The sequence below is a fragment of the Aminobacter carboxidus genome, from assembly GCF_014863355.1.
In the GTDB taxonomy this organism is placed as follows: domain Bacteria; phylum Pseudomonadota; class Alphaproteobacteria; order Rhizobiales; family Rhizobiaceae; genus Aminobacter; species Aminobacter carboxidus.
The window spans coordinates 1538072-1594825 of record NZ_JACZEP010000001.1; the positions used below are offsets into that span (position 1 = coordinate 1538072).

Below are 56754 nucleotides of genomic sequence, written 5' to 3' on the forward strand. Positions count from 1 at the left end.
GTACAGCACTCGGGCTGAAGGTGCGCGTCTCCGGAAAGTTCATCCCCGCCGGGTTGCGCCACGGCCCACGCACCATCCAGTCGAGGAACAGCTGCGCGACGTAGACCAGCATCAGGCTGGTCAGGATCTCATTGGTGTTGAAGCGCACCTTGAGATAGGCCGGAATTGCACCGTAAGCGGCACCGCCTGCAATGCCCATCAAGAGCATCAGCGGCAGCACGATCCACGACTGGAAGTCAGGAAACATCACCGGCAGGATCGAGCCGGTAATCGCGCCGATGACGAACTGGCCTTCGGCGCCGATGTTCCAGTTGTTGGAGAGGTAGCAGATCGACAGACCGACGGCGATCAGGATCAGCGGAGCTGCCTTGACCGCCAGCTCATGCAGCGACCAGACCTCGCGCAGCGGATCGATGAAGTAATAATACAGCGCTTCGACCGGGTCTTTGCCAAGCAGCGAAAACATGATCGCGCCGGCAATCAGCGTCAGACCAAGCGCAATGAGGGGCGAAAGCGCTGCAAAAAGCTTGGAGCGCTCCGGGCGCTTGACGAGTTCGATGCGCATCATGCCACCTCTTTCGCATGGTCGAGGTGACCAGGTTCGGCACCGCCCATCAGCAGGCCGATGCGCTCAAGCGTGGCGTCGGCGATCGGGATCGGCTTGGACAGCTCACCATTGTGCATGACGGCGATCGAGTCGGAGATTTCAAACAGCTCGTCGAGGTCCTGGCTGATCACCAGCACCGCCGAGCCGTTGCGCGCCAGTTCGATCAGCGCCTGGCGGATGCGCGCCGCGGCACCGGCGTCGACGCCCCAGGTCGGCTGGTTGACGACCATGACGGCAGGGTTGCGGTCGAGCTCACGGCCGATGATGAATTTCTGCAGGTTGCCGCCCGAAAGAGCGGCAGCTTCGGGATCCGGCGCGCTCTTGCGCACGTCCATCACATCGATGATGCGCTGCGCAGCCTTCTGGATCGCGCCAGACTTGATCAGCCCGAGGCCAGCGACGAACGCCTTGCCGTCAGTGGCGTGGCGCGACAGCAGCAGATTGTCCGACAGCCGCATGCGCGGGGCAGCACCATGGCCGAGGCGCTCTTCAGGTACGAAGGCAGCACCCAGAAGACGGCGCGCGGAAATGCCCATGCGCCCTGCCGACTTGCCGCGGATGCGGATAGCGTCAGCACTTTCCTGCAAAGCCTCACCCGAGACCGCCTCGAATAGCTCACCCTGGCCGTTGCCGGCGACACCGGCGATGCCGATGACCTCGCCGCCGGCGACGCTCAGCCAGATGTTCTTGAGCGGCGTCGAGAACGGTCCGGCCGGCTTGCGGCTCATGCCGCAGATGCTGAGCAGTTCCTCGCCGCGCACCGATGCCGTGGTGCGCTCGGCGTTCTTGACCTCGGTGCCGACCATCATCCGCGCCAGCGAAGATGGCGTCTCGAGCCGGGGATTGCAGTGGCCTACAACCTTGCCGTGTCGCATGATCGTGGCGCTGTCGCAGAGCCGGCGGACTTCGTCGAGGCGGTGCGAGATGTAGAGGATCGACTTGCCCTCGGAGCGCAGGCGCTCGAGCGTCTCGAACAGCCTGTCGGCCTCCTGCGGCGTCAGCACCGAAGTCGGCTCGTCGAGAATGATCAGATCAGGCGTCTGCAACAGGCAGCGGATGATCTCGATGCGCTGGCGTTCACCGACCGAGAGGTCACCGACCAGTGAGTCTGGATCGAGCGGCAGACCATAGCTGTAAGACAGCGCCCGCGCCTTGGCGGCGATCGTGCCAATCGGCGTGTCGTCGGCCAGCGAAAGCGCTATGTTTTCGGCAGCCGTCAGCGCTTCAAACAGCGAAAAATGCTGGAAAACCATGCCGATGCCGAGCTTCTTGGCAACGCCCGGGCTGGTGATCCTGGCCAACTGGCCGTTCCAGTGGATTTGGCCGGCATTGGGCTCTAACGAGCCGAATAACATCTTCACCAGCGTCGATTTGCCGGCACCGTTTTCCCCAAGCAGTGCGTGGATTTCACCCTTGGCGATGGTCAGGTCGATCTGGTCGCACGCCTTTAGAGTGCCGAATATCTTCGTCAGGCCGCGAACCTCAAGCAGGTTCCGACCATTGGCTAAAGGGGTTGTGTCCACAACGCCTCCCATTGTCAGTTCTTTATTATGTTCCCGGGAGCATGGTAGGCGCGTCCTGCTCCCGGCGCAAAGCATGTCAGAAGTTGAAAGAGCTTCAAGAATTCCAGCGAAAACTCAAGGGACAAGTACGGTGGTCCCCGTCGTCTTGCGGCCTTCCAGATCGGCATGAGCCTCTGCCACGTCGCGTAGCGCATAACGCTGGTTGATCCTGATTTCGACCGCTCCTTTGAGCACCACATCGAACAGCGCGTCAGCAGACTTTACCATATCCTCGCGCCGCGCATTGTAGGCAAACAGCGTCGGCCGCGTTGCAAACAGCGAGCCCTTCTGTGCCAAAAGCGAAATGGAAAATGGCGGGATCGGTCCCGAAGACTGGCCGAAGCTGACGAAGGTTCCCAGCGGTCGCACGCAGTCGAGCGAACCGGGAAACGTGTCGTTACCGACGGAATCATAGACGACGTCGCATTTCTTGCCGCCGGTGATGGCAGCCACCTCGGCGACGAAATCCTGCTCGCGGTAGTTAATGACGTGGTCGAAGCCATGCGCCCTGGCAAGCTCGCCCTTGTCGTCCGAGCCGACCGTCCCGATAACAGTCGCGCCAAGATGCTTGGCCCACTGACCGAGGATCAGGCCGACGCCGCCGGCAGCGGCATGGTAAAGAACGATGTCGCCGGCCTTCACCTTGAAGGTGCGCAGCAATAGATATTCGGCCGTCATGCCCTTCAGCATCATGGCAGCCGCCTGCTCGTCGGAGATGCCGTCGGGCACCTTGACCAGACGGTCGGCGGCAATCACCCGTTCGTCGCAATACGCCCCTGTGGGTACTGCATAGGCGATGCGGTCGCCGACCTTGAGCCAGTCGACGCCGTCGCCCAATTCCAGCACCACGCCAGCCGCCTCGCCGCCCGGGGTCACAGGCATGCCGTTTGGCGCGGGGTAGAGCCCGGTGCGGAAATAGACGTCGATGAAGTTGAGACCGATGGCGGTGTGGCGGATGAGCGCCTGACCGACGCCCGGACGGCCGACTTCCACTTCTTCGTAGGTCAGCGCTTCGGGGCCACCATGGGCATGCACGCGTATCGCTTTGGGCACGTCGTCAGTCTTTCTCTGTCTCGGTTGCCGGCTTGCCGCCGAGATTGGGGAAGAGCTGCATCACGCCGCCGATGAAGAACAGGTACAGGCCGCTGATGGCGATGCCGATCTTGACCCATTCGCTGGCATCCATGTGCTGCCATAGCGCCACGCCGCCCAAGGCGCACCAGATCAGCGTCATCGGCAGGTTGATGTTCCGCAGCCTGACGACCCGCACAGGGTGCAGGAAATTCATCGGCACGAAGGTCAGGATGCCCGCTATGACCACCACCGCGAACGAAACCCATTGCCCCGGCTCGATGACGAACAGCGTGAACACCACCATGTTCCAGACTACCGGGAAGCCCTTGAAGAAGTTCTCCTTGGTCTTCATGCCGGTGTCGGCATAGTAGATCGCGCTCGACACCACGATAATCGCTCCAGACAGGAACGACAGCCCCTCGCCCATGAAGCCGCTCTGATAGAGCGCGAAGGCGGGGATCAGCACATAGGTGACATAGTCGATGATGTTGTCGAGCAGTTCGCCCGACCACGTCGGCAGGATTTCCTTGACCTCGAGCTTGCGCGCGATCGGCCCGTCGATGCCGTCGACGAAAAGCGCGAGCCCCAGCCACCAGAACATCGCCGTCCAGCGTTCTTCACTCGCCGCAACCAGCGATAGGAAGGCAAGGAACGATCCCGATGCGGTGAGAAGATGGACCGAAAAGGCCCGCGCCTGCGGCCATGTGACTTTCTTGGGCTTCACGTTTCCCGCCAATCATTTTGCAGAATTGAGCCGAATGGATGAACATGACCAAGCAATGGAGACAATCTGTTGCGGCACGGTTGCACGAATTCTTCCTTCATCGCGCCCTCCTGTTTGCCACCGATAGTCTCCCTGCCGTTCCGGCACTTAATAGCAGCACCGCTTTCCAGACAAGACGAAAGCCAAGCCGAAAATGACCAGTTGCGGTGCCAGTACAACTTCATCCACTGCGGCGTTGGCGTCCGGCAACATCCCAAGCCGGCTGAAATTGCACCGAGATGAACAATTGCGACCGAATGGGATGAATCGCCGCGTTGATCAATGGCTTAGGCCTGCAATATACCGGGATAACTGAGGTGCGCAGATGGCACCAGAACAGCACGGGCAGCCGATGAGCGTCGATACGACAAACCACGTTGTGGTGGCCGGCACTGGACCGGTGGGGCTTATATCTGCTCTAGCCTTTGCCGAGGCCGGCTTTGGCGTCGTGCTTGCCGGACCGTCGGCGCGCGCCGACGATGGCCGCACCACGGCACTGATGGTGCCGGCGCTGAAATTCCTGGCAAAGCTGGGCGTGCTCGATTCGCTCGAACCCGAAGCGGCCCCCCTCAAGGTGATGCGTATCATCGATGGCACGTCGCGGCTGATCCGCAGCCCCATCGTCACTTTCCGCGCCGGCGAGATCGGCGAAGACCATTTCGGCCTCAATTTCCAGAATCGCGTCTTCAACGCAGTCCTCGAAAAGGCTGTCGAGGCCCATGCCGGCATCGAATGGCGCCGCGCCATGGTCGACAGCTGGACCCTTGAGCCCAACAAGGTGAATGCCGCGCTATCGGACGGCACATCGGTCGAAGCACCATTGGCGGTCGCCGCCGATGGCCGGAATTCGCCGGCGCGCCAGGCTGCCGGCATCTCGGCATCGGTGCGTTCGCTGCCGCAGGCGGCATTGGTGCTGAATTTCGCCCATAGCCGCGACCACGCCTTCACCTCGACCGAATTCCATACCGAAACCGGGCCGTTCACCCAGGTTCCACTGCCCGGCCGCCGCTCCAGCCTCGTCTGGGTGCTCAGGCCCGAAATGGCAAAGGACTTCGCCAGCCTGGACGACGCAGCCCTGTCGTTGCGGGTCGAACAGCAGATGCAGTCGATGCTCGGCCGCGTCACCGTCGAAGGCGGACGCCAGATCTATCCGTTGTCAACATTGCTACCGCAACGTTTCGCCCAGAACCGCGTCGCCCTTGTCGGCGAAGCCGCGCACGTGTTCCCACCGATTGGCGCCCAAGGGCTCAATCTCGGCATTAGGGATGTCGATCAGCTCGTTGAAATAGCATCGAAATACCGTGACGATGATACAGGTGCTGTGTTAGCGCTCGCGGCATATGATTCCGCGCGGCGCCCCGACATTCTCGCCCGCACCAGCGCGGTCAACCTGCTCAACACGTCGCTGTTATCCGACATGCTGCCGGCACAACTGGCGCGCAGTGCTGGGCTCAACGTCCTCGGCGGCTTCTCACCGCTCCGCGCCTTCTTCATGCGTGAAGGCTTGCGCCCGGGCAGCGGCTTTTCGTCGATCGCATCTGGCCTGCGTTCGCCGCGCAGTCAGCGCGACGCCTCCACCGACTGAGCACCGGAGGCTGTTCGACAACTCGCAGTCTCTTACGGGAAAAGATCCGGCGGCAATATGCCATGCTGGATCATGTACAGCAGTCCGGTGACCGTCAGCACCGAGATGCAGGTGGTGACAAGCACGCTCGCCGAGGCGCGCTCGACCCAGACGCCATATTGCTGGGCGATGACGAAGACGTTGGTCGCCGTCGGCAGTGCAGCCATGAGCATCGCCGAAAACAGCCATACCGGCGAGAAATTGCCAACCCAGCTCAACACGACGTAGCACAGCAGCGGATGCACGATCAGCTTGAGCAGCGCGATCGGCACCATTTCGTGCGGCACCCGCTTCAATGGCCTGAGCGCCAGCGTCACGCCCATGGCAAACAGGGCGCAAGGCGCTGCCGCGCGTGACAGATATTCGAGGAACCGCTCGACCGGCAGCGGCGGCTGAAACTCCGCATAGGCCGCAAATACGCCAACCGCGGTTGCGATGATGAACGGGTGGAGGGCGATCTTCTTGACCACGTCGAGGGCTACGCTCACCGGCGAGCGTGGCTCGTCGCCGGCCAGCGCCATCATCATTGGCGCGATGGTGAAATGCATGATGTTTTCGAAGCAGAAGATCAGCGCCACCGGCACCGCCGCCTCCTCGCCGAAGGCCAGCAGCGCAAGGCCGGGGCCCATATAGCCGATATTGCCATAGGCGGAGGCCAGCCCCTTGATCGTCGATTCGGCGATCTCGCCACGCGCCCTGATGCAGGACGCCGTGAACATCAGCATGAAGATGACGAAGGTCGAAAACACCGCTCCTGTTATATAACCCCATTCGGTCAGCCGCTCGAACGGCGTCTTGGCTAGCAGCTGAAAAAACAGCGCCGGCAGGGCGACATAGACGATGAAGGTCGTCATCCAGCCGAGCGCTTCCAGCGGCTGCCTGGTGATCCGGGCAACGACGAACCCCATGAAGATCAGCCCGAAGAAGGGCAAGATCAGACCGATCACCTCAGACATCGGCACTTTCCCGCTTGGCGTGCTGGAAAAGGCGCGTTCACCGCCTGGCGGCGACGGATGCGCGACGGAGCATAACAACCAGCCGGTATCGTGCCGCCGGACCAGCCGTCAAGCCGCTATGCCATTGAAATAGCTGCCTTGCTGCGCCAAATAGGAAGTTGGAAGGCACAATTGGCGGGACCGGAGAGCCTCTTCGAACGCGATTGTGACCTAAGCGATTGAAAGCGCGTGTGATTTGGCAAATCGAGCGCGGCACAGGTGAGACCCATGAAGACGGCAAAGTTCTCGATCGGACAGGTGGTGCGCCACCGTGTGTTCCCGTTCCGGGGCGTGATCTTCGATGTCGACCCGGAATTCGCCAATACCGAGGAGTGGTACGACGCGATCCCCGCTGCCGTGCGCCCGCGGCGGGACCAGCCTTTCTATCACCTGCTGGCGGAGAATTCGGAGACCGAATATGTCGCCTATGTCTCCGAGCAGAACCTGCTTGAGGACAGTTCCGGCGAGCCGGTCCGGCATCCGCAGGTGGGCGAGTATTTCGACAAGACCGCGGATGGCCACTACGCCCCCAAGGCACGCAGCAGCCACTAGACGCAACCACTTGATGCCAAACAAAAAAGCGGGGCCAAAGCCCCGCTTTTTTCATTTCAGATCAGTCAGGTCGATCAGTTGGCCGTCTTGGCCTTATCCTGCTCTTCCTTGAGCTTCTTGGCGAAGTCCTCGTTGTTCTTCGACACGAACTCCTGGAGCTTCTTCTGGCGGTCTTCCAGGTCCGACTGCTTCAGCGGCTCGCCATCAAAGGCGCCGGTGAAGCCCGACAGCGAAACCTTGATCGGGTTAGGCTGATTCTGGAAGTTGATCGAGGTCAGCGTCAGATCGGTGCCCTTCTTGAACGAACCGACGAGCGCGTCGGTCAGGGCAATCTCGGCAACGCAGCGATCCGGGAAACAGATCACGTATTCCAGCTTCTGTGCCTTGGCGCCATCGACCTGCAGGCCGATTCCCGGAGGAATGAGGCGACCGCTCGGCACGGTGACCTGGAACACCTTGCGATTGACCTTGCCCTTGAGCTCGATCATCGAAATGCCGGTGACCAGCTGGCCGTTGGAAGCGGTCAGGATGTTCTGCACGTTGCAGATGTCGACGTCAGCCTGCTTGGAACAGGCCTTGAACCAGCCCTGCGGCACCTGCTGCTGCTGTGCAGCCGCAGGCGTAAGGCCCGACGCCAGTAGAACAGCAACGCCAGCCGCCATGGCCGACAGGCGGAGACCGTCGAATTTCTGGCTCGTCATCTTCATGAATTCCTCTCAAACAATCCCGGGACCGGCCCAAGCCGTGTGTCGACGCTACCTGTTGGGCAAATGAGGCAACAGCATGACTTCGCCGCGCGTGTTACACTGCTGCGGGCCGCGAATCCAGCCTGTTTCCATGCATTTGTTGTGCCTTGAGCCGACAATGGACGGGTCACATGCGCCTGCGCTACGCTTCGAATCATCAAAGCTTCCCCGAATTCGTGGAGAATCGTCGTGAGACGCACTCTTTCGCTGCTGGTTGCCACCGCTGCCATCGCTTTTATCGCCCCGCGCGCAGCCCTGGCCGAGCCGGTTCACGGTCTTTCCATGCACGGCACGCCCGCCTTGCCGGCAGATTTCAAGAGCTTCCCCTACGCCAATCCTGACGCACCCAAGGGCGGCAAGATCACCTATTGCGTCATCGGCAGTTTCGACAATCTCAACCCGTTCATCATCAAGAGCCTGCGCACCACCGCGCGCGGCATGATCGACACAATCTACGGAAATCTCGTCTTCGAATCGCTGATGCAGCGCAGCGCCGACGAGCCCTTCAGCATCTACGGCCTGACTGCCAAATCGGTCGACATCGACCCCGAGCGCAAATGGATCGAGTTCAATCTCGACCCCAATGCCATGTGGTCGGATGGCCAGCAGATCACGCCCGACGATGTTATATTCACCTATGAGGTCTTTACCGAAAAGGGCCGTCCGCCCTACTCCGACCGCATGGCCAAGATCGAAAAGATCGAAAAGACCGGCGACAACAGCGTCCGCTTCACCTTCAACGACAAGGCCGACCGGGAATTCCCGCTGATCATCGCGCTGACGCCGATCGTGCCCAAGCACGCCTTTTCCAAGGACACGTTCGATCAGACCACGTTGAAGCCGGTCATCGGCAGCGGCCCCTATACGGTGGCCGAAGTGAAGCCGGGCGAGCGCATCGTCTTCAAGCGCAATCCCGAATACTGGGCACGTGACATCCCCTCCAAGCGCGGCTTCGACAATTACGACCAGATCACCATCGAGTATTTCCTCAACACCGCCGCCCAGTTCGAGGCATTCAAGAAGGGCATCTGCGACACCTTCACCGAGGCCGACCCGGTCAAGCGCGAACGCGGCTTCGATTTCCCCGCCTTCAAGAACGGCGACATCGTCGCCGAGACCTTCAAGAGCGGCCTGCCGCCCGTCGTCACTGGCTTCATGTTCAATACCCGTCTGCCGAAATTCGCCAATCCTGAGGTCCGCCAGGCGCTCGGCATGCTCTACGACTTCGAGTGGGCCAACCGGAACCTGTTCGCCGGCAAGTACGAGCGCACCGTCAGCTACTGGCAGGGTTCGGAACTGTCGGCCTATGGCGTGCCGGCCAATGACAAGGAAAAAGCGCTGCTGGCGCCCTTCCCTGATGCGGTCCGCCCCGACGTCATGGACGGCACGTATCGCCCGCCTGTCACCGACGGCTCGGGCCAGGACCGCAAGGTGATGAAACAGGCTTTTGAGCTGTTCAAGAGTGCCGGCTACACCTTGCAGGGCGGCAAGATGCTCGATGCCGAAGGCAAACCTTTCGCCTTCGAGATCCTGACGTCATCTGAGGCGGAACAGCGCCTTGCCGCGCTCTATCAGCGCACGCTGGAAAAGCTTGGCATCACAGTTACCATTCGCGCGCTCGAGGCCGACCAGATCCAGTCTCGCAAGCAGGCCTTCGAGTTCGACGCGTTGATCGGCGTGACCGGCTTCACCGGCACGCTGTCGCCGGGCATCGAGCAGATCGGACGCTGGGGCTCATCCGCCGCCCAGAAGCCGGGCTCGTTCAATCTCGCCGGCGTCGCAAGCCCCGCGGTCGACGCGATGATCGAGGCCATGCTCAACGCGCGCGAGAAGGAAGATTTCGTCGCCGCAGTGCGCGCGCTCGACCGTCTGCTGATCTCCGGCAGCTACATGGTGCCATTCCAGCATAACTCCGAGCAGTGGCTGGCATTTGCCAACAGACTAAAACATCCGGAAAAAACACCCATATTCGGCTATCAATTGCCGGTCTGGTGGAGTCAGGGCGGTTAAATCGAACTGCCTGAGCTAAGGACTTTTCCATGACTGATCAGAACCACATCACCATCGACGTCGTCTCGGATGTCGTCTGCCCATGGTGCTTTCTTGGCATGAATCGCCTTGAAAGTGCGCTCGCCGGCCTGCCCGACATCAAGGCCGAGGTACATTGGCGGCCGTTCCAGCTTGATCCGACCATCCCGCCGGAGGGCAAGGAGCGCAGGGCCTACATGCTGGCGAAGTTCAGCGATGAGAACCGGCTGAAGCAAGTCCATGCCAATCTGGTCTCGCTTGGCGCTATCGAGGGCATCGCCTTCGATTTCGACGCCATCACGGTTGCGCCCAACACACTCGACGCTCACCGCCTCATCCGCTGGGCGGCGGCATCGGGATATGGCGTCCAGGACAAGCTCGCGCGTTCGCTGTTCAGCCTCTATTTCGAGCAGGGCAAGAACATCGGCGATCATGCCGTTCTGATCGAAGCCGCACGCGCGGCCGGCATGGATGCGGCAGTAGTCGAGTCGCTGCTCGCTACCGACGCCGATCGCGACGACGTCACCAATGAGATCGTCACCGCGTCGCGCATGGGCATCACGAGCGTCCCGTGTTTCCTGCTCGACGGCAAATATGCGGTCATGGGCGCCCAGGATGCGGCAACACTTGCCGACGCCATCCGTCAGGTCGCAGCCGAAAAGGCAGCGGGCGAGCCAACGCTCAACTGACCTTCTGTTACCAAGGAGACAAATCCCTCATCGCCCTGTGACGGTGAGGGATTTTCGTATCAGGCGGCCTGTTCGGCGAGCTTGGCCAGCTGTGTCATGATGACGGCCGAGCCAGCCAGGCGCTTTTCCGGATTTGGCCAGTCGCGCGCGAACACCACCGAGTGGTCCGGCCTGATCTTGGCCAGCGAACCCTGCTCGGCAATGTAGCGCACCAGGCCTGCCGGATTGGCAAATTCGCGCTTGCGGAACTGAACCACAACGCCCTTCGGCCCGGCATCCAGCTTCTCGACATTGGCCTTGCGGCACAGCGCCTTGATGAAGACGATCTTGAGCAGGTGCTTGACCTCTTCCGGCAGCGGCCCGAAGCGGTCGATGAGCTCGGCACCGAAGCCGTCGATCTCCTCGGTGTTCTCCAGGTCGCCGAGGCGGCGGTAGAGCGCCAGCCTGAGCTGCAAATCGGGCACATAGCTTTCCGGGATCATCACCGCCGTGCCGACCGCGATCAGCGGCGACCAGCCGGTGTCGACAGCTTCGCCGCTGCCGCGCAACTCGGCAACCGCCTCTTCGAGCATCTGCTGGTAGAGCTCGAAGCCGACTTCCTTGATGTGGCCCGACTGCTCCTCGCCCAGAAGGTTGCCAGCACCACGGATGTCGAGGTCGTGGCTGGCGAGTTGGAAGCCGGCGCCCAGCGTGTCGAGCGACTGCAGCACCTTGAGCCGCCGCTCGGCGGTCGTTGTCAGCGTCCGGTTGGCCGGCAGCGTGAACAGCGCATATGCGCGCACCTTGGAACGGCCGACACGGCCGCGCAGCTGATAGAGCTGGGCCAGGCCGAACATGTCGGCGCGATGCACGATCAGCGTGTTGGCGGTCGGAATGTCGAGGCCCGATTCGACGATCGTCGTCGACAGCAGCACGTCGTACTGGCCATCGTAGAAGGCGTTCATGATGTCGTCGAGCTCGCCCGGCGGCATCTGGCCGTGCGCCACCGCCACCTTCAGCTCCGGTACAGATTCCTGCAGGAACTGCTGGATCTCGGCGAGATCGGCGATGCGCGGCACCACATAGAAGCTGTGGCCGCCGCGATAACGTTCGCGTAGCAACGTCTCGCGGATGACCAGCGGATCGAAGGGCGAGATGAAGCTGCGCACCGCCATGCGGTCGACAGGCGGCGTGGCGATCAGCGACAGCTCGCGGACCCCGGTCAGCGCCAGTTGCAGCGTGCGCGGGATCGGTGTCGCCGACAGCGTCAGCACGTGCACGTCGCTTTTCAGTTCCTTGAGCCGTTCCTTGTGCTTGACGCCGAAATGCTGCTCCTCATCGATGATCAGCAGGCCGAGGTTCTTGAACTGAATCGACGACCCCAGTAGCGCATGCGTGCCAACGACGATGTCGACAGTACCGTCGGCAATGCCTTGCTTGGTCTCGGCCAGTTCCTTGGTGCCGACCAGCCTGGAGGCCTGCCGCACCTTCACCGGCAGGCCGGCGAAGCGCTGGGTGAACGTCTTGAAGTGCTGTCGCGACAACAACGTCGTCGGCACCACCACGGCGACCTGGAAACCTTCCATGGCCGCGATGAAGGCCGCGCGCAGCGCCACCTCCGTCTTGCCAAAACCGACGTCGCCGCAGATCAGGCGGTCCATCGGCTTGCCAGCGCCAAGATCCTCCATGACGGAATCGATGGCGCTCTGCTGGTCGTCGGTCTCCTCATAGGGGAAGCGCGCGGCGAACTCGCCATAGACACCGTCAGGCGGGTTCATTGCGGGGGCTTCACGCATATGCCGCTCAGCGGCCAGCTTGATCAGTTGCCCCGCCATTTCGAGCAGGCGCCGCTTGAGCTTGGCCTTGCGCGACTGCCAGGCGCCACCGCCGAGCTTGTCGAGCTGGGCTTCGGCTGTGTCAGAGCCATAGCGCGACAGAAGCTCGATGTTTTCGACCGGCAGGAACAGCCGGCCGTCTGAGGCGTAGTGGATTTCAAGGCAATCATGCGGCGCGCCCGCCGCCTCGATGGTCTTGAGGCCGACAAAACGGCCGATGCCATGGTCGGCATGGACAACGATATCGCCGGACGAAAGTGCCGAGGCCTCGGCGATGAAGTCGGCTGCGCGCTTGCGCTTCTTGGAGCGCCGGATAAGCCGGTCGCCCAAAATGTCCTGTTCGGCAACGAAAACCAGTTCACCTGATTCAAAGCCGGCCTCGATCGGCAGGACGGCGAGGCCCGCTTCGCCCGGCTTCAAGGCTTCAACCTCGGCCAGGTTCGACACGCGCTTGAGATTGCCGAGATGGTGCTCGTCGAGGATCTGCGTTAGCCGGTCGAGCGAACCTTCTGTCCAGCCAGCAACGACAACGCGGCGCTTGGCGGCGCGCTGGTCGGCTATGTGGCGGGCCACCACGTCGAAGACGTTGGCGTTAGGGTCGGCGCGCTCTTCGGCAAAGCTGCGGCCGGCATGCGAGCCGGCATGCAGCACCTTGCGTCCGCTCGAAAACGGCGTGTCGAACGGGGTGAGTTCCGCGTTGACCTGGTCGGCGAGCGCCGTGAACACCTCCTCGGGCGACAGATACATCTGTTCCGGCGCCACCGGCTTATAGGGCACCGCATCCTTGAGGCCCTTGCCCTCGCCTTGTTTGCGGCGCGAATCGTAGTGATCGAGGATCAGCGTATGGCGTTCGCCCAGCGCTTCGCGCGCCAGATGGTCGAACACCACGGGCGCGTCGGGCAGATAGTCGAAGATCGTCTCAAGGTGTGAATAGTAGAACGGCAGCCAGTGCTCCATGCCGGCAAATCGCCGGCCCTCGCTGACCGCCGCATAGAGCGCATCGTCGCGCGAGGGCGCGCCAAAAGCTTCGATGTAGCTGCGGCGGAACTTGCTGATCGTCTCCGGCGTCAGCGCCACTTCGCTCATCGCCTGGAGCGTCACCGAATTGCGGCTGCCCGTCGTGCGCTGGCTGGCGACGTCGAAGGCGCGGATCGTCTCCAGCGTATCGCCAAAGAAGTCGAGACGCAGCGCATCGGTAGCGCCCGGCGCATAGAGGTCGAGGATGCCGCCGCGCACGGCGAATTCGCCAACGCCGCGCACCGTCGGCACGCGCTCGAAGCCGGCGCGTTCGAGCCGCGCCACAAGCTGATTCATCTCGACCTGGTTGCCCGGCTTGGCCCGGAATTCCTGTGCTTCGATGGCGGCTGATGGAGGCACGCGCTGCAGCAGCGCATTGGCAGTCGTCAAAACGATCGCCCGATGCGGCTCTTTGCGCAGCGCGATCATCGCCGCCAGCGCGTCGAGCCGGCGTGCCGCCGCATCAGAACCCGGCGATACCCGGTCGTAAGGCAGGCAGTCCCATGCCGGTAGTTCGAGTACCGGCAAATCGGGCGCGACGAAGGCCAGCGCCTCGACGATCTGCGGCAGGCGCTGGCCGTCGCGCGCGACAAACAGCAGCGGCCGGTCAGGCGCCGTCTCGGCGGCCGCGATGGCGAGCGCAAAGGCTTCGTAGCCGTCGGCGACGCCATCGACGATGAACTGTCCGGCGCGACCCTTGGGCAGGCCGATTGCTTTGGTCAGGCTCATGATTTCACTCAGGCTGTGAATGCGCCGCGCGACGCCACGATCTGGCGGTAGACGTCATGGTCGACTTCAGCCGGCACCGGATTCTCGCCGATGATCCACGACAGAAGCTCCTTGTCGGTGATGTCGAGCAACACCTCGTAGTGGTCGAGTTGTTCGTCGCTCAGCTTGTCGATGTTGGCGTCGGCAAAGCTGCCGAGGATCAGGTCCATCTCGCGCATGCCGCGATGCCAGGAGCGGAACAGCAGCTTGCGCCTGCGCGTATCAAGCCCTTCGCTCGAGCGTGTCGATCCCGTCATGTCAGCAATCCTCTGATGTCGAGGCGCATATAGCGTGGATAGCCGTCCCTGTCAGCCTTTGCCCGGGCTGCTCCAGCGCATAAGCTGACATCATGCGTCCATCCCAGCTCGATCCCCTGTTCTCACCCATCACCTCGCTTGCCGGCATTGGACCGAAGGTCGCCGTGCTGATCGAAAAGGTCGTACCTGCCGATCTCGGCGACCGGGCTGCCCGCGTCGGCGACCTCATGTTCGTTTTGCCCAACAGCGTCATCGACCGGCGCAACCGTCCCGGCATCGCGCTCGCCGCCGAAGGCGCCATCGTCACGCTGGAGGTCCGCATCGACCGCCATCAGCCGGCGCCGCGCGGCAACCGTTCGGTGCCCTACCGCGTCTTTGCCCATGACGACACCGGCGAGATCGCCCTGACCTTCTTCCATGCCCACGCCGCCTATCTCGAAAAGGCGATGCCCGAAGGCGAGAAGGTCATTGTCTCCGGCCGCATGGAGTGGTTCAACGGCCGCCCCTCGATGGTCCATCCCGACCACATCGCGCTTGCCAGCGAAGCCGACAAGCTGCCGCTTGTCGAACCGGTCTATCCGCTGACGGCAGGACTGTCGGGCAAGGTGCTGCGCCGGGCTATTGGTCAGGCGCTCGAGCGCCTGCCGGGATTGCCGGAATGGCTCGATCCGGAATTGATGCGCCGGCACAGCTTCGCCTCGTTCGCAGCGGCATTGCAGCGCGTCCACAACCCAGCCGACCCGATCGACGCTTCGCCCGAAAACGCCGCCTGGCGCCGCCTCGCCTATGACGAACTGCTCGCCGGCCAGGTTTCGCTGGCGCTGGTTCGCGCCCGCGTGCGCAAGCTGCATGGCCGCCCGCTGACTGGCGACGGCCGCATCGTCAATGCGCTCCGCGCGGCCCTGCCTTACCAGTTGACTGGCTCGCAGCAGACTGCGCTTGAAGAAATCGACGCTGATCTCGCCAAGCCGGAACGCATGCTGCGCCTGCTCCAGGGCGACGTCGGCTCCGGCAAGACAGTCGTCGCGCTGCTGGCCATGGCCCGCGCCGTCGAAGCCGGCGGCCAGGCGGCCTTGATGGCGCCGACCGAAATCCTCGCTCGCCAGCACCTTGCGACCATCACCCCGCTGGCCGAGCGCGTCGGCATGCGCGTCGCGGTGCTTACCGGCCGCGAAAAGGGGCGCGACCGTGTCCAGACTTTGGCCGGGCTCGAAAGCGGCGAGATCGACATCGTCATCGGCACGCATGCGCTGTTTCAGGAAACCGTCGCCTTCCGCGACATGGCGCTTGCCATCATCGACGAGCAGCACCGCTTCGGCGTCCATCAGCGCCTCGCCATGAACGCCAAGGGCCAGGCGCCCGACATGCTGGTGATGACCGCCACCCCCATCCCGCGCACCCTGGTGCTGACCGCCTTCGGCGACATGGACGTGTCGCGGCTGACCGAAAAACCAGCCGGCCGCCAGCCGATCCGCACCGTCACGTTGCCGCTGGAGCGCATTGACGAGCTCGTCGGCCGCGTCAGGGATGCCGTCGCCGAGGGCCAGAAGATCTACTGGATCTGCCCGCTCGTCGAAGAATCGGAAGAGGTCAAACTGATGTCGGCCGAGGACCGCTTCGCCTCGCTCCAGCCTGTCTTCGGTGAGCGGATCGGCATCGTCCATGGCCGCATGAAGGGCGCGGAGAAGGACGAGGCGATGCGCGCCTTCAAGGCGGGCGAAACGCGCGTGCTGATCGCAACGACCGTCATCGAGGTTGGCGTCGACGTGCCCGACGCCACCATCATGGTCATCGAGCATGCCGAACGCTTCGGCCTCGCCCAGTTGCACCAGCTGCGCGGTCGTGTCGGCCGCGGTTCGAAACCGTCTTCCTGCGTGCTGCTCTACAAGGACCCGCTCGGTGAAACCGCCAAGCGCCGCCTGTCTGTCATGCGCGACACCGAAGACGGCTTTCTTATCGCTGAGGAAGATCTGAAGTTGCGCGGCGAAGGCGAACTGCTGGGCACGCGCCAGTCCGGCACGCCGGGCTTCCAGGTCGCACGCATCGAGGCGCATGCCGACCTCCTGGAAATCGCCCGCGACGACGCCCGGCTGATCCTGGCTCGCGACCCCGAACTGATGTCGCCGCGAGGCGAAGCGCTGCGGCTGCTGCTTTACGTGTTCGGCAGGGATGAGGCGGTGCGCTTGCTGAGAGCCGGCTGAGGCAAGGTGCCCACCGGCGGATTGCCGATCGGCCCCTCGACGACAATGCCCTTTGCCGCTGCCTTGCTTACCTCGGGTGCCACCAGCCCGGCCGAGACGATCAGCTTGGCACCGTCCTCGATGCTCATGTCGAGCACGACGATATCGGACTTCGGCACATACATCAGAAAACCGGTCGTCGGGTTAGGCGTGCACGGCATGAAGACGGCGATCAGCGGGTCGCCCTCCTCGTCAAGCTTTTCGTTGATCTCGGTCTGCTTCTCGTTGGCGACAAAGACCAGCGACCACACCCCCTTGCGCGGATATTCGACCATGCCGACGGTCCGGAACATCTCGTTCTTGTTCGACAGCACCGTCTCGAACAGCTGTTTCAGCGCCTTGTAGAGGCCGCGCACCAGCGGCATGCCGTTCAGCAACCGCTCGCCGAACCCGACAATGGCGCGGCCGATGAAGTTGGCGGTGAGGAACCCGATTAGGGTGATCAGCACCAGCGCCACGATCAGCCCGAAGCCGGGAATCTTGATCGACAGATAGTTGTCCGGGTTATAGCTCGGCGGGATATAGGGTTTTACCCACGAATCGACCCAGCCGACGAACGACCAGACGATGTAGGTTGTCAGTGCCAGCGGCGCACAGACGATGAAGCCGGTGAGGAAATAGTTCCTCAACCGCGTCATCCCAGAGGTCTTGTGGCCGTCTGACATCGCTCACCGCCGCATTGTTTGCAGCGCAACATTAGTCAAGCGCGCCGTGCATTGGAACAGCGATCTTCGTAGGGGGCGGGACCCTTACTCCACCGTCACCGACTTCGCCAGGTTGCGCGGCTGGTCGACGTCGGTACCCATGAACACAGCGGTGAAATAGGCCAGCATCTGGATCGGCAGGGCGTAGATGATCGGCGCGATGAACTCCGGCACATCGGGCAACACGATGGTCTCCATCGTCTTCACCGTCGCCTGGGCAGCACCCTTCTGGTCGGTGATCAGGATGATCTTGCCGCCGCGCGCTGCCACTTCCTGCATGTTCGAGACGGTCTTTTCGAAGATCCGGTCATGCGGCGCAATGACGATGACCGGCATGTTCTCGTCGATCAGCGCGATTGGCCCGTGCTTGAGCTCGCCCGCGGCATAACCCTCGGCATGGATGTAGGATATTTCCTTGAGCTTCAGCGCGCCTTCCATGGCGAGCGGAAAATTGGTGTCGCGTCCGAGATAAAGCACATGCTTGTAGGAAGCGAGCTCGCGCGAAACCTTCTCGATCTGCTTGTCGAGCTTGAGCACCTGGGCGGCATAGCGTGGCGTCTCCGACAGGCTGCGCACCAGCGCCTTTTCTTCGTCCGCCGTGATCGTGCCGCGCTGCGAGGCCGCCCGAATGGTCAGCGCCGCCAGCACCGAAAGCTGGCAGGTGAAGGCCTTGGTCGAGGCGACGCCGATCTCGGGGCCGGCAAGCGTCGGCATCACGACGTCGGATTCGCGCGCCATCGTCGATTCGCGCACGTTGACGATCGCGCCGATCGGCACGCCTTCCTTGCGGCAGTAGCGCAGCGACGCCAGCGTGTCGGCGGTTTCGCCCGATTGCGAGACGAAGAACGCAGCGCTCTTCTTCGAAATCGGCATCTCGCGGTAGCGGAATTCCGAGGCGACATCGATGTCGACCGGCAGACGCGCATGGCGCTCGAACCAGTATTTGCCGACCAGCCCGGCGAGATAGGCGGTTCCGCAGGCCGAAACCGCCAGGCGATCGATGTCGGCGAAGTTGAACGGCAGGTCGAGCGGCTTCGACGTGCCTTGGGTGAAGTCGAGATAATGGGCCAGCGTGTGCGAGATCACCTCCGGCTGCTCATGGATTTCCTTTTCCATGAAATGGCGGTGATTGCCCTTGTCGACGAGATAGCTGGTGCCGACCGACTGGCGCTTCTGGCGCTCCACCGGCTTGCGGTCCATGTCGTAGATCTGGAATTCGTTGCGGCGCACCACCGCCCAGTCGCCGTCCTCGAGATAGGTGACCGAATTGGTGAAGGGCGCCAGCGCGATCGCGTCCGAGCCGAGGAACATCTCGCCGTCGCCATGTCCGATCGCCAGCGGCGGGCCGTTGCGGGCGCCGACGATCAGGTCGTCGTCGCCCTTGAACATGATGGCTAGCGCGAAGGCGCCGTTAAGCCGCTTCAGCGCCGCATGCGCCGCATCGATGGGCTTTTCCCCAGCCGCCAGTTCGCGCGCAATCAGATGCGCCACCACTTCTGTGTCGGTCTGCGAGGTGAATTCGTAGCCGGCGGCCGTAAGCTCGTGGCGAAGCTCGGCAAAATTCTCGATGATGCCGTTGTGGACGATCGCCACGCCGTTGGAAAAATGCGGGTGCGCATTGGTTTCGTTCGGCACTCCATGTGTCGCCCAGCGCGTGTGGCCGATGCCGATGTTGCCGTCCAGCGGTTCGGCCTTGAGCCGGCGCTCGAGATTGACCAGCTTGCCCTCGGCGCGGCGGCGCGCCAGTTCGCCATTCTCGATGGTGGCGACACCGGCGGAATCGTAGCCGCGATATTCAAGCCGCTTCAACGCATCGACGATCAGTGGCGCAACCGGCGCCTGGCCGACGATTCCAACGATTCCGCACATGATTTTGCCCCGTCCAATCCCTCAAAACCCTGTCGGCCTTTTAGGCAGCGCAACAGCCAAGCGGAAGTCACATTCCGTTTCGCAACGTATCAGCCGCCCGGCCGGGCAAGAAGGACCATCCATGGCACGGCAGGATTGAAATGCCGTTACTTCGCAACTGCCTTTTTCGCTGCGGCCGCCGAGGCAAAGCGTTCGCGCAGTTCCTTGCCCTTGCCGGGCAGCGTCTTCTGCCGCGCCCTGCCAAAGGCCAGCGCATCCTCGGGCACTTCTTCCGTGATGACGCTGCCTGAAGCGACATAGGCCCGGGCCCCGATGACGATCGGCGCCACCAGCGACGAATTCGAGCCAATGAAGGCACCCTCGCCGATGTCGGTGAAAAACTTCGAAAACCCGTCGTAGTTGCAGGTGATGGTGCCCGCACCGATGTTGGCGCCGGCACCGACACGGGCATCGCCGATATAGGCCAGGTGGTTGACCTTGGCGCCCTTCTCGACGGTCGCCTTCTTGACCTCGCAGAAATTGCCAACCTTGGCTTTCTCATGCAGTTCGGCACCCGGACGCAATCTCGCATAGGGTCCCACCTCGGCGCGCGGACCGACATGGGCGCCTTCGAGATGGCTGAACGCATGGATGACCGCACCTGTGGCAACCCTGACACCCGGGCCGAACCAGACATTGGGCTCGACCAGCACATCCGTAGCGATTTCCGTATCGTGCGAGAAGTAGACGGTTTCAGGCGCAATCAGCGTCGCACCTTCCAGCATCGCCTGCCGGCGGCGACGATTTTGCCAGATCGCCTCGGCCTCGGCGAGTTCAGCCCGGTTGTTGATGCCGAGCACGCTTTCAAAACTCGCTTCGGTGGCAATGACGGCGAGGCCAGCCTTGTCGGCAATCTCGACGATGTCGGTGAGGTAGAACTCGCCCTTGGCGTTGGTGTTACCGACCTGGTCGAGCAGTTTCAGTGCATGCGCGCCCGAAATCGCCATCAGCCCGGCATTGCAGAAGCCGATCTTACGCTCCTCGTCGGAGCAGTCCTTGTCCTCGCGGATGGCGGCCAGGCGACCATTCTTCTCGATCAGGCGGCCATAGCCGGCCGGATTTGGCGGCCGGAAACCGATGACGACCACGGCAGCACCCTCGGCAAGCTTTTGCCGCGCCAATTCAAGCGAATCGGCCTCGACCAATGGTGTGTCGCCGAACATCACCAGGATGTCGTCATGGCCTTTCGCAATTGCCTGCCGCGCCGCCAACACCGCGTGCGCGGTACCCAGACGCTCGGCCTGAACGAAGATTTCTGCTTTGGGCGCAAAGCCTTCCGCCGCCTTCCTGACCGCATCGCCGCCATGCCCGACAACCAGCGCAACGGCCTCGGCACCTGCCCGCTCAGCTGCTCTTGAGACATGCGCCACCATCGGCAAACAAGCGATCTGGTGCAGCACCTTGGGTGTAGCGCTTTTCATCCGCGTGCCCTCGCCGGCGGCAAGGATGATCGACAGGCAGGTTCTCGAGGTCATGGCGTCGTCCGGATTGGAAAAAGGCGGCTGGATTCGGCCACCTTTCTAGCATTGCTGGCAATCGCCTCCAATGCACACCGATTTCGACGGTTTGAAGGTTCAGCCAAGTTGGCCGAGCACCGGAAAGCGCTCCAGCAACCAATAGGACGCAGTCTGCACGCCGCCGGTCAAAAACAGCACGCCGGCAACGACCAGTAGCGCGCCGATCGCCTTTTCGACTTTGCCAAGATGCACGCGGAATTTCTGCAGGAAACGCATGAACGCGCCTGAAAACAGCGCCGCGATCAGGAACGGAATGCCAAGGCCGAGCGAATAGACCGCAAGCAGCGCCGCCCCCTCGCCGACTGTCTCGCGCCCGCCCGCCAGCGTCAGGATCGGCCCGAGCACCGGCCCGATGCAGGGCGTCCAGCCAAAGGCGAAGGCCAGGCCCATCAGATAGGCGGCGAGATTGCTTGCCGGCTTGCCCTGCGACTGGAACCGCGCCTCGCGTGACAACAGCGGAATGCGCAGGACACCGAGGAAATTGAGCCCCATCAGGATGATCAGCACACCGGCGGCCATCGCCAGCGGCTCCTGCCAGGTCCGCAGCAGTTGGCCGATGGTCGAGGCCCCGGCACCGAGCGCGATGAAGACGGTGGAGAAGCCAAGCACGAAGCAGGCCGATGCCGTCAGCAGCGCACCACGGGCGCGGGAAACGGTAGCCGTGCCGCCCTCGGCCCGGAAGTCGTCGACCGAAACGCCGGCCATGTAGCAGAGATAGGGCGGCACCAGTGGCAGAACGCAAGGCGACAGGAAAGACAGGGCTCCCGCCCCCAATGCGCTGAGATAACCGACGTCCAATGCCATTCCATGCCGCTCCACGATATGCAGGGGCCGCTATAGCGGCAGCGGCAATCAGGTACCAATCACCATTTTGTGGCAACCGGGCCGGTTTCTGCCGGCCCGAAGCATCTCATCTCCGGCACTCATATGCCGGGCGTTGAAAGCAAGCACACCCGATCGGGGCCGAACCCGGTCGCGGCAAGACCAGCCTTGTTCATGGCCAGCTTTACTCGTGGCCGACCTTACTCGTGGCCGACCTTACTCATGGATCGTGTATTCGCCGAGCTCGCAGAGGTTCTGCTTGTCTTCTGTCGTATCGAGATCCGAGCTTTCCTCGAATTCGAAGCGCATGTCGTATTCGCAGACGCTGCGGCCATCGGCGATGGTGATCTGCATGCTTTCGCCTGCACCCAGCGTGTCGCGGCCGAAGATGTCGTCTTCCCACTTGTCGACGCCGACCGGTGAGGCATAAAAATTTGTCAGTACTGAAGTCGTGCCGTTCTTCAGGGTAAAGACAAGGTCTTCTGCCTGGGCAACGGCGGGAAGAACGGAAGCTGCGACAACGAAAGCAACGGCAAGTTTCAAAAGCATACGCATTTATCAATTTCCAAAACGATGGGCGGCCCGATATTGGGCACCATTGTCTAGCAGTCGGTCATGACAGCAGCAATATCACCGCCCGGTAATATTACGACATCCGGATGCGCTTCGCCGGCAGTCAAACTGCCCGCATTTAACAGGCTGTTTGCAACAGCGTTTTTCCGGTTGACCCGCCGGGGCACTCTCCCTATGTTCCGCCGGAATTTCGAGGTCGCCCCGCGGCCTTCGGGAGCGCGTAGCTCAGCCGGTAGAGCAGCTATGTACGGTCGGGCGGGTAGCTCAGTTGGTAGAGCATTCGACTTTTAATCGAATGGTCATGGGTTCGAGTCCCATCCCGCCCACCAACAAATCTTGATCAGTCTCGTCATAGAAACACTCGTCACCTGTTCCCTCATCAGGAACATTTAACGCTTCGCCTCGTTATGACTATGAAGGAACGATCCGTCCCTACGAGGAGAAGACAATGAACAAGGTGATCTCAAGCATGATGGCGACGGCCATCGCGGCATCGTTTGCGATGATGCCGGTGGCCGAGGCTGCGGCGGCTTCAGCCTACATGCCCAAGGCTCCGCAGGCCGATACGGCCATCCAGCAGGTCCAGTATGACGGCTACTGGAAGAAGCGCCGCATCATGCGCAGCGACAGCGCCAGCCATTTCCGCGCACCGCGCAGCGGTTTCTACCGCGACCGCGGCGATGTCGTCTATTTCAACGGCCATCGCGGTTATCGCAACTACCGCCCCGGCTATCGCCGCCACAACGACTTCTGGTTCCCGGCCGGCGCCTTCATAGCGGGTGCCATCATCGGCGGCGCGTTGGCCAACCAGCCGCAGCCACGCTATGTCCAGCCCAGCCGCTACGGCAATTCGCATGTGCAGTGGTGCTATGACCGCTACAGGTCTTATCGCGCGTCCGACAACACCTTCCAGCCCTATAACGGGCCGCGCCAGCAGTGCTATTCGCCCTACTGATTCTGGACTGACACATCGATTGCCCGCACTTACGGGGGACCCGAGCTCACAGGGGCGCGGGTCTCTTCGTTTCGACGAGTTGCACATCCGATTCCGCGCAGATCTTGCGGATGCTCGGGATGTCGCAGTGATCGGTGATGAAGGTGTCCATCTGTGACAGATGCGCGATGCGCACCGGTGCGGTGCGCTCGAACTTGGTCTGGTCCGACACCAAAATGACATGGCGCGCATTGGCGATGATCGCCTGCGCCACCTTGACCTCGCGGAAGTCGAAGTCGAGAAGAGCGCCGTCATGGTCGATCGCCGAGGCGCCGATCACCGCGTAGTCGACTTTGAACTGGCGGATGAAGTCGACAGCCGCTTCGCCGACAATGCCACCGTCCGAACCGCGGACGACGCCACCGGCAATCACCACCTCCATGTCGGGATAGACGCGCATCCGGTTGGCGACATTGATGTTGTTGGTGATGACCATCAGCCCCTTGTGGTCGAGCAGCGCCTTGCCGACTGCTTCCGTGGTCGTGCCTATGTTGACGAACAGCGAGGCATTGTCGGGGATGATCCGCGCCGCCGCCTGGCCGATCGCGTCCTTTTCGTCGGCGGCGATCTTGCGCCGCGCCTCATATTCCAGGTTCTCGATGCCGGAGGGAAACAGCGCCCCGCCATGGATGCGGCTCAGCAGACGCTGGTCGCACAAATCGTTGAGATCCTTGCGGATCGTCTGCGGCGTGACCTGGAAATGCGTCGCCAGGTCGTCGACCAGCACGCGCCCATTGTCCTTGGCGAGTTGGATGATCTCTGACTGGCGTGGCGACAGATACATTGCAGGCGTTCCCCGAATTTCGTTTTGACCGACGATAGGCGAAAACGAAAGCAGTGAAAAGGCGCTTCGAAAGTCACATCGAAGCCGCATTCGCTGGATATCCGGCCGGACGCCGGATGTGGAACAAGCGCGCTTTCGAGCTTGAATTTGCCCCAGCGATCGACTAGGAAGCTGCCACCCAGGCCGGGCCCCTCTGGCAGCCACGATGGCTGCGATGTCGGACTGGAGTTCCAATCCGGCGGCCTGGCTCAAATGTACTCACCACTCAGCACGTCCTGATTCTTGCTACCCGGATACCATCCGGGCACAGCAAGTCATGTCTGCAAGCCACGCCGCCCTTGCTGAAAGCAAAGGGTGCCATATGACAGAATTCTTTACTCCCGAGGCCTTAACCGCCCTGTTCCAGGTCATCATGATCGATCTGGTGCTGGCCGGCGACAATGCCATCGTCATCGGTCTCGCGGCTGCGGGCCTGCCCAAGGACCAGCGCGCCAAGGCGATCCTGGTCGGCATCATCGCCGCGACTGTTCTCCGTATCGGCTTTGCCGCTGCCACGACCCAACTTCTCCAAATCGTCGGTCTGCTTCTCGCCGGCGGCGTGCTGCTTTTGTGGGTGTGCTGGAAGATGTGGCGCGAACTCCGCCACAGCCACGCAGAGGAAACCCAGGGCGTCGAAGCCCTGACCGGTGAAGACATCGACAAGGACGGCAAGGTCGCGGGAACAGCGCCGCGCAAGACCTTCGCCCAGGCCGCCTGGCAGATCCTCATCGCCGACGTGTCGATGTCACTCGACAACGTGCTGGCGGTAGCCGGTGCCGCGCGCGACCATCCGAATGTGCTGATCTTCGGCCTGGTGCTGTCGATCGCGCTGATGGGCATTGCCGCAAGCTTCATCGCCAACCTGCTGCAAAAGTACCGCTGGATCGCCTATGTCGGCCTGGTCATCATTCTCTATGTCGCCGGCGAGATGATCTATCGCGGCACAATCGAGGTACTGCCTTACATCCACGGCACCTGACGCATCGCTTGAATAAAAGCCGGCCGGAACGACAGGTCCGGCCGGTTTTCTTTTACGCCAGCTGCTGGCTATCCTGCGGTGAGGGCGATCTCGACGATGACCTCGAAGGCCTTGTCCACATCGGCCTCGGTCGCTTCGAACTGCCCAGCCTGGAAACGGATCACGGCGCGACCGTCGAGGCGGGTCTGCGTCAGGTAAATCCGCCCATCGCGGTTGATCGCCTCGACAAGCGCCAGGTTGTGCTGGTCGAGATCTCCGACGCCCGCCGGCACATGGCGGAACGAAAACAGCGACAGCATCGGCTCGCTGGCGACCTCGAAATCAGGCAGGCCGTGCAGCCGTTCGGCCAGCTTTTCGCTCCAGGCAACGTGATTGCGGATCATCGTCCGCAGCCCTTCCAATCCATGCGCGCGCAGCAGGAACCAGAGTTTCAGGGCCCGGAAACGGCGGCCAAGCGGCACCGACCATTCGGAATAGTTGGTAATGCCGTCGCGGCCATGCGTCTTGAGAAACTCCGGACGGATGGCCAGCGTCCGCACCAGGCTTTCTGGGTCGCGGATGAACTGGATCGAGCAGTCGAACTGCGCGCCGAGCCATTTATGCGGATTGAAGACGATCGAATCGGCACCTTCGACACCGGACCAGAAATGACGGAACTCGGGGCAGATCATCGCCGACCCTGCCCACGCCGCGTCGACATGGGTGTAGAGACCGTGGCGCCTGGCCACCTCAACGACAGCGGCAATGTCGTCGGTGCCGCCAACGCTGGTGCCGCCGACACAGGCGATGATGCCCGCCGGCAGCAACCCATTTTCGCGATCCTGAACGATGGCTGCATCGAGTGCTTCAGCCGACATGGCGCGAAACCGCCCCTTGGTCGGGATACGGACGAGGTTTTCCTCGCCGATGCCGGCAATCCAGATCGCGCGATCGATTGAGGTGTGCACGTGCTCCGAGCAATAGACGCGAATGCGCGGAGCGCCCGACAGTCCGGACTTGTTGCCTTGCCAGTCGAGCGCACGTTCGCGCATCGTCAGCACCGCGGCGAGCGTCGCCGAAGATGCCGAATCCTGGATGACGCCGGTGAAAGCCTCAGGCAGGCCGAGCGCCTGGCGCATCCAGTCGACGACGCGTGTTTCCAGTTCGGTCGCCGCCGGCGAGGTCTGCCACAGCATGCATTGTGCCGCCATGGCACTGACGAGATACTCCGCCACCACCGAAACCGGGGCAGCATTGGCCGGAAAATAGGCGAAAAAGCGCGGATGCTGCCAGTGCGTCATGCCGGGCACGATCTTGGCCTCGAAGTCGGCGAAGATCGCCTCCATCGGCTCGGCGGCCTCGGGCGGGCTGGCCTCGATCGAGGCTAGCACCTGGCCCGGCTCGACTTGCGGCCGCACCGGCCTGTCGCGCAAGCCATCGCGATAGTCGACGCCCCATTCGGCCGCCTTCAGCGACCAATGGCGAAACGCCTCGCTGTCCATGGCAATCCTTCCCCGCCACCAGCCTCAGCCTGGCGCTCGACTATTCGACAAAATCGGGCAGGCTCTGGAATGCCGCCTTCAGTGCATCCGACCAGCCCTCGGAGACGCTGCGATAATAGGGATCGTCGGCGCCGATCCGCCTTTTCAGGCCGATCTTGAGGCTATCCTTCTCGTAGAAGGCGAGATCGAGCGGCAGGCCGACCGACAGGTTCGATTTCAACGTCGAATCGAACGACACCATCAACAGCTTGACCGTTTCGGCAAAGCTCATCGTGCGGTCATAGGCGCGCACGATGATCGGCTTGCCATATTTGGTCTCGCCGATCTGGAAGAATGGCGTGTCATCGCTGCATTCGACGAAATTGCCTTCAGGATAGATCATGAACAGCCGGGGTTCGCTGCCCTTGACCTGGCCACCGAGGATGAACGAGGCGTTGAACGCCGCATCCGCCGTCTGTCCGGCTGGTGCCGACTGGGAGATCACTTCCTTGACCGTATCGCCGACGATGCGCGCGATCTGAAACATCGAAGGCGCTTCGAGCAGCGTCGGCGCGCGCTCGGCAACAGCCTTGGTCCGCTCGTCGAGCAGGCTTACCACGGCCTGCGTGGTGGCGAGATTGCCCGCCGACATCAAGACGACAACGCGCTCGCCTGGCTCCTCCCAGATACGCATTTTGCGAAAGGTCGAGATATTGTCGACCCCGGCATTGGTCCGCGTGTCCGACATGAACACCAGGCCACGGTCAATTTTCATGCCGACGCAATAAGTCATCGATTCCAGTTCCGGCCAATGTTCTAATGCCGGATTACTGCTCTACCGTGATGTGGACTGCAAGCCGTTCCTGCGCCTGCCCGATCAGAATGCCGGCAATCGGCATCGCTTCGCGATAGTCGCGCCCAACCGCCACGCGCACGTAGCGTTCGTCCGGCGACATGCCGTTGGCGGCGTCGAAACCAACCCAGCCAAGCGCGCTGACATAGGCCTCCGCCCAGGCATGGCTCGCCACCTGCTCGACGGTGTCGTTCATCATCAGGTAGCCACTGACATAGCGTGCCGGAAATCCCAGCAGCCGGGCCGAGGCGGCAAATACGTGCGAGTGGTCCTGGCAGACGCCGGTGCCTTTCACCAGCGCTTCTTCGGCGGTCGTGCGCGAGTCGGTCGTGCCGGTGACATAGGCGATCCGCTGCTGGATGAGCGCCATCAGCCCGTGCAGACGCTCCAGGTCGCCACCGCTGCCAACACTTGCCGCCAGGTCGCGGATCGTAGTGCCCGGCGCCGTCAGCGGCGTCGGATGTTCGAACAGCCACAGCGGGGCAAAGCCGCGATGTGGCCCCGAAACACCCGCCGTATCGTTGGTCTCGACCTCGCCTTCGGCCACCACAGTGATCGCATGCGGCTCCCCATCGATGGACAGCAACCGCGTGTCGTTGCCGAACTGGTCAAGGAACCGCACTTCCTCGCGCGCGCCCTCGATGTGCAGCGCCCAGGTCAGCATCGTCTGCGCCGGACCGCTCGCCGGCCACAGGCGCAGCCGCTGCAAACCGTAGCGGATCGGCTCGTCGTAGCTGTATTCGGTGCGGTGGCTGACCTTGAGCCGCATCTTCCTATCCGATCAATAAAAACCGAAATCCTGGGCAACCTGATCGCCCAGCCGGTTGTTGTCCCTGATGAAGTCGGCGAGGAATTCGTGCAGACCGGTTTCGAAGATGTCCTTGATTTCGGTGCCGCGCAGCCGGGCATAGGTTCGTTCGGCGATCTCCTGCGCCGGATGGCGGGCGCCGTAATCCTCGCCGAGAAACTTCAGGTGTTCGGCGAGGAAGCGGTAGCTGAACGACAGCGACCGCGGCATGCGCGCATTGAGGATCAGGTATTCGGCGATGTTCGTCGGCTTGTACTCGGCTTCGTAAACCCAGCGATAGGACCGGTGCGCGGCCACCGAACGCAGGATCGACTCCCACTGATAGTTGTCCAGTGACGACCCGACCCAGGAAATCGAGGGCAACAGCACGTAATATTTGACGTCGAGGATGCGCGCCGTGTTGTCGGCGCGCTCGACATAGGTGCCGAGTTGAGCAAAATCGAAGATCTCGTTGCGCAGCATGGTGCCGTAGAACGAGCCGCGGATCAGCGCAGTTTCGCGCTTGATCGCATCAAGCACGCCAGGCAGTTCGCGCTGGTCGATCGGGCTTGCCAGCACGCGCTTCAGCGACATCCAGGCTTCGTTGATGCTCTCCCAGGTTTCACGGGTCAGCGCCGTGCGCACCATGCGCGCGTTGTTGCGCGCCGTCTCGATGGCTGCCACCGCGCTCGACGGGTTCGACATGTCGCGCAACAGGAAATCGGCGACGTTCTCCGCCGTGTAGTCGTTGTGCTTGGCGGCAAACGCGCTGGCAGCTCCAGCCGACAACAGCACCGAGTTCCATTCCTCCGAGGCATCCTGGCTGCGGGTCAGCGCAATGCGCAGGCCGGCATCGATCAGCCTCGCCATGTTTTCTGTCCGCTCGATATAGCGGTTCATCCAGTAGAGGCCGTTGGCTGTGCGTCCCAGAAGCATGAAGTCTCAGCGTCCTCCTTTAGTCATCCAGCACCCACGTGTCTTTTGTCCCGCCGCCCTGCGATGAGTTGACGACCAGCGACCCCTCTTTCAGGGCAACGCGGGTCAAGCCACCCGGCACGATGCGGATCCGGTCCGAGACCAGCACGAACGGCCTGAGATCGACATGGCGCGGCGCCAGCCCCTTCTCGGTCAGGATCGGGCAGGTCGACAGCGACAACGTCGGCTGGGCGATGTAGTTCGACGGTCTTGCGGCGAGCTTCTTGGAAAACTCCTCGCGTTCCTTCTTCGACGCGGCCGGCCCGACCAGCATGCCGTAGCCGCCCGAGCCGTGCACCTCCTTGATCACCAGTTCGCCGAGATGCTCCTGGACGTATTTCAAACTGTCCGGCTCCGAGCAGCGCCAGGTCGGGATGTTGCCGAGGATCGGCTTGCGGCCGGTGTAGAACTCGATGATCTCCGGCATGTAGGAATAGATCGCCTTGTCGTCGGCGATGCCCGTGCCGGGCGCATTGGCGATGGTGATGTTGCCGGCGCGGTAGACGTCCATGATGCCGGGCACGCCAAGTGTCGAATCCGGCCTGAAGGTCATCGGGTCGAGATAAGCGTCGTCGACGCGGCGGTAGAGTACGTCGATGCGCTTGTAGCCTTCGGTGGTGCGCATCGCCACATGGCCGTCGACGACGCGCAAATCCTGGCCCTCGACAAGTTGCACGCCCATCTGGTCGGCCAGGAACGCGTGCTCGAAATAGGCCGAGTTGAAGCTGCCCGGCGTCAGCACCGCGATCGTCGGTGTCCCGTTTACCCCGTTAGGCCGCACCGCCGCCAGCGACTGCCGGAGCAGTTGCGGATAGTTCTCGACCGGTTGCACCTTGATGCGCTGGAACAGCTCGGGAAACAGCTGCAGCATCGTTTCGCGGTTCTCCAGCATGTAGGAGACACCTGATGGCGTACGCGCATTGTCCTCGAGCACGTAAAACTCGTTTTCGGCGATGCGCACGATGTCGACGCCGATGATGTGCGTGTAGACCCCCGCCGGCGGCCTGACCCCGATCATCTCAGGCAGGAAGGCCTCGTTGGTCGCGATCAGCTCGCGCGGCACGCGGCCTGCCCGCAGGATCTCCTGGCGATGGTAGATGTCGTCGAGGAAGGCGTTGAGCGCCTGGACGCGCTGCTCGATGCCTTGCGTCAGCCTGCGCCACTCATTGCCTGAAATGATGCGCGGCACGATGTCGAAAGGGATCAGCCGCTCCGATGCTTCCTGCTCGCCATAGACGGCGAAGGTGATGCCGGTCTTGCGGAAAACCCGCTCGGCATCGCGCATCTTCTCGGTAAGTCGGGCTGGGTCCTGGTTTTTGAGCCAGCCGTCATAGGCTTCGTAGGGTCTTCTCAGTCCGGCTTCGGCCGGGAGCATTTCGTCGAAAGCGACCAATGGCAAACTCCCCTCATGGCCAGTGAAATGACCTCGGGAGAGAAAATCAAGCGCAATCGCCTGTTTCAGGCGCAGTCGGCTCAACAATCGGGAAATTGCCCGTATTTTCGGCAAGATGCAGGGGATTTGGGCGCATCCCTGCTCTTTCCGCGCTCAGAACGCGCGGAAAGTCACGGTCGTGAACGTGTCCTTGATGTTGCCGATCGCATGGACCTTTTCATTGACGAAGTGCCCGATGTCTTCCTCGTCATCGACATAGAACTTGGCCAGCAGGTCGAAATTGCCGGCCGTAGAATAGATCTCCGAGGCGATCTCGGCGTCAGCCAATGCGCTCGCCACCTCGTAGGCCTTGCCGAGTTCGCATTTGATCTGCACGAAAAAGGTCTTCATCGCACCGTCCGTTCCATCGTTGTCCGTCTTGTCGCAGAACGCGCCGGCCCTTTCAAGCGTGGCCGCTGCGTCGTATACAAGCCAAAAAACTTCATTCCATAGGTAACAATTTACGCTCCGCCGACGAATACCGCTAAAGCTGTCCTCTCCCAACCGGATCAGACGCCTGATGCGTAGCGCCGCAATCGCCTTCATATTGCTTGTGCTGGCCTTGCCCGCACGCGCCGATCATTTCTCGATCCACGAGGTGCAGAAGACCATCACCGAACAGATCACGGCCTTTCGCGGCGGCGACCATGCGCGCGCCTACGAACTGTCGGCGCCCAACGTGCGCGAGAACTATCCAACGCTCGCCTCCTACATGGCGCTGATCAAGGACAGCTTCCCCCCGATCGCCAATGCCAGGGCCTTCGTCTTCGGCCCCGTCGACGAGATCAACATCTCGACGATCACCCAGGAGGTCATCATCGAAGGGTCCGACGGCGGCACCTATCAGGCGTTCTACACGCTCGATCTGCAAGGCGACGGCGTCTGGCGCATCACCGGTGTCACGATCCAGCAGGCCAATGACCGGCTGATCTGATAAACTCCCGGCTGCATGCAACCATTTCGCCGCGCCAGCGTGTCTGCAAGCGTCGCCTGATGGTTGGCGATCTCAGGCGGAGAATGTCATGCGCCGTACGTCAGCCTTGTTTGTCTTTCTGCTTGTGGCATTCCCCGCACTCGCCGGCGACGCCGAGATCAAGGCGGCGCAAGACAGCATCTCGGGCCAGCTTCATGCCTTCCGTTCCGGCGACGATGCCCAGGCCTACGGTTACGCCGCGCCCAATGTGAAGCGCATCTTCCCGACCCTCGACACCTTCATGAACATGGTCACTGGCGCCTACAAGCCGGTGCACCGCCCGCAGAGCTTTTCCTTCGGCAAGTTCCAGGAGATGAGCCCGACGGCGATCATCCAGCAGGTGATCATCGTTGGCGCTGACGGCAAGGATTATGAAGCCGTCTATACGCTCGAACTGCAGCCCGACGGCGTCTGGCGCATCACCGGCGTCAGCCTGCGTGCCTCGAACTCGCTGAGCACCTAGCACCCACTCATCCCGCGATCGCCGATCCCTTCTCCAGCACAATGCGCCTGTCGATGCCGATTGCATCAAGGAAGCGCTCGTCATGGCTGACCACCAGCAGCGCGCCGTCATAGGCGCGCAATCCCGCTTCCACCGCTTCGATCGAGTCGATGTCGAGATGGTTGGTCGGCTCGTCGAGGATCAGCAGTGGTGGCGGAACCTTGCCGCCAAGCACGCAGGCGAGCCCTGCCCGCAGCAATTGTCCGCCGCTCAGGCTGCCCACGATCTGCAACGCCGCATCGGCGCGGAACATGAAGCGCGCCAGTGCAGATCGGCAGGCGTTTTCGTCTGTATCCGGATTGATGCGGCGAAAATTGTCCCGGATCGAAATGGAGGCATCGAGCAGCCCCACTTGCTGGTCGAGCATGGCATGGCCAGTCATGACCTCGACACGTCCGGCCCAAGGGGCTAGCCCACCTGAGATCACCCTCAACAAGGTCGTCTTGCCGCTCCCGTTGCAGCCGCTCACCGCGATCCGCTCAGGTCCGGCGACATCGAGCGAAACCCCTGAAATCACCGGCCGACCCGGCTCGTGGCCCACTGTCAGGCGGTCGATCCGCAGCACCACCTTGCCTAACGGCAACCCGGTCGACGGCAATTTGACGGCAAACGACTGCAGCACCTCGATCCGCTCGCGTGCCGCAGCCGCATCTGTCACGGCCAACGCGCGCTGTCGCTCGGCAAGTCGGGCGTTATCGCCCGACGTGTTCTCGGCGCGGTTCTTCAGTCCGTTCATCAGAATGCGCGGCATGTCGCCCCTGGCGGCTTTGCGCTTGCCGGCGCCGTCCTTGCGCGCCTTGCGCTCGGCGGTGGCCTGCGCGGCCTTGGCCACTTGCGCGACGCGCCGTTCGGCGTCTTCCAGATCGTGCTCGGCAGCCTCCAGTTCGATCGCCTTGCGCTCGCGATAGTGGCTCCAGTTGCCGCCATAGCGGCTGGCGCCCTGCGAGGTGAGCTCGAGGATGGCATCCATCGTATCGAGTAGCTCGCGGTCATGGCTGACGACGATCGCCCCGGAACGCCAGCCGGCCAGGAGGTCGACCACCGCCCTCCTGCCTTCGCGGTCGAGATTGTTGGTCGGCTCGTCGAGCAGGATGAAATCGGGTTCGCCGAAGACCAGTGCTGCGAGCCCGGCGCGCGTGCGCTGGCCGCCTGACAGCGCCGAAAGCCGGGTAGCGGGCTCGGCACTCAGCCCGACGCGGGCAAGTGCCACCTCGATACGCGCCCCCAACGTCCAGTCAGCGGCTACGAGTTCATCGATATCGGCAAGCCCGGCTTCGGCGCGGCGCAACAGGGCGAGCCCGGATTCGGCCCCGAACAGGTCGGCAACGGTTTCATCGGCAGAGACCTGCGCCGCCTGGCGCAATAGGCCGAGCGTTCCGCTGACTGATACCTTGCCCGCCTGCGGTTGCAGCGAACCGGATATCAGATGCAGCAGCGTCGACTTGCCGACGCCATTGCGCCCGACGAGCCCCGAACGGCCGGCCTCGACGTTTAGCGACAGATCGGAAAAGAGTGTCCTGCCGTCAGGCGTGGACCAGGCAATGTTCGACAGCGAGATGGATGCAGGCATGGAATTCCCCAATGGCAAAGCGGTTCGGCGTTGCTGTCGGGTTGAAATCCATTGCTGCACACATCCTGTTGAAATTGCTGATGGCGACTACATAGTCGGCTTGTCGCGCTGGTTCAAGCCGGCGACCTCATTGTGGCCGACGCGCCTCGAAGGAGATCGTCTCGCAGCCCTTGGCCGGCGCCTCACTGTATCGATAGTCGCCAGAGATAACGACATCGACGAAACCCGCCTCGCGCAGCGCCATGGCGAATTCCTCGACACCCCACCAGCGCAGGCTGAACAGCTCCAGCTCGGTGTCGGCGAGCTTGGTGTCCTTCCACAGCTCGTAGCGCAGATGCGTCACCGTCGTCTGCGCGACATAGTCGGTCGAAACGCGCGTGTCGGTCAGCGTCAGCAAGTCGCCGTCTTCGGTGGTCCAGCTGCGCACCCGGCCGCCCTCACCCAGGAAGCCGCCAATGGCATCGAGATCGATCATCAGTCGCCCATCAAGTGCCAGGTGATCGAAGAACCGGTGCAGAACAGCCTTTGCCGCAGCCACGTCGGTGGTCAGCTGGAACGAGCCAAGTGGTACGACGATCGCCGCGAAACTGGCGTCATAACTGAAGCTCTCGAAGGTCTGGCGACTCAGGCGGCCTTCGAGCGAACGCGCTGAACAGGCCTTGCGGCAGTAATCGAGCATTTCCTCGGACGGATCGAACCCCCTGATATCGATACCCGCCTCAAGCATCGGAACGAAGAAGCGACCATTGCCGACGGCAGGTTCCAGAACTGGTCCCGCGCAGCTTGAAAGTCGTTCGCGATAATATTCGATGTCGCCGAACGAGCGGCCGACCGGCTTGTCGAGATTGTAGACCCAGGAGGCAAGAGTTCCGTATCTGTTGTTCATTCGACGTCGCCCCACTGACTTTTCACTACATGAACGACCTTTGGTCGAGGCATGCAGTTGGCGCGCCATAAGACGGATTTGCTTGCAGCGTCCAGCCGCAAGCCTCATCAACCGGAGTTGTTCTTTGGAGCCTGTGGCGCAAAGAGCACGCTTTTGCACCCGGTGGTGCATCCGTGTCAGGCGTCCACGAAAAACCCGCTCAGCGCCTTGAGGTCGACATTGCCGCCGCTGAGCACGATACCGACGCGTTTGCCCGCGCAGTCGACGATGCCGTTGAGCGCAGCAGCTGCACCCAGGCAACCGGTCGGCTCGACGATCACCTTCATGCGTTCGGCGAAGAAGCGCATCGTCGACACCAGATGCGCGTCGCTGACGGTGACGATGGCGTCGACTTTGCCCTGCAGGATCGGGAAATTGTGGTCGCCGACATAGGTGGTCAGCGCTCCGTCAGCGATCGACTTTGGCGGCGCGATGCGGATCACCTCGCCTTTCTGCAGCGACTGCTGCCCGTCATTGCCGGCCTCCGGCTCGACGCCGATGACGCGGCAGGCCGGCGCCAGTGCCTTGGTGCTGAGCGCGCAGCCGGCCAAAAGCCCGCCGCCGCCGAGCGGGGCGATGAGGATATCGAGCTGCCCGACTTCCTCGATCAGTTCCAGTGCCGCCGTGCCCTGCCCGGCAATGATTTCGGGGTGATCGAAGGGCGGGATCAGCGACATGCCGCGTTCCTCCGAGATGCTCCGCGCGATCGCGTCACGGTCGTCTTTGTAGCGGTCGAAGAATACCACTTCGGCACCATAGCCTCTGGTCGCTGCGATCTTGATCTCGGGCGCATCCTTGGGCATCACGATCACCGACGGCGCGCCGAGCAGTGTCGCCGCATAGGCTAGCGCCTGGGCATGATTACCCGACGAGAAGGCGACGACGCCCTTCCGCCTGGCTTCCGGTGAAAGCGCTGCGACGGCGTTGTAGGCGCCGCGGAACTTGAATGCTCCTGCCCGCTGCAGATTCTCCGCCTTGAAGAACAGTTCGCCGCCCACTTTGGCATTGGCGGTACGCGAGGTCAGCACGGGGGTGCGATGCGCCTCGCCAGCGATGCGCGCAGCCGCAACCTTGACGTCTTCGAATGTCGGAACGCGCAGCGATACAGTCATTGGGATTCTCCTTGGATCGCCGGCACCATAGTCGACGCCCGCTGTTTCCAGAAGCCCGCACCGGACGTCACCGCTTGCGCCAGCGCTTGACTTTTCAACTATATGTTCCCTTTATGTTCTTACCTCTCTCTGCAGAACACCACGATGGAAAGCGCAGCCACGATCCTGCATGCCGACCTCGACGCCTTCTACGCGTCGGTCGAACAGCTGCTCGACCCCAGCCTGCTGGGCAAACCTATCGCGGTCGGCGGCGGGGTGGTGCTCGCCGCGTCCTACGAGGCCAAGGCCTTCGGCGTCCATGGCGGCATGGCTGGCCGCCGCGCCCGCGAACTGTGCCCCGGGCTCATCTTCGTTGGTGGCAATTTCAGGGAATATCAGCGCCTTGGCGATGCAGCGATCGCAGTGCTCGACGATTTCACCCCGCTGGTCGAGCGCATTTCCATCGACGAGGCCTTCGCCGATGTCGCCGGCTGCACCCATCTCTTCGGTCCGCCCGAGGAGATCGCCCGGAAGATCAGGCACAGGGTTCGCGCCGAACTCGGCCTGCCGATCTCCGTCGGCGTCGCCCGCACCAAACACCTCGCCAAGATCGCCTCGCAGGTGGCCAAGCCCGACGGTCTGGTGGTGGTCGATCCGGGAACCGAGCTCACCTTCCTGCACGAACTGCCCGTCAGGCTGATGTGGGGCGTCGGACCGGCCACCCAAACGCGCCTTGCGGATGCAGGCATCGTCACCATCGGCCAGTTGGCCGCCGCCAACAGCCATTCGCTGGAACGCCTGCTTGGTCCCGCCGCCGGCGAAAAACTGTCGGCCCTTGCCTGGAACCGTGACCCGCGCCGCCTGCAGCCACATCGGCGCGCCCATTCGGCCGGCGCGCAGTCGGCGCTGGGCATGAAACCGGCACGGCCCGAAATCTACGTTCCGGCGCTGCGTCACCTCGCCGACCGCGTCGCCTCGCGTCTCCGCGCCAAGTCGCGTCCGGGGCGCACGATCACCGCCCGCGTCCGCTTCGCCGACATGCGCGCCGTGACGCGGTCGATCACCCTCGACGCGTCCATCTCGGCCACATCGATGATTGCGGAGGTCGCCGAGGAGTTGGTGCGCGGCGTGCTGGCCCAGTATCCGGACGAGCGCAGCATCTCGCTGCTGGCGATTTCGGTCTCGCATCTCGAGGAACATGCCGGCCTGCAGTTCGAGCTGCCACTGGGCCTTGTCGATGAAAAACACCGGCCGGGCACACGAAAAGGCCAGGCGCGCTGGAGCGCTGATCGCGCCATGGATGCCATCCGCGAGCGTTTCGGCTGGGAAGCTGTAGGCTACGCCTCGGTCGCGCTCGGGCGCGCCGGCTCGGTGCCCGACGCGTTTCGCGAACTGGCCGAAAAGGAGCTCTGAGCTCAGCCCTGGTGCAGTGGAATATCGCCGCGTGCCCAGCCTTCGCTGATCTCGGCGCTCCGGTCGACGAACCGGCCGGCTTCGATCGAAGCGCGGATTTCACTCATCAGCTGCTGGTAGTAGGACAGGTTGTTCCAGGTCAGCAGCATCGCGCCGAGCGACTCGCCCGACTTGATCAGGTGATGGAGATAGGCGCGGCTATAGTCGCGCGCGGCCGGGCAATCGCTCTCTTCGTCCAAGGGACGCGGATCGTCGGCGTGGCGGGCGTTGCGCAGGTTCACCTTGCCGCGCCTTGTATAGGCGAGGCCGTGGCGGCCGGCGCGCGTCGGCATTACGCAGTCGAACATGTCGATGCCACGCGCCACCGACTTGATGATGTCGTCAGGCGTACCCACGCCCATCAGGTAGCGCGGCTTTTCCTCAGGCAGTTCCGGACAGGTGATATCGAGCATGTCGAGCATCACCTCCTGCGGCTCGCCGACGGCCAGGCCGCCGACCGCATAACCCTTGAGCTCCAGCGCCTTCAGCGCCTGCGCCGAGCGCACGCGCAGGTCGGGAATGTCGCCACCCTGGACGATGCCGAACATCGCTTTTCCAGGCTGGTTGCCAAATGCCGTCTTGCAGCGCTCGGCCCAGCGCAGCGACAGCTCCATGGCGCGCTGGATTTCCTTCGGCGTCGACGGCAATGCGGTGCATTCGTCGAGCTGCATCTGGATGTCGGAATCGAGCAGGCCCTGGATTTCTATCGAGCGTTCCGGCGACATCTCGTAGGCGGCACCGTCGATATGCGAGCGGAAGGTCACGCCCTTTTCGCTGAGCTTGCGCAGCTTCGACAGCGACATAACCTGGAAGCCGCCTGAATCCGTCAGGATCGGGTGCGGCCAGCGTGCGAATTCGTGCAGGCCGCCAAGCCGCGCCACGCGCTCGGCACCAGGGCGCAGCATCAGGTGATAGGTGTTGCCCAAGATGATGTCGGCGCCGACGCCGCGCACCTGGTCCATGTACATCGCCTTGACCGTGCCGCCGGTGCCGACAGGCATGAATGCCGGCGTGCGGATGGTGCCACGCGGCATGGTGATCTCACCGCGCCGCGCCTTGCCGTCGGTCGCGAGCCGCTTGAAGGTGAACTCTGAACTCATCGGTCGTCCCTGAACAGCAGGCTGGCGTCGCCATAGGAGTAGAAGCGATAGCCACTTGCAATGGCATGCGCATAGACGCCCTGCATGCGTTCGAGCCCGGCAAAGGCTGAAACCAGCATGAACAGCGTTGAGCGCGGCAGGTGAAAGTTGGTCATCAGTGCGTCGACAAACTTGAAGCGATAGCCGGGCGTGATGAAGATGTCGGTCGGTCCCGACCAAGCGGCCAGGGTGCCATCTTGGCGCGCAGCACTTTCCATCAGGCGCAGCGACGTGGTGCCGACGGCAACCACCTTGTTGCCGCGCGCCCGGGCCGCATTCAGCGCGGCTGCGGTCTCTTCGGAGACGTAGCCGATTTCCGAATGCATCTTGTGCTCGGCGGTGTCGTCAGCCTTGACAGGCAAAAAGGTGCCGGCACCGACATGCAGCGTCACGAACTGCTTATCGATCCCGCGCGCCTCGAGTGCGGCAAACAGCTCCGGCGTGAAATGCAGGCCGGCGGTAGGGGCAGCGACCGCGCCCTCCTCCCGGGCATAGACGGTCTGATAGTCCTTGCGGTCGCGCTCGTCGTCGGCGCGCTTGGAGGCGATATAGGGCGGCAGCGGAATGTGGCCGACGGCATGCAGCGCCTCGTCCAACGCCGGACCCGACAGGTCAAAGGCCAGTAGAGCCTCGCCGCCCTCGCCCTTTTCCAGCACCGTGGCATCGAGTTGACCCATCATGCAGGCTTCGGCGTCGTGGCCGAACTGGATGCGGTCGCTGACGGCGACCCGCTTGCCCGGGCGCATGAAGGCGAGCCAGCGATCGGGTGCGGTGCGCATGTGCAGCGTCGCATCGACATGCGCCACCGCCTCGCCGCGCACGCGCCGGCCCTTGAGCTGTGCCGGGATGACGCGCGTGTCGTTGAGCACCAGCACATCGCCAGGGTTCAGCAGCGATGGCAGGTTGCCGACGCTCATGTCGGCAAGCGCAGCATCGGGCCGCACCACCAGCATGCGCGCGGTATCGCGCGGTTCGGCCGGGCGCAGCGCGATCCGTTCCTCGGGCAGTTCGAAATCGAAAAGGTCAACACGCATCAGTAGATACGGATCATCATTGCGCCGGCGAGCAGCAGCACGGCGCCGACGATACGACCCATGGAAATCTCGCGTACGGCAACGCCCAGAATGCCGGCCTTGTCGACAAGCATGCCAGCCAGCAGCTGGCCCGCCACCAGGAAGGCCATCAGCGCGGCCGCACCAATGCGCGGAGTCAACAGCACCGTGGAGGTGACATAGAACGCGCCCAGCACGCCGCCGACTACGAACAGCCAGGGCGCTGGCGCCTTCCAGTCGATGACCAGCCCCTGCGTGCGGGTGGTAAGCAGGGTGATCACGCCGAGCACGATGGCGCCGGATAGAAACGAAATCGCAGCCGCCGCGACGGGCACACCGAGCCCGCGCGCCAGCTGCGCATTGACGGGAGCCTGAATGGCAATGAAGGCGCCCGCCAGAACGCCGAGAAGCGACCAGAGAGCGCCAGCCATGATCAGTTATTCTGCGACGTCGGCCGCGACCTTCAGCGACACGATCTTGTCGGGATCCTGCACCGGCTCGCCGCGCTTGATCTTGTCGACATTGTCCATGCCTTCGATGACCTGGCCCCACACCGTGTACTGGCGGTTGAGGAAGCCGGCGTCCTCGAAGCAGATGAAGAACTGCGAGTTGGCCGAGTTCGGGTTCTGCGAACGGGCCATCGAGCAGGTGCCGCGGCCGTGGTTCATGTTGGAGAACTCGGCCTTGAGGTCCGGCTTGTCCGAACCGCCCATGCCGGCGCGCGACGGGTTGAAGTCCTTGCCGCCCGACTTGCCGAACTTGACGTCGCCGGTCTGGGCCATGAAGCCCTCGATGACGCGGTGGAAGACAACGCCGTCATAAGCGCCTTCTCGCGCCAGTTCCTTGATGCGGCCGACATGGCCGGGCGCCAGGTCCGGGAACAATTCGATGACCACATTGCCCTTGGTCGTTTCCATGATCAGCGCGTTTTCGCGGTCCTTGATCTCGGCCATGATGAAATTCCTTCTTTTCGTTTTCGGTTACTTGGCGTCCGCGGCGATGCGGACCTTGATCATGCGGTCGGGATCGCTGACCGACCCGTTGTCGGCCGCATCACCCTTCTTGATGGCGTCAACAAGTTCCATGCCGCTCTCGACGTCGCCGACGATGGTGTACTGGCCGTCGAGCGAGGATGCGGTGTCGAACATGATGAAGAACTGCGAATTTGCCGAATTCGGGTCCTGCGAACGCGCCATGCCGACGACGCCGCGCTTGAAATTCTCCTGCGAGAACTCGGCGGGAATGTCGGGTAGCTTCGACCCGCCCATGCCGGCGCGACCAGCATTGTAGCCGTCCTTCATGTCGCCGAACTCGACGTCACCGGTCTGCGCCATAAAGCCGCCGATGACGCGATGGAAAGCGACGTTGTCATAGGCGCCTTCGCGCACCAGCGTCTTGATCTGGGCGACATGCTTGGGCGCGAGGTCGGGGCGCAGCGCCACCGTCACGTCGCCACCCTTCAGCGTGATGATCATCGTATTATCAGGCTCGGCGGCGATGGCCGCAGTCGAACCGGCCATCAGGCCGGCGAGGACAACGAAAGACGAGGCAAGCTTCCTGAGCTGCATTTTTGGATACTCCGGGATTATTTCGCGAACTTGGCCTTGAGTGCGCCAACGACCGCCGCCGGCACGAACGGGCGAATGTCGCCGCCCATCGAGGCTATCTGGCGGACAAGTGTGGCGGTAATGGTGCGAACCGATGGGCTTGCGGGCAGGAAAACCGTCTGCAGTTCCGGCGCCATGGTCTCGTTCATGCCCGCCATCTGCATTTCATAGTCGAGGTCGGTGCCGTCGCGCAGGCCGCGGATCATAATCGAAGCGCCTTCCTTGCGCGCGGCGTCGATCACCAGACCGTCGAAGGCAACAACTTTGATGCGGCTGCCATCGGCGCCAAACTCCGCCCGCGTTGCTTCCTCGATCAGCACGACGCGCTCTTCGAAGGAAAACAGCGGCTTCTTGCCGGGGTGGATGCCGATTGCCGCATAAACGACGTCAGCTACCGCCAGCGACGCCTTGAGCACGTCGAGATGGCCGTTGGTGAGCGGGTCGAACGACCCTGCGTAGATGGCAATGCGATCAGTCATGGGCTGCTTCTAGAACATCGGCGCCAAAGGTGGAAGCGCACTTTTTGCCGCCAACTGGGCCCGGAACCGGCCGGAAATTGGTTTACGAGATGAATGCGGGATGAACGGCAATCTCAGGATCAGTTCAAGCGGATGTGAATAGATAGCCGCTATAACAGATGAAACCAAACGGCGTCTCGTCCGTTGTTTCCAGCAGGAGAACAGCGCCATGATGATCTACATGCTCGCCGCGGCCATGACTCTGGCCATGCTTGTCGCCACAGCTTTCAGCCTTCATCAGGAGGCCCATCGCGTCCGCACCAAGGTGCAGACCGCGCGCGTGCAGCTTCCGGGCTGGCGCAATAGGCGCGCCCCGCGCTGAACAGTTTCTGCCCCTCCAGGCAAAAGCGGCGCCTCGGCGCCGCTTCTTTCTCTTCATCATTTTCCCTGCCTAACGCCTTGAACAGACTTGCTGTTCGGCGTCCAGGCGAGATCAGCCCTCGCTCGCCGGAGCGTCGCCGTCGGCAGTCCCGCTAGGCGGGGTACCATTGAACGACGCCTCGCCATCCGAAGCCTCGTCGCCGTCATCCTCGCCCTGCGGTTCGGAAATCCGTTCCACCGACACAACCTTCTCGCCATCGGCGGTATTGAAGATGGTCACGCCCTTGGTGGCGCGGCTGGCGGTACGGATGCCGTCGACCGGCACGCGGATGACCTGGCCGCCATCGGAGACGAGCATGATCTGGTCGTCATTGCCGATCGGGAAGGTGGCAATGAGCTTGCCGATCTCCGCCACCTTCGACACGTCGGTGGCGCGGATACCCTTGCCGCCGCGGTTGGTCAGGCGGAAGTCATAGGACGACGAGCGCTTGCCGTAGCCATATTCGGTGACCGTCAGCACGAACTGCTCATGCTGGGTCAGGAACTGGTAGCGCTCCTCGGAGATGTCAGCCTCTTCGCCGACTTCCTCGTTGGTCAGCGCAATGTCCTCATCCTCGCCCGCCACAACACCGGCGGCCAGCCGACGCTCGGCGACAGAACGCTTGAGATAGGCAGCACGCTCAGCCGGGCTTGCTTCGACATGCTCGATGATCGCCATCGAGATGACGCGGTCGCCCTCGCCCATGCTGATGCCGCGCACGCCGACCGAATTGCGACTCTGGAAAACGCGCACGTCGTCGACGCGGAAGCGTATGCACTGGCCGGAATCGGCGGTCAGAAGCACGTCGTCATTGTCGGTGCAGGTTTCGACGCCGAGGATCTCGTCGCCTTCTTCCTCCAGCTTCATGGCGATCTTGCCGTTGCGGTTGACCTGAACGAACTCGCTGAGCTTGTTGCGGCGAACCGTGCCGCGCGTGGTGGCAAACATCACGTCGAGTTCGGCCCAGCTTGCCTCGTCCTCGGGCAGCGGCATGATCGTGGTGATGCGTTCGCCCTGCTGGAGCGGCAGCAGGTTGATCAGAGCCTTGCCGCGAGACTGCGGATTGCCGATTGGCAAGCGCCAGACCTTTTCCTTGTAGACGATGCCGCGCGAGGAGAAGAACAGCACCGGCGTATGCGTGTTGACCACGAACAGCCGGGTGACGAAATCCTCGTCCTTGGTCGACATGCCCGAGCGGCCCTTGCCGCCGCGGCGCTGCGCCCGATAGAGCGACAGCGGCACGCGCTTGATGTAGCCGGAATGGCTGACGGTGACGACCATGTCCTCGCGCGGGATCAGGTCCTCGTCTTCCATGTCCGAGCCGGCATCGGTGATCTCGGTACGGCGCGGTACGCCGAATTCGTCACGCACGGCGATCAGCTCGTCCTTGACGATCTGCTGGATGCGCGCCCGCGACGACAGGATGTCGAGATAATCGGTGATCTCGGCGCCGATCTTATTGAGCTCGTCGGCGATTTCATCGCGGCCAAGTGCCGTCAGGCGCTGCAGGCGCAGCTCGAGGATGGCGCGCGCCTGCTCTTCCGACAGATTGTAGGTGCCGTCGTCGTTGATACGGTGACGCGGATCGTCGATCAGCTGGATCAGCGACTCGACGTCGGAAGCCGGCCAACGCCGGGTCATCAGTTGGTCGCGCGCCGTCTGCGGATCGGGCGCGGTACGGATAAGCTTGATCACCTCATCGATATTGGCAACCGCAATGGCCAGGCCGACCAAGACGTGCGCGCGGTCGCGCACCTTCTTGAGCAGGAACTTGGTGCGCCTGCTGATCACGTCTTCGCGGAAGGAAACGAACGCCTTCAGCATGTCGAGAAGCGTCAGCACTTCCGGCTTGCCGCCGTTGAGCGCCACCATGTTGGCGCCGAATGACGTCTGCAGCGGCGTGAAGCGATAGAGCTGGTTGAGGATCACCTCGGCATTGGCATCGCGCTTGAGCTCGATGACGACGCGGTAGCCCTGGCGGTCGGACTCGTCGCGAATGTCGGAGATGCCCTCGATGCGCTTGTCGCGCACGAGCTCCGCCATCTTCTCGATCATCGAAGCCTTGTTCACCTGATAGGGAACTTCGGTGATGATGATGGCTTCGCGATCGTTGCGGATCTGCTCGATGTTGACCTTGCCGCGCATGACGACAGAGCCACGCCCGGTCGAATAGGCGTTGTAGATGCCCGACCGGCCCAGGATGAGGCCACTGGTCGGGAAATCAGGACCGGGGATGATCTCCATCAGATCGGGCAGATCAATCGCCGGGTTTTCCATGACGGCGATGGCGCCGTTGCAGACCTCGACCAGATTGTGAGGCGGGATGTTGGTCGCCATGCCGACGGCGATGCCGCCCGCACCATTGACCAGCAATGCCGGGAAGCGCGCCGGCAGGACGCGCGGTTCCCGACCAGAGGCGTCGTAGGTATCCTGGAAATCGACGGTATCCTTGTCGATATCCTCGAGCAGTTCGTGGGCGACCTTGGTCAGGCGCGCTTCGGTGTAGCGCATCGCCGCCGGCGGATCGCCATCGATCGAACCGAAATTGCCTTGCCCGTCGATGAGCGTGACGCTCATCGACCAATCCTGGGCCATACGCACCAACGCGTCGTAGATCGAGGCGTCGCCATGCGGGTGATATTTACCCATCACGTCGGCGACGGGGCGCGCCGACTTCACATATTTGCGGTTCCAGTGATAGCCGCTCTCATGCGAGGCGTAGAGGATGCGGCGATGCACCGGCTTCATGCCGTCGCGCACGTCGGGCAGCGCGCGGCTTACGATCACGCTCATCGCGTAATCGAGGTAGGAGCGCTGCATCTCCTCGATGATGGAAATCGGCTCGATGCCGGAGGGACCGTCAGGTCCGCGCGGTGATTTCTGGTCGGTCAACTCTGATCACGCATGTTGGGAATCATTTGCTCCTTATATAGGAACGGCCCGCGATTGACCAATTCTGGGCGCGCTTTTCCAACGCTGATTTTTCACTCGAAATCAACAGGATAGCCGCCAACAGTCGATCCGCGACAGTCTGTCCGGCGGCTCCGCCAGCCTTTGCAAGCGCATGACACCGCAGTCACGAACAAGACCTCTGGCGTTGCGGCCCGCCTCGGGTTAGCCTGCGTCCGCCGGGGAGACATCGGATGCCGTTTTTCGACAGTGTTTTCAATGCCTTCGTCACCATTCTCGTGACCATCGACCCGCCCGGCCTGGCGCCGCTGTTTCTCGCCGTTACCCGCGGCATGAACCGCGAGCAGCGGCTGCAGGTGTCGATGCGCGCCAGCATCATCGCCTTCATCGTGCTGGCAGTGTTCGCGGTGGCGGGTGCGGCCATCCTCACCGTCTTCGGCATCACGCTGCCGGCCTTCCGCGTCGCCGGTGGTTTCCTGCTGTTCTTCATCGCCTTCGAGATGGTTTTCGAGAAGCGCCAGGACCGCAAGGAGAAGATTTCGGACGTCGCAATCACCCGCGACCACATCCACAACATCGCCGCCTTCCCGCTCGCCATCCCGCTGATCGCCGGACCCGGCGCCATCTCTGCGACCGTCCTGTTGTCGGGCTCGTTCCAGGGCCTGGCCGGACAGGCAGCGCTGGTGCTGATCATCCTGGCTTGTCTGGCGCTGACCTATCTGGTGTTCATCCTCGCCGAACGCATCGACCAGTTCCTCGGCCAGACCGGCCGCTCGATCCTCACCCGCCTGCTCGGCGTCATCCTCGCCGCCCTTGCCGTGCAATTCGTCGCCGACGGCATCAAGGCGCTGATGGCGATGTGACGCCCACAGTTCGCCGCCGACGACGTCAGCGGCACTCGTGGTGGCGCAACGCCAAGGCAACAGCAGACATATCCGTGAAATGACCAAGCCAATCGACCACGACGCGCAGTGCGCTTGGCATCTGGCACAATTGCCCAGCCGCCTCGCAGGCATTCCCACGAAATGACCAACCGTACGCCAATCTATCACGGCGCATGGTGCGCCCGGAATCCGTGGGACTGGCCAGCCGCCTCGCGGGCGTCTCCCGGCCATGGTGCATTGTCGGCGGATGGGCACTCGACCTCTGGCACGGCCACCAGAAGCGCGACCACGAGGATCTGGAATTCACCGTTCTGCGCAGCGACCTGCCCGTTTTCCGCAAGGCCCTCACCGGCATGAACTTCCATACCGCGGGAAGCGGTGTCGTCGAGCATCTGTCGTTGTAAAACGACCCGCCTGCCGAAATCTCGCAGATCTGGTGCCTGGATATCGAGCGACCCTGCTGGCGAGTAGACATGATGATCGAGGACGGCACGCAGGACCTGTGGGTCTAAAAGAGAAATCCGGCCATCGCCGTGCCGCGCGCCAACATCGTCGCCACGACGCCGAACGATATTCCATACCTCAAACCGGTTGCAGTCCTGCTATTCAAGGCCAAGTACCAGCGCCCTAAAGACGAAGCCAACTTCGAAAACGCCCTGCCGAAACTGCAGCGATCAGAGCGCGCCTGGCTGAAGGATTGTCTCGACATGCGCCACCCTGGGCATGAATGGACGGGCCTATTCTGATCCGCCGTCGCCGAGCTGCCTACTGCTTGAAGCAGTGTTCGCGATGCCATTGCAGGAAGTTCGGATGCGGACGGTCGCGCAGGTGCTGTGGGCCGATCGCTCGGCCGGAGCGATTGACGATGCCCTTAATACCATCGGGATCGTTCGCCTGCCGGGAGATCAAGATATCAAGATCATCAGACAGACTGATGAGACCTCGGTCGAACATCCAGTGGGCTGTTCCGGATAGAGCGATGCCGTTGCTGACGACGTCCGGCCCGTCCGCCTCGACGGGGCGAATGTGAGCCGCCGCGACTTCCGCTCGGCCGCCACCGTTGATGAGCTTCAATCCGGTGATCGCGCAGCGCTCCTCATAGGCACGCAGAACGATCTTTCGGAAGACGCGGTCGCGAACGATGCGGGACGTCAGCAACTGAGTTCGCTCGCGGCTCTCCTCAAAGACGAAAGGTGCCTGCTCTTCAAAGAAGCCACTGACTGGCAACGCCGGATCGACTCTGGGAAGCAGAAGCTCAGCTTGATCAAGTCCCAACCTGACGATGCGACTGAAATCGCTTGCCGAAAGTGGTCTCACCGCTGCCTGGGCACGACCGGAAATTCGTCCGTCGTCATTGAGGACCCCACGTTCAATCACCCCATCAGCGTCACTGAACGGAACAGGGTTGGCAAATTCGAGATAGGTTCCAGCTTCGATAAGCGCGAGAAACATGCTCTCAGCGCCGGGATCCGGGATGACCTGCTGCACCTTGGCGACAGCGAAATATCCTCGCGTGTCGGCGACCTTGCGCGGCTCGTAATAAATGATCCAGTCGCCGATGCAGCCTCGCACCCTACCCAGATACTGGGCTGGAAATTGATACCGTTCAGCCGGACTGTCGTCGTAAATCGAATCCGATCGGTGAATGAAGACCCCGTACCCCATTCGCCTCAGTAACGCGGCGCAGCAAGATTCGCGAGAACAGTCGCTCGCGAAATCCAAAGATCGATTTATCTGTTCTTTATTACCCGCCTCGGCGACATTGCAGGCTAGAGCCAGTCATACCTGCCGGCGGTGAACCCAGGAAGCATGGCACGGTCACGCCATGCACAACCTTGTGTCGTGGCGCTGGCGCGGGGATCTTCGCGCGCCAGGCATCGAGCCGTCGAGGCCGGCGTTCGACGATGTCGACAGCCAGCCCGCTTGACCATGATCAGAACGGAATTTCGTCGTCGAGGTCGCGCGAACCGCCGCCACCGCCCTGGCCACCGCGATTGCCACCGCCGCCGCCACCAAAACCACCGCCACGGTTGCCGCCGCCATAGCTGTCGGTCGGGCTCGACTGGCCGAAGTCGGAACGACCACCGCCACCGCCATAACCGCCACCCTGGCCGCCGCCATAGCCGACCTGGCCACCGCCGCCACCACCACTGTAGCCGGCGTCGCCGCCCTGGCCGCGCGCGTCGAGCATCTGCAGCTCGCCACGGAACTTTTGCAGCACGATTTCGGTGGTGTAGCGCTCGATGCCGTCCTTTTCCCACTTGCGGGTCTGGAGCTGGCCTTCGATGTAAACCTTCATGCCCTTCTTGAGGTACTGCTCGGCGACCTTGGCGAGATTGTCATTGAAAATGACGACCTGGTGCCACTCGGTCTTTTCCTTGCGCTCGCCCGAATTCTTGTCGCGCCAGCTTTCCGAGGTTGCGATCCTCAGGTTGACGACCGGCTCGCCCGAGTTGAGCCGACGAATCTCGGGATCAGCGCCCAGATTGCCGACCAGAATGACCTTGTTGACGCTACCTGCCATGACACCGCTCCGCGCTCGTCCGAAACCAAATTCCAGAAAATGTGAGGGCGTACACTAGCCCATAGCACCCGTAACCCGCGCCCCCTGCTGGCGGAAAACCTGATGCCGTCCACAAGTCATTTTTGTTCTTATTTTGTTCTACCGTTAATGATTGAAAATGGCAAGAGGCCTCGTATCAAATGCAAGCGGGCCGCCCCTTCCGGACGGCCCGCCAGCTTTTCGGTGTCAGTAACAGGGCTTACGCCTCGCCCTGCATACGGTCCTTGAAGAAATCGAGATGCTTGCATTGTGCCTCGATCATCTTCTCGCGCTAGATGCGGTAGATCACGTCGGTGTCATGCAGCGTCGAAGCCGGTTGGAGCGGCTGGTGGTGCAAGCCCTGCGCTGTCTTGTGGACGAGCCAGTTTGGCAGGAGGTCGACGGCACCGGCTTGCGGCGTCGGCGGGCATCCGCGAAAACTGTCGCCATTGCTCCACGGCAACTCACTGAGGAGGATCCGTTGATCGCCGCTTATATCGACGAATTTATCATGCTTTGCGCCGGCGCGTGGATGACGGCTGTGGGACTTGGCTATGTCGAGCTGCCGGTGCCGCCCAACCAGCCATGGCTCGCCAACCTGGTGCGCCAGTTCAAGTGGACGGGACCGCTGCTGATGCTGATCGCCATTGTCCTGGGCATCGCTGCGCCATCCTGACAAAAGCGATGCGCGTCGCCGAAATCCACGAAACCTCGATCCCCATCTCCCGCCATGCCGACCCGGCAATCGCCTCGGGCGGCCTGACGACAAGCAGTCTGCATGATCGATCGATTGTGCAAGGGGAGTGATTGCAACCGCGCAGCACAGACCGGCGAGACCCGAAACAGGTCTCACTGCAGAAAAAACAGAAAGTTGGCCCCGCCGCTCCCAGGAGCGCACGGGGCCTTATGTCGGGTTATACCCTTGACCGCCGGGAGTGGTTTACCGGCTTTACTCTCTCGGATGCTTCGTGGCTCTCAGCCAACGATCCGACCAATGGTTTCAAATTGTCGGGGGATCAACAGGTCGGGGTTTGCATGAGGCTTTTCGCGAAGGGAAAGCCAAGCACCTGCGCCTGCTGAGGTTCCGTCTTGTTAGCGGAACCCTTTGGGACTGTCCGGTGGAGTCATGCCTAGCTCCTTCGTCAGTTGCGCCATGTGTTCGCCTGCTGCTCAACTCGCGTGTCTGCGGCGTCTCGCAGACCGACCGTAGCATGGTGAGGAGCCCTCAAGGAGGCTCAGCCTCAGGCGACATCAGCACTCTGCATCCCTGATTCCGCTACGTCAACCACAACATTGTTAGTCGGGAAAAATGTGATCGAAGGCCGGATTCGCGAGCTCGGCTTCGAGCAATGCTCCTGCCATAACGTTGTCAGGAGGGCGTTCGGCCTTTGTTCTTTCCACTTGCCCCTGCCCGCCAAAGGCGCTTAAACGCATTTGGTTACGGTGCCTCTCGACCGGGCGGCGAAAATACCTACATGAGGGGGTGGCCGGGCTAACCCGCCACCCAAGCAATTCCAGATTTGAGGCGGCGGCGCGGCAATGGCCGATCACAAGTATATTTCCATTCGCGGTGCGCGCGAACACAATCTGAAGAACGTCGATCTCGACCTGCCACGTGACAAGCTGATTGTCATGACTGGCCTTTCAGGCTCGGGCAAATCCTCGCTCGCCTTCGACACCATCTATGCCGAAGGCCAGCGCCGCTATGTCGAGAGCCTGTCGGCCTATGCCCGCCAGTTCCTCGAGATGATGCAGAAGCCCGACGTCGACCAGATCGACGGCCTGTCGCCGGCAATCTCGATCGAGCAGAAGACGACGTCGAAGAACCCGCGCTCGACCGTCGGCACCGTCACCGAAATCTACGACTACATGCGCCTGCTTTTCGCGCGTGTCGGCGTGCCCTATTCGCCTGCCACCGGCCTGCCGATCGAGAGCCAGACCGTGTCGCAGATGGTCGACCGCGTGCTCGCGGTCGAGGAAGGCACCCGCCTGTTCATCCTGGCGCCGATCGTCCGTGGCCGTAAGGGCGAATACAAGAAAGAGCTGGCCGAGCTCCAGAAGAAGGGTTTCCAGCGCGTCAAGATCGACGGTGCCTTCTACGAGATCGGGGAAGCCCCTGTTCTCGACAAGAAGTACAAGCACGACATCGACGTCGTCGTCGACCGCATCGTCGTCCGTGCCGACCTCGCCACGCGTCTGGCCGACTCGATCGAGACCGCGCTCAAGCTGGCCGAGGGCCTGGCCGTCGCCGAATTCGCCGACAAGCCGCTCGACGCCAGCCAGACGGGCGCGGATTCGGTCAACAAGTCCGCCAACGAAACCCACGAACGCATTCTTTTCTCGGAGAAATTCGCCTGCCCGGTGTCGGGCTTCACCATCCCCGAGATAGAACCGCGGCTGTTTTCCTTCAACAACCCGTTCGGCGCCTGCCCGGCTTGCGACGGCTTGGGCAACCAGCGCGCCATCGATCCGATGCTGGTCGTACCGGAAGACCATGTCTCGCTACGCGAAGGTGCGGTTGCACCCTGGGCCAAGTCGACCTCGCCCTATTACACCCAGACACTCGAAGCCCTCGGCAAGGTCTACGGCTTCAAGATCGGCGACCGCTGGCGCGATCTGTCGACGGAAGCGCAGGAAGCCATCCTGCGCGGCACCGGCGCCAAGGAAATCACCTTCAACTATGACGACGGCCTGCGTTCCTACAAGACGACTAAGACCTTCGAGGGCGTGATCCCCAATCTCGAGCGGCGCTGGAAAGAGACCGAATCCGCCTGGATGCGCGAGGAGATCGAGCGCTTCATGTCGGCCACGCCCTGCCCGGCCTGCGCCGGCTATCGCCTCAAGCCGGAATCGCTGGCGGTCAAGGTCGGCGGCAAGCACATCGGCGAAGTCACCGAACAGTCGATCCGCAAGGCCAATGCGTGGTTTGAGGAACTGCCGGCGCTGCTCAACGACAAGCAGAACGAGATCGCCGTCCGCGTGCTCAAGGAAATCCGCGAGCGCCTGCGTTTTCTCAACGACGTCGGCCTCGAGTATCTGACGCTGTCGCGCAACTCCGGCACACTGTCGGGCGGCGAAAGCCAGCGCATCCGGCTGGCGTCGCAGATCGGCTCGGGGCTGACAGGCGTGCTCTACGTGCTCGACGAGCCATCCATCGGCCTGCACCAGCGCGACAATGCCCGCCTGCTCGACACGCTGCGCCACCTCAGGGACATCGGCAATACCGTCATCGTCGTCGAGCACGACGAGGACGCGGTGCTGACCGCCGACTATGTCGTCGACATGGGCCCGGCCGCCGGCATCCATGGCGGCCAGATCATCGCCGAAGGCACGCCGCAGCAGGTCATGGCCAACCCGAACTCGATCACCGGCAAGTATCTGTCGGGCGAGCTCGAGATCGCGATCCCGGCCCAGCGCCGCGAGCTGAAGAAAAACAAGCGCATCAAGGTCGTCGGCGCGCGTGGCAACAATTTGAAGGACGTTACCGCCGAGATCCCGCTCGGCACCTTCACCGCCGTGACAGGCGTGTCGGGCGGCGGCAAGTCGACCTTCCTGATCGAGACCCTATTCAAGGCGGCGTCGCGCCGCATCATGGGCTCGCGCGAGCATCCGGCCGAGCACGACCGCATCGAGGGCCTCGAATTTCTCGACAAGGTCATCGACATCGACCAGTCGCCGATCGGCCGCACGCCGCGCTCCAACCCGGCGACCTACACCGGCGCCTTCACCCCGATCCGCGACTGGTTCGCCGGCTTGCCGGAAGCCAAGGCGCGCGGCTACCAGCCCGGCCGCTTCTCCTTCAACGTCAAGGGCGGCCGCTGCGAGGCCTGCCAGGGCGACGGCGTCATCAAGATCGAGATGCACTTCCTGCCCGACGTCTATGTCACTTGCGACGTCTGCCACGGCAAGCGCTACAACCGCGAAACCCTCGACGTGCTGTTCAAGGGCAAGTCGATCGCCGACGTGCTCGACATGACGGTCGAGGAAGGCGTCGAGTTCTTCGCTGCCGTGCCCGTCGTGCGCGACAAGCTGATGACGCTCAACCAGGTCGGCCTCGGCTATATCCATATCGGCCAGCAGGCCAACACGCTGTCCGGCGGCGAAGCCCAGCGTATCAAGCTCGCCAAGGAGCTGTCGCGCAAGGCAACCGGCAAGACGCTCTACATTCTGGACGAGCCGACCACCGGCCTGCACTTCCACGACGTCGCTAAGCTGCTCGAAGTGCTGCACGAGCTCGTAGACCAGGGCAACACCGTCATCGTCATCGAGCACAACCTTGAGGTGATCAAGACCGCCGACTGGGTGCTCGACCTCGGCCCTGAGGGCGGCGACGGTGGCGGCGAACTCGTCGCCTCCGGCCGGCCCGAAGACATCGTCGCCGAACCGCGCAGCTACACCGGCCAGTTCCTCAAGGAACTGCTCGAACGTCGCCCGCGCGGCAAGCAGGAGGCGGCGGAGTAGTCCACCACCATGGCAACGAGCGAGCCACGTGAACACGCGCGAGGCGAGACATTCGCGGAGATTCCAGGTGCCCGCGACCTAATCGATTGGTTTGGCTTCGCGCCGCATTTTCACGATGCCGAGATACTTGACATTGAATTGTCGTCCAAGCGGTCCGGGCACCTAGCCGGCTACCTCGCAAATAAACAGTAAATCCGGCTGAGGTGTCGGCACGATCCGTAGACGATCGGCACCGGATTTCGCCGGGTTGCTGTGTCAGGATAGTTTCCCTTGATATCGTTCGCGGCTTTGACGCCCCTGCACCTTCAGCTAGAAAAGGCCGCACTGACGCAGCAAGGGATAGATCGATGAGTGGAAACATCCGGGCAGGCATGGGCGGCTGGACGTTCGAGCCCTGGGAAGGCACCTTCTATCCCGAAAAGCTGTCCAAGGCGAAGCAGTTGCAGTTCGCCAGCAGCCACGTGCCGACGATCGAGGTCAACGGCACCTATTATTCGTCCTTCAAGGAGCCAACCTTCCTGAAATGGGCCAGCGAGGCCCCCGACGGTTTCGTCTACGCGCTCAAGGGCAACCGCTTTGTCACCAACCGCCGCGTGCTCGCCGAAGCCGGCGAATCGATGATGCGGTTTTTGGGCTCCGGCGTTGCAGCACTCGGCGACAAGCTCGGGCCGATCCTTTGGCAGTTCGCGCCGACCAAGAAATTCGACGAAGACGATTTTGGCGCCTTCCTCAAGCTTCTGCCGGAAAAACAGGACGGCGTGACGCTGCGCCACGCGGTCGAGGTGCGGCACGATTCCTTCGTCGTCCCGGAGTTCGCAGCACTCGCCCGGAAGCACGGTGTCGCCATCGTCTATGCCGACCACGCCAAATATCCTGCGATCGCTGACGTCACCGGCGATTTCGTTTATGCGCGGCTGCAGACGGGCAGCGACGACAACCACGACTGCTACACGCCGGAAGCACTCGATGCCTGGGCCGAGCGGGCGAAAGTCTGGGCTGCCGGCGGCACCCCAGATGACCTGCCCCGCGCCGATCCGGGCACCGAGGCACCGGTCAAGCCGCGCGACGTGTTCGTCTACTTCATCACCGAAGGCAAGGTCCGCGCACCTTTCGGCGCGATGGCGTTCATGAACAGGGTCAACGGCTAAGCAGGTTTTGCAACGTCAGGCTTCGACGCTGCGTTCGGAGCCTGCCGTCAGTGCGCCCCAGGCCGCCATCGCCCCATCGGCGACAGCCAGCAGCGCCTCGCGCGAGGCGCCATCCCGGGCCTGCACCGACATGCCTTGCTGCACGGCGAGGAAAAATGCCGCGATGGCGTCGCAATCGACTGTCTCGGGCAGTTCACCCGCAGCCACCGCCTGTTTCAGCCGGCCGGCCAAGTCGCGCGCGCTCGACATGCGGCGCTCGCTGAGATCACGGAACACCTCGACATTGGTCTCACTGACATTGAGCGCGCCCAGCACAATCAGGCAGCCCTTGGGGTCGCCCGGTTCACTGAACGCGCGTGCCGACGCGCGCAGGAAATCGGCGATCGCATCCCTGGCGCTGCCGGGCCGCTCGAAAGCACCCCAGATCTCGAAACCTTCCGTGGCGCCATAGAGATCGACAGCCTCGCGAAACAACGCTTCCTTGCTGCCGAAGGCGGCATAGAGGCTGGGCGAGTTGATGCCCATCGCCACGGTCAGGTCCGAAAGCGACGCGCCGTCATAACCCTTTTTCCAGAACACCCGCATCGCCTGCCGCAAGGCTGCATCGCGGTCGAAGCTGCGCGGACGACCCTTCTGAGACATCTGAAACCTTTCTGTTATGATCGATACATAATACCCTTGACGCATGCAGGCAAGACTGCCATCTCTTTTGTATCGTTCAATACAGAAAGACAAATCATGTCCTCCCCAAGCGTTACGAAAGAACTCTCCGGGCTCAAATTGTCCGGACTGGAACTGGCCGGCAAGGTCGCCCTGGTGACCGGCGGTAGCCGTGGCATTGGTGCTGCCATTGCGATCCAGCTCGCCACATCAGGCGCCGACGTCGCCCTGACCTATGTCCGCTCTGCGGAAAAGGCCGAAGCCGTCGTCGGGCAGGTCGAAGCCCTTGGACGGCGTGGCTTGGCGATCCAGGCCGACAATGCAGATGCCGCAGCCGTCGAGGCGGCCGTTGCCGCCACCATCGCGGCGTTCGGGCGCCTCGACATCCTGGTCAACAGTGCCGGCATCTGGCACGCCGGAACCATCGACACGGTGACGCTCGAACAGCTCGACGAAACCATGGCGGTCAATTTCCGTGCGCCCTTCATCGCCTCCAAGGCGGCGGCCGGCGTTATGCATGAAGGCGGCCGGATCATCTCGATCGGCAGCAACCTGGCCGACCGTGTGCCTTTCGAGGGCATAGCGCTGTATTCGGCCAGCAAGGCGGCGCTCGTCGGCCTGACCAAGGGGCTGGCGCGCGACCTCGGCCCGCGCGGCATCACCGTCAACGTCGTCCATCCCGGCTCGACCGAAACCGACATGAACCCCGCCGAGGGTGACGTCGCCGACTACCAGCGCAGCCTGATGGCGATCCCGCAATTCGGCTCGCCAAACGACATCGCCGGCCTTGTGACATGGCTCGCCGGCCCGCAAGGCCGCTTCGTCACCGGCGCCGCCCTCACCATCGACGGCGGTACCAACGCGTAAGTGCTTCCTCTCAGCTCTCTGCGTCTGCCACCTTGCGGTGCGCGTGGCCGGACGTGGAGAGGTTTTCCAAGCACTTCGTCTTTCATAGCAGCCGCGACTGATACGGGTTCCGAATTTTAGGCCCGCATCATTCCGCCCCCCTCAGGCCTGCCGCCCAGAGGGGGTGGGAAGATCGCAACGGCAAAGGGCACGACACCTAACGCCCACTTGTCAGCAATTCTGTCACCAATCCGCCGGAGAAAGCGCGCCCTCACCCACTCAACCCCGCCACCACCTCCCTCAGCGCCAGCGGCAGGTCCTCGGCGATCAGCCCGGGCCCGAAGCGTCTTGCCGCCTCGGCGTGCATCCACACCGCAGCACAGGCTGCTTCGAATGCCGGCATCCGCTGCGCCAGAAGGGCGGCAACGATACCCGACAGCACATCGCCCGACCCGGCGGTCGCCAGCAGCGGGGTGCCGTTGGTGTTGATTGCCGCACGCCCGTCAGGCGCGGCAATCACGGTGTCAGGGCCCTTGTAGATGATGATTGCCTGCGCGCGCCTCGCCGCCGCCCGCGCTCGCTCGAGCTTGGACAGCGAACCGTTGGCGGCGATCTCGGGAAACAGGCGTCCGAACTCGCCATGATGCGGTGTCAGCACCAGCGCCGGCTGCCCCCGCTTTCGCACTTCGAAGAACGCGGCGCGCCGGTGCGACAGCGAGCTGATGCCGTCGGCGTCAAGCACCAGCGCGCCGAAGCGACCCTCGGCGACCGACATCAGTTCGAGCGCGAACCGCCCGACCTCGGGCTCGGCGCCAAGGCCGGGCCCGTAGACCAGCACCTCGGGCTTGCGCGCATCGAAGAAGGCCAAGGCATCCTGAAGCGTGTCGGAACGCCTGAGGATGATCGAGGTCAGGTGCGCCGCATTGGCAACGAGTGAGGCACCCGGCGACAACACCGTCACTGCGCCCGCCCCTGCCCGGGCCGCCGCCATCGCCGACAGTCGCGCAGCACCCGTGGCCGACGGGCCGCCGGAGAAGACGCCGACATGGCCGCGGCTGTATTTGTGGGCATCTTTTGCCGGCGACGGAAAATGCGGCCGCCACCAGGATGGGTCGTTTTCGAAACTACGCGCGGCGGTGGCGGCAACGGTCGCATCCGATACGCCGATGTCGGCGACGATGGTTTCGCCGCACAGCGCCCGGCCGGGATAGAGCAGATGGCCGGGCTTCTTGCGGGCAAAGGTCACTGTCAGCGTCGCCGCGAAGGCATTGCCCAGCACCTCGCCGGAGACACCCGACACGCCGGAAGGCAGATCGACGGCGACGACCGGCACGCCAGCTGCCGCGGTTCGCGTTATCGCCTGCACGACGTCGCCGTCGAGCGGCCTCGACAGCCCGGCGCCATAAAGCGCGTCCACGACGATCGAACCTGTTTCGGGCGCGAAGGCGGCCAATGGCTCCACAGCGATGGCGCATTCGGCAGCGGCCAGCGCCGCATCGCTGCCCTTGCGCGGCGCGCCGGTCGCGACAAGCCTGACGGCAACACCGGTT

The 56754-nt window shown here is 62.8% G+C and carries 52 protein-coding genes and 1 tRNA gene (2 of these 53 only partly in view); 19 read left to right on the forward strand and 34 right to left on the reverse strand.

All coding sequences use genetic code 11. From position 1 onward, the window contains the following. The 4 genes from IHE39_RS07300 to pcsA all read right to left on the reverse strand — a co-directional run. Window positions 1-565, reverse strand: partial view of an ABC transporter permease gene (locus IHE39_RS07300; protein WP_192566077.1) — the 5' portion only. Its footprint begins 536 nt before the window's first position; 565 of the gene's 1101 nt are visible here — the first part of the coding sequence; the start codon lies at window positions 563-565; its stop codon lies off the left edge, out of view. Then, window positions 565-2142: an ABC transporter ATP-binding protein gene (locus tag IHE39_RS07305; protein WP_192565960.1), complete on the reverse strand. Its 1578-nt coding sequence runs from the start codon at window positions 2140-2142 to the stop codon at window positions 565-567. The genes IHE39_RS07300 and IHE39_RS07305 overlap by 1 nt, the downstream gene beginning before the upstream one ends. Window positions 2143-2244: 102 nt before the next feature. Next, window positions 2245-3222: a quinone oxidoreductase family protein gene (locus tag IHE39_RS07310; RefSeq protein ID WP_184767715.1), complete on the reverse strand. Its 978-nt coding sequence runs from the start codon at window positions 3220-3222 to the stop codon at window positions 2245-2247. 4 nt (window positions 3223-3226) lie between these two features. Beyond that, a complete protein-coding gene (pcsA, locus tag IHE39_RS07315; protein ID WP_184767714.1) occupies window positions 3227-3967 on the reverse strand; it encodes a phosphatidylcholine synthase in 741 nt (246 codons plus the stop codon). Window positions 3968-4331: 364 nt separating this feature from the next. Here pcsA and IHE39_RS07320 point away from each other — a divergent pair, with 364 nt between their 5' ends. Then, window positions 4332-5591: a UbiH/UbiF family hydroxylase gene (locus IHE39_RS07320; protein ID WP_246485392.1), complete on the forward strand. Its 1260-nt coding sequence runs from the start codon at window positions 4332-4334 to the stop codon at window positions 5589-5591. 32 nt (window positions 5592-5623) lie between these two features. Here the strand turns inward: IHE39_RS07320 and IHE39_RS07325 are convergent, their stop codons facing one another. Continuing rightward, a complete protein-coding gene (locus tag IHE39_RS07325) occupies window positions 5624-6586 on the reverse strand; it encodes an AEC family transporter (RefSeq protein WP_192565961.1) in 963 nt (320 codons plus the stop codon). A gap of 267 nt (window positions 6587-6853) precedes the next feature. Here IHE39_RS07325 and hspQ point away from each other — a divergent pair, with 267 nt between their 5' ends. After that, window positions 6854-7177 (forward strand): heat shock protein HspQ, encoded by a 324-nt coding sequence (hspQ, locus tag IHE39_RS07330; protein WP_184767712.1) that lies wholly within the window; start codon window positions 6854-6856, stop codon window positions 7175-7177. A 74-nt stretch (window positions 7178-7251) separates the two neighbouring features. Here hspQ and IHE39_RS07335 read toward each other — a convergent pair whose 3' ends face one another. Beyond that, window positions 7252-7878, reverse strand: a complete 627-nt coding sequence (locus IHE39_RS07335) for an invasion associated locus B family protein (protein WP_184767711.1) — start codon at window positions 7876-7878, stop codon at window positions 7252-7254. 234 nt (window positions 7879-8112) lie between these two features. Between IHE39_RS07335 and IHE39_RS07340 the strand changes: the two genes are divergently transcribed. Then, window positions 8113-9933 (forward strand): extracellular solute-binding protein, encoded by a 1821-nt coding sequence (locus tag IHE39_RS07340; protein ID WP_434781285.1) that lies wholly within the window; start codon window positions 8113-8115, stop codon window positions 9931-9933. 29 nt (window positions 9934-9962) lie between these two features. After that, window positions 9963-10640, forward strand: coding sequence for a DsbA family oxidoreductase (locus IHE39_RS07345; RefSeq protein ID WP_192565962.1), 678 nt, complete (start codon window positions 9963-9965; stop codon window positions 10638-10640). Between the two features lie 59 nt (window positions 10641-10699). On the opposite strand, the gene mfd is transcribed toward IHE39_RS07345, so the two are convergent. Beyond that, window positions 10700-14200, reverse strand: a complete 3501-nt coding sequence (gene mfd / locus IHE39_RS07350) for a transcription-repair coupling factor (protein WP_192565963.1) — start codon at window positions 14198-14200, stop codon at window positions 10700-10702. Window positions 14201-14208: 8 nt separating this feature from the next. After that, complete coding sequence (locus IHE39_RS07355; protein WP_192565964.1) at window positions 14209-14496, reverse strand: FAD assembly factor SdhE; 288 nt, start codon at window positions 14494-14496, stop codon at window positions 14209-14211. A gap of 92 nt (window positions 14497-14588) precedes the next feature. Between IHE39_RS07355 and recG the strand changes: the two genes are divergently transcribed. Continuing rightward, window positions 14589-16697, forward strand: a complete 2109-nt coding sequence (recG, locus tag IHE39_RS07360; RefSeq protein WP_192565965.1) for an ATP-dependent DNA helicase RecG — start codon at window positions 14589-14591, stop codon at window positions 16695-16697. On the opposite strand, the gene IHE39_RS07365 is transcribed toward recG, so the two are convergent. The 5 genes from IHE39_RS07365 to IHE39_RS07385 form a co-directional block, all read right to left on the reverse strand. Further along, window positions 16649-17401, reverse strand: a complete 753-nt coding sequence (locus tag IHE39_RS07365) for a DUF502 domain-containing protein (RefSeq protein WP_192565966.1) — start codon at window positions 17399-17401, stop codon at window positions 16649-16651. The genes recG and IHE39_RS07365 overlap by 49 nt on opposite strands. 84 nt (window positions 17402-17485) lie before the next feature. Beyond that, on the reverse strand, window positions 17486-19309 hold the full coding sequence (glmS, locus tag IHE39_RS07370) for a glutamine--fructose-6-phosphate transaminase (isomerizing) (RefSeq protein ID WP_192565967.1): 1824 nt from the start codon (window positions 19307-19309) through the stop codon (window positions 17486-17488). A 146-nt stretch (window positions 19310-19455) separates the two neighbouring features. Continuing rightward, on the reverse strand, window positions 19456-20823 hold the full coding sequence (glmU, locus tag IHE39_RS07375) for a bifunctional UDP-N-acetylglucosamine diphosphorylase/glucosamine-1-phosphate N-acetyltransferase GlmU (RefSeq protein WP_192565968.1): 1368 nt from the start codon (window positions 20821-20823) through the stop codon (window positions 19456-19458). A 99-nt stretch (window positions 20824-20922) separates the two neighbouring features. Continuing rightward, window positions 20923-21669, reverse strand: coding sequence for a cytochrome c biogenesis CcdA family protein (locus IHE39_RS07380; protein WP_184767703.1), 747 nt, complete (start codon window positions 21667-21669; stop codon window positions 20923-20925). A 234-nt stretch (window positions 21670-21903) separates the two neighbouring features. Beyond that, complete coding sequence (locus IHE39_RS07385) at window positions 21904-22236, reverse strand: hypothetical protein (RefSeq protein ID WP_192566080.1); 333 nt, start codon at window positions 22234-22236, stop codon at window positions 21904-21906. A 277-nt stretch (window positions 22237-22513) separates the two neighbouring features. Between IHE39_RS07385 and IHE39_RS07390 the strand changes: the two genes are divergently transcribed. Together IHE39_RS07390 and IHE39_RS07395 are read left to right on the forward strand one after the other, a co-directional pair. Next, window positions 22514-22589 (forward strand) — tRNA-Lys (locus tag IHE39_RS07390). Between the two features lie 119 nt (window positions 22590-22708). Continuing rightward, the gene (locus tag IHE39_RS07395; protein ID WP_192565969.1) at window positions 22709-23215 is read left to right on the forward strand and encodes a BA14K family protein; all 507 of its coding nucleotides are present in this window, start codon (window positions 22709-22711) and stop codon (window positions 23213-23215) included. Between the two features lie 46 nt (window positions 23216-23261). On the opposite strand, the gene IHE39_RS07400 is transcribed toward IHE39_RS07395, so the two are convergent. Continuing rightward, window positions 23262-24038 carry a DeoR/GlpR family DNA-binding transcription regulator gene (locus IHE39_RS07400; RefSeq protein ID WP_184767701.1) on the reverse strand — a complete coding sequence of 259 codons (777 nt, stop codon included), beginning with the start codon at window positions 24036-24038 and terminating at the stop codon, window positions 23262-23264. Between the two features lie 361 nt (window positions 24039-24399). Here IHE39_RS07400 and IHE39_RS07405 point away from each other — a divergent pair, with 361 nt between their 5' ends. Continuing rightward, window positions 24400-25056: a TerC family protein gene (locus tag IHE39_RS07405; RefSeq protein ID WP_192565970.1), complete on the forward strand. Its 657-nt coding sequence runs from the start codon at window positions 24400-24402 to the stop codon at window positions 25054-25056. 68 nt (window positions 25057-25124) lie between these two features. On the opposite strand, the gene IHE39_RS07410 is transcribed toward IHE39_RS07405, so the two are convergent. The 6 genes from IHE39_RS07410 to IHE39_RS07435 form a co-directional block, all read right to left on the reverse strand. Continuing rightward, window positions 25125-26537: a pyridoxal phosphate-dependent decarboxylase family protein gene (locus IHE39_RS07410; protein WP_192565971.1), complete on the reverse strand. Its 1413-nt coding sequence runs from the start codon at window positions 26535-26537 to the stop codon at window positions 25125-25127. 40 nt (window positions 26538-26577) lie between these two features. Then, a complete protein-coding gene (locus IHE39_RS07415; RefSeq protein ID WP_184767698.1) occupies window positions 26578-27309 on the reverse strand; it encodes a proteasome-type protease in 732 nt (243 codons plus the stop codon). Window positions 27310-27343: 34 nt separating this feature from the next. Continuing rightward, window positions 27344-28138 (reverse strand): transglutaminase family protein, encoded by a 795-nt coding sequence (locus IHE39_RS07420; RefSeq protein ID WP_184767697.1) that lies wholly within the window; start codon window positions 28136-28138, stop codon window positions 27344-27346. Window positions 28139-28150: 12 nt separating this feature from the next. Next, entirely contained in the window at window positions 28151-29092 is a 942-nt protein-coding gene (locus IHE39_RS07425) for an alpha-E domain-containing protein (protein WP_184767696.1), read from the reverse strand. A gap of 19 nt (window positions 29093-29111) precedes the next feature. After that, window positions 29112-30524, reverse strand: a complete 1413-nt coding sequence (locus IHE39_RS07430) for a circularly permuted type 2 ATP-grasp protein (RefSeq protein WP_192565972.1) — start codon at window positions 30522-30524, stop codon at window positions 29112-29114. A 153-nt stretch (window positions 30525-30677) separates the two neighbouring features. Next, window positions 30678-30914: an Lrp/AsnC ligand binding domain-containing protein gene (locus tag IHE39_RS07435; RefSeq protein WP_115733818.1), complete on the reverse strand. Its 237-nt coding sequence runs from the start codon at window positions 30912-30914 to the stop codon at window positions 30678-30680. A gap of 169 nt (window positions 30915-31083) precedes the next feature. Between IHE39_RS07435 and IHE39_RS07440 the strand changes: the two genes are divergently transcribed. After that, window positions 31084-31497: a DUF4864 domain-containing protein gene (locus IHE39_RS07440; RefSeq protein ID WP_192565973.1), complete on the forward strand. Its 414-nt coding sequence runs from the start codon at window positions 31084-31086 to the stop codon at window positions 31495-31497. Window positions 31498-31585: 88 nt separating this feature from the next. Further along, window positions 31586-31999, forward strand: a complete 414-nt coding sequence (locus IHE39_RS07445; RefSeq protein ID WP_192565974.1) for a DUF4864 domain-containing protein — start codon at window positions 31586-31588, stop codon at window positions 31997-31999. 7 nt (window positions 32000-32006) lie between these two features. Here the strand turns inward: IHE39_RS07445 and IHE39_RS07450 are convergent, their stop codons facing one another. The 3 genes from IHE39_RS07450 to IHE39_RS07460 all read right to left on the reverse strand — a co-directional run bounded on the left by IHE39_RS07450 (window position 32007) and on the right by IHE39_RS07460 (window position 35645). After that, window positions 32007-33608, reverse strand: a complete 1602-nt coding sequence (locus IHE39_RS07450) for an ABC-F family ATP-binding cassette domain-containing protein (RefSeq protein ID WP_192565975.1) — start codon at window positions 33606-33608, stop codon at window positions 32007-32009. A 127-nt stretch (window positions 33609-33735) separates the two neighbouring features. Then, on the reverse strand, window positions 33736-34494 hold the full coding sequence (locus tag IHE39_RS07455; protein WP_192565976.1) for a class I SAM-dependent methyltransferase: 759 nt from the start codon (window positions 34492-34494) through the stop codon (window positions 33736-33738). Between the two features lie 176 nt (window positions 34495-34670). Then, window positions 34671-35645: a threo-3-hydroxy-L-aspartate ammonia-lyase gene (locus IHE39_RS07460; RefSeq protein WP_192565977.1), complete on the reverse strand. Its 975-nt coding sequence runs from the start codon at window positions 35643-35645 to the stop codon at window positions 34671-34673. A gap of 144 nt (window positions 35646-35789) precedes the next feature. On the opposite strand from IHE39_RS07460, the gene dinB reads away from it, so the two are divergent. Next, on the forward strand, window positions 35790-37037 hold the full coding sequence (gene dinB / locus IHE39_RS07465; RefSeq protein ID WP_192565978.1) for a DNA polymerase IV: 1248 nt from the start codon (window positions 35790-35792) through the stop codon (window positions 37035-37037). Between the two features lie 2 nt (window positions 37038-37039). Here dinB and tgt read toward each other — a convergent pair whose 3' ends face one another. The 6 genes from tgt to coaD are packed head-to-tail and all read right to left on the reverse strand — an operon-like array spanning window position 37040 to window position 41353. Beyond that, the gene (tgt, locus tag IHE39_RS07470; RefSeq protein ID WP_192565979.1) at window positions 37040-38176 is read right to left on the reverse strand and encodes a tRNA guanosine(34) transglycosylase Tgt; all 1137 of its coding nucleotides are present in this window, start codon (window positions 38174-38176) and stop codon (window positions 37040-37042) included. Next, complete coding sequence (gene queA, locus IHE39_RS07475) at window positions 38173-39249, reverse strand: tRNA preQ1(34) S-adenosylmethionine ribosyltransferase-isomerase QueA (protein ID WP_192565980.1); 1077 nt, start codon at window positions 39247-39249, stop codon at window positions 38173-38175. The genes tgt and queA overlap by 4 nt, the downstream gene beginning before the upstream one ends. Next, window positions 39249-39698, reverse strand: a complete 450-nt coding sequence (locus IHE39_RS07480; RefSeq protein ID WP_184767687.1) for a DMT family transporter — start codon at window positions 39696-39698, stop codon at window positions 39249-39251. The genes queA and IHE39_RS07480 overlap by 1 nt, the downstream gene beginning before the upstream one ends. A gap of 6 nt (window positions 39699-39704) precedes the next feature. After that, window positions 39705-40220, reverse strand: a complete 516-nt coding sequence (locus IHE39_RS07485; protein ID WP_184767686.1) for a peptidylprolyl isomerase — start codon at window positions 40218-40220, stop codon at window positions 39705-39707. A gap of 27 nt (window positions 40221-40247) precedes the next feature. Beyond that, on the reverse strand, window positions 40248-40835 hold the full coding sequence (locus IHE39_RS07490; protein WP_192565981.1) for a peptidylprolyl isomerase: 588 nt from the start codon (window positions 40833-40835) through the stop codon (window positions 40248-40250). Between the two features lie 17 nt (window positions 40836-40852). After that, window positions 40853-41353 carry a pantetheine-phosphate adenylyltransferase gene (gene coaD / locus IHE39_RS07495; protein ID WP_192565982.1) on the reverse strand — a complete coding sequence of 167 codons (501 nt, stop codon included), beginning with the start codon at window positions 41351-41353 and terminating at the stop codon, window positions 40853-40855. Between the two features lie 208 nt (window positions 41354-41561). On the opposite strand from coaD, the gene IHE39_RS07500 reads away from it, so the two are divergent. Next, window positions 41562-41714: a hypothetical protein gene (locus IHE39_RS07500; RefSeq protein ID WP_192565983.1), complete on the forward strand. Its 153-nt coding sequence runs from the start codon at window positions 41562-41564 to the stop codon at window positions 41712-41714. Between the two features lie 111 nt (window positions 41715-41825). Here IHE39_RS07500 and gyrA read toward each other — a convergent pair whose 3' ends face one another. Further along, window positions 41826-44645 (reverse strand): DNA gyrase subunit A, encoded by a 2820-nt coding sequence (gene gyrA / locus IHE39_RS07505; protein WP_192565984.1) that lies wholly within the window; start codon window positions 44643-44645, stop codon window positions 41826-41828. Window positions 44646-44896: 251 nt separating this feature from the next. On the opposite strand from gyrA, the gene IHE39_RS07510 reads away from it, so the two are divergent. From IHE39_RS07510 to IHE39_RS31225, 3 genes are all read left to right on the forward strand, one after another. Then, window positions 44897-45526, forward strand: coding sequence for a MarC family protein (locus IHE39_RS07510; protein ID WP_184767681.1), 630 nt, complete (start codon window positions 44897-44899; stop codon window positions 45524-45526). 212 nt (window positions 45527-45738) lie between these two features. After that, window positions 45739-45951, forward strand: a complete 213-nt coding sequence (locus IHE39_RS31220; RefSeq protein ID WP_434781287.1) for a nucleotidyltransferase domain-containing protein — start codon at window positions 45739-45741, stop codon at window positions 45949-45951. A gap of 129 nt (window positions 45952-46080) precedes the next feature. After that, window positions 46081-46293: a hypothetical protein gene (locus IHE39_RS31225; protein ID WP_434781288.1), complete on the forward strand. Its 213-nt coding sequence runs from the start codon at window positions 46081-46083 to the stop codon at window positions 46291-46293. Between the two features lie 19 nt (window positions 46294-46312). On the opposite strand, the gene IHE39_RS07520 is transcribed toward IHE39_RS31225, so the two are convergent. Continuing rightward, the gene (locus tag IHE39_RS07520) at window positions 46313-47212 is read right to left on the reverse strand and encodes an HNH endonuclease (RefSeq protein WP_192565985.1); all 900 of its coding nucleotides are present in this window, start codon (window positions 47210-47212) and stop codon (window positions 46313-46315) included. Between the two features lie 268 nt (window positions 47213-47480). Then, on the reverse strand, window positions 47481-48071 hold the full coding sequence (ssb, locus tag IHE39_RS07525; RefSeq protein WP_192565986.1) for a single-stranded DNA-binding protein: 591 nt from the start codon (window positions 48069-48071) through the stop codon (window positions 47481-47483). A 499-nt stretch (window positions 48072-48570) separates the two neighbouring features. Here ssb and IHE39_RS07530 point away from each other — a divergent pair, with 499 nt between their 5' ends. The 3 genes from IHE39_RS07530 (at window position 48571) to IHE39_RS07540 (ending at window position 53698) form a co-directional block, all read left to right on the forward strand. Further along, the gene (locus IHE39_RS07530) at window positions 48571-48765 is read left to right on the forward strand and encodes a hypothetical protein (protein WP_192566081.1); all 195 of its coding nucleotides are present in this window, start codon (window positions 48571-48573) and stop codon (window positions 48763-48765) included. A gap of 863 nt (window positions 48766-49628) precedes the next feature. Then, window positions 49629-52550, forward strand: a complete 2922-nt coding sequence (gene uvrA, locus IHE39_RS07535) for an excinuclease ABC subunit UvrA (RefSeq protein WP_192565987.1) — start codon at window positions 49629-49631, stop codon at window positions 52548-52550. A gap of 347 nt (window positions 52551-52897) precedes the next feature. Next, window positions 52898-53698 carry a DUF72 domain-containing protein gene (locus tag IHE39_RS07540; protein WP_246470528.1) on the forward strand — a complete coding sequence of 267 codons (801 nt, stop codon included), beginning with the start codon at window positions 52898-52900 and terminating at the stop codon, window positions 53696-53698. 15 nt (window positions 53699-53713) lie between these two features. Here IHE39_RS07540 and IHE39_RS07545 read toward each other — a convergent pair whose 3' ends face one another. After that, entirely contained in the window at window positions 53714-54340 is a 627-nt protein-coding gene (locus tag IHE39_RS07545; protein WP_192565988.1) for a TetR/AcrR family transcriptional regulator, read from the reverse strand. Between the two features lie 138 nt (window positions 54341-54478). Here IHE39_RS07545 and IHE39_RS07550 point away from each other — a divergent pair, with 138 nt between their 5' ends. Then, window positions 54479-55225: an SDR family NAD(P)-dependent oxidoreductase gene (locus IHE39_RS07550; RefSeq protein ID WP_192566082.1), complete on the forward strand. Its 747-nt coding sequence runs from the start codon at window positions 54479-54481 to the stop codon at window positions 55223-55225. 250 nt (window positions 55226-55475) lie between these two features. Here IHE39_RS07550 and IHE39_RS07555 read toward each other — a convergent pair whose 3' ends face one another. Then, window positions 55476-56754 carry the 3' portion of an NAD(P)H-hydrate dehydratase gene (locus tag IHE39_RS07555; RefSeq protein ID WP_192565989.1) on the reverse strand. Its footprint extends 218 nt past the window's final position, so only the last 1279 of its 1497 coding nucleotides appear in the window; its start codon lies off the right edge, out of view; the stop codon is at window positions 55476-55478.

Bases quoted from the DNA above. Each gene is read 5' to 3' on its own strand.
- IHE39_RS07365 (WP_192565966.1), bottom strand. From the start codon at position 17,401: ATGTCAGACGGCCACAAGACCTCTGGGATGACGCGGTTGAGGAACTAT.
- hspQ (WP_184767712.1), top strand. From the start codon at position 6,854: ATGAAGACGGCAAAGTTCTCGATCGGACAGGTGGTGCGCCACCGTGTG.
- IHE39_RS07520 (WP_192565985.1), bottom strand. From the start codon at position 47,212: ATGGGGTACGGGGTCTTCATTCACCGATCGGATTCGATTTACGACGAC.
- IHE39_RS07305 (WP_192565960.1), bottom strand. From the start codon at position 2,142: ATGGGAGGCGTTGTGGACACAACCCCTTTAGCCAATGGTCGGAACCTG.
- IHE39_RS07455 (WP_192565976.1), bottom strand. From the start codon at position 34,494: ATGAACAACAGATACGGAACTCTTGCCTCCTGGGTCTACAATCTCGAC.
- IHE39_RS07410 (WP_192565971.1), bottom strand. From the start codon at position 26,537: ATGGACAGCGAGGCGTTTCGCCATTGGTCGCTGAAGGCGGCCGAATGG.
- dinB (WP_192565978.1), top strand. From the start codon at position 35,790: ATGGAAAGCGCAGCCACGATCCTGCATGCCGACCTCGACGCCTTCTAC.
- IHE39_RS07500 (WP_192565983.1), top strand. From the start codon at position 41,562: ATGATGATCTACATGCTCGCCGCGGCCATGACTCTGGCCATGCTTGTC.
- IHE39_RS07425 (WP_184767696.1), bottom strand. From the start codon at position 29,092: ATGCTTCTGGGACGCACAGCCAACGGCCTCTACTGGATGAACCGCTAT.
- ssb (WP_192565986.1), bottom strand. From the start codon at position 48,071: ATGGCAGGTAGCGTCAACAAGGTCATTCTGGTCGGCAATCTGGGCGCT.
- IHE39_RS07385 (WP_192566080.1), bottom strand. From the start codon at position 22,236: ATGCTTTTGAAACTTGCCGTTGCTTTCGTTGTCGCAGCTTCCGTTCTT.
- IHE39_RS07510 (WP_184767681.1), top strand. From the start codon at position 44,897: ATGCCGTTTTTCGACAGTGTTTTCAATGCCTTCGTCACCATTCTCGTG.
- IHE39_RS07435 (WP_115733818.1), bottom strand. From the start codon at position 30,914: ATGAAGACCTTTTTCGTGCAGATCAAATGCGAACTCGGCAAGGCCTAC.
- glmU (WP_192565968.1), bottom strand. From the start codon at position 20,823: ATGACCTCGAGAACCTGCCTGTCGATCATCCTTGCCGCCGGCGAGGGC.
- IHE39_RS07380 (WP_184767703.1), bottom strand. From the start codon at position 21,669: ATGGCATTGGACGTCGGTTATCTCAGCGCATTGGGGGCGGGAGCCCTG.
- IHE39_RS07490 (WP_192565981.1), bottom strand. From the start codon at position 40,835: ATGCAGCTCAGGAAGCTTGCCTCGTCTTTCGTTGTCCTCGCCGGCCTG.
- IHE39_RS07545 (WP_192565988.1), bottom strand. From the start codon at position 54,340: ATGTCTCAGAAGGGTCGTCCGCGCAGCTTCGACCGCGATGCAGCCTTG.
- mfd (WP_192565963.1), bottom strand. From the start codon at position 14,200: ATGAGCCTGACCAAAGCAATCGGCCTGCCCAAGGGTCGCGCCGGACAG.
- tgt (WP_192565979.1), bottom strand. From the start codon at position 38,176: ATGAGTTCAGAGTTCACCTTCAAGCGGCTCGCGACCGACGGCAAGGCG.
- IHE39_RS07460 (WP_192565977.1), bottom strand. From the start codon at position 35,645: ATGACTGTATCGCTGCGCGTTCCGACATTCGAAGACGTCAAGGTTGCG.
- IHE39_RS07395 (WP_192565969.1), top strand. From the start codon at position 22,709: ATGAACAAGGTGATCTCAAGCATGATGGCGACGGCCATCGCGGCATCG.
- IHE39_RS07320 (WP_246485392.1), top strand. From the start codon at position 4,332: ATGGCACCAGAACAGCACGGGCAGCCGATGAGCGTCGATACGACAAAC.
- coaD (WP_192565982.1), bottom strand. From the start codon at position 41,353: ATGACTGATCGCATTGCCATCTACGCAGGGTCGTTCGACCCGCTCACC.
- IHE39_RS07485 (WP_184767686.1), bottom strand. From the start codon at position 40,220: ATGGCCGAGATCAAGGACCGCGAAAACGCGCTGATCATGGAAACGACC.
- IHE39_RS07450 (WP_192565975.1), bottom strand. From the start codon at position 33,608: ATGCCTGCATCCATCTCGCTGTCGAACATTGCCTGGTCCACGCCTGAC.
- IHE39_RS07400 (WP_184767701.1), bottom strand. From the start codon at position 24,038: ATGTATCTGTCGCCACGCCAGTCAGAGATCATCCAACTCGCCAAGGAC.
- IHE39_RS07440 (WP_192565973.1), top strand. From the start codon at position 31,084: ATGCGTAGCGCCGCAATCGCCTTCATATTGCTTGTGCTGGCCTTGCCC.
- IHE39_RS07420 (WP_184767697.1), bottom strand. From the start codon at position 28,138: ATGCGGCTCAAGGTCAGCCACCGCACCGAATACAGCTACGACGAGCCG.
- IHE39_RS07355 (WP_192565964.1), bottom strand. From the start codon at position 14,496: ATGACGGGATCGACACGCTCGAGCGAAGGGCTTGATACGCGCAGGCGC.
- IHE39_RS07345 (WP_192565962.1), top strand. From the start codon at position 9,963: ATGACTGATCAGAACCACATCACCATCGACGTCGTCTCGGATGTCGTC.
- queA (WP_192565980.1), bottom strand. From the start codon at position 39,249: ATGCGTGTTGACCTTTTCGATTTCGAACTGCCCGAGGAACGGATCGCG.
- glmS (WP_192565967.1), bottom strand. From the start codon at position 19,309: ATGTGCGGAATCGTTGGAATCGTCGGCCAGGCGCCGGTTGCGCCACTG.
- recG (WP_192565965.1), top strand. From the start codon at position 14,589: ATGCGTCCATCCCAGCTCGATCCCCTGTTCTCACCCATCACCTCGCTT.
- IHE39_RS07335 (WP_184767711.1), bottom strand. From the start codon at position 7,878: ATGACGAGCCAGAAATTCGACGGTCTCCGCCTGTCGGCCATGGCGGCT.
- uvrA (WP_192565987.1), top strand. From the start codon at position 49,629: ATGGCCGATCACAAGTATATTTCCATTCGCGGTGCGCGCGAACACAAT.
- IHE39_RS07325 (WP_192565961.1), bottom strand. From the start codon at position 6,586: ATGTCTGAGGTGATCGGTCTGATCTTGCCCTTCTTCGGGCTGATCTTC.
- IHE39_RS07445 (WP_192565974.1), top strand. From the start codon at position 31,586: ATGCGCCGTACGTCAGCCTTGTTTGTCTTTCTGCTTGTGGCATTCCCC.
- IHE39_RS07405 (WP_192565970.1), top strand. From the start codon at position 24,400: ATGACAGAATTCTTTACTCCCGAGGCCTTAACCGCCCTGTTCCAGGTC.
- IHE39_RS07480 (WP_184767687.1), bottom strand. From the start codon at position 39,698: ATGGCTGGCGCTCTCTGGTCGCTTCTCGGCGTTCTGGCGGGCGCCTTC.
- IHE39_RS07415 (WP_184767698.1), bottom strand. From the start codon at position 27,309: ATGACTTATTGCGTCGGCATGAAAATTGACCGTGGCCTGGTGTTCATG.
- IHE39_RS07540 (WP_246470528.1), top strand. From the start codon at position 52,898: ATGAGTGGAAACATCCGGGCAGGCATGGGCGGCTGGACGTTCGAGCCC.